The sequence below is a fragment of the Alishewanella agri BL06 genome (genome assembly GCF_000272005.1).
Taxonomy (GTDB): Bacteria; Pseudomonadota; Gammaproteobacteria; order Enterobacterales; family Alteromonadaceae; genus Alishewanella; species Alishewanella agri.
Genome location: NZ_AKKU01000011.1, coordinates 114,191 through 171,861, shown reverse-complemented (window position 1 = coordinate 171,861; position 57,671 = coordinate 114,191). Strand labels below are relative to the sequence as shown.

Genomic DNA, 57,671 nt, shown 5'->3' with positions numbered 1-57,671 from the left:
ATGGTACGGTAAACACCAATTGGAATATTCCGGATGGCTTTTATCTGGTTGGCGATAGCGAAAACCCACAGCCGGATTTTCAAAAAGCCATGATTGATGAAGTGGTAAAAGTGACGCATATCGCCCCTGCTGATGAGCAAGGCTGTTTGATTGGTGAGCCGCTGGCGCAGTTTGGCGTCGTCAATTATCCGAAAAAATCCCTGGGTTTGTGTGGCGGTATGACGGATGCGCGCTTTGTTACCACCACCGAAGTCTATCCGGACAGTCCCAGTGCCACGCCCGAGCAGTGTATTCTGGCGCAGGTAGCCGCGGTAGTGGGTGGCTTAAACTATGTTCGGGAACAGCTGTCAGCGAAGTCGGCATAGTCGGAACGGTCGGAACAGTCGGCATAGTAAGCAACATGAGTATTCAGATCCGCTTAATCAGCGCTGCCGATTTGGCGGCGGTGGTGGCGCTGCAGGATAGCTGTTATAGCGATAATCTGTATGAGCCACCGGAATTATTGGCAAGGCGGCTGACTGCAGCGCCAGAGAGCTGCTGGCTGGCAGAAAGTCCGGCCGGTGAGCTGCTCGCTTATTTGTTTTGCTACCCCTCTGTAGCCGGCAAAGTGGCGCCACTGGGCTGTCCGTTTCAGGTTGCCAGCAAGCCAGAGCTATTGTACTTGCATGATATGGCGGTAAGTACGAAAGCCAGGGGCTTAGGGCTGGCCAGCCGCTTGCTGCAACAGGCGGAGGATTTCGCCAGCCAATACCGCCTGAGTCGTCTGGCGCTGGTCGCCGTGCAGGGCTCAGTAGGTTACTGGCAGCGGCAGGGGTTCATCGTGCAGGATCAGCCAACTGCTGAGGCTCAGGCTGCGTTAAACAGCTATCGAGGGGAACAGGCGCGGTATATGATGAAAGCGTTCTAAAAGCAGTGACGACTTTGCCCTATTGCGACAGCGGTAGCTATACTGGTTGCTGCTAAAATAAGCAACTGGCAGAGGAACCGCCATGCGTAATCCCATTGTTATCCTGCACGGCTGGAGTGATAACAGCCGTTCTTTTCGTGACTTAGCCCACTTTCTGCAAACCGAGTTTGGTGCTGCGGTACAACATCTGTATCTGGCTGACTGGTTGTCATTACAGGATGAGATCAGCTATGGCGATCTGGCCGCGGCGATGCAACAAGCCTGGCTGGGTATGCAACTGCCTACTTCGCCGCAAAGTGTTGATCTGATCGTCCACAGCACCGGTGCCCTGGTTAGCCGGCACTGGTTTACCCGTTATTATGCTGCGGCCACTAACCCGGTCAAACGTTTTCTGCAGCTGGCGCCGGCTAACTTTGGTTCGCCGCTGGCGCATAAAGGCCGCAGCTTCTATGGCCGGGCCGTTAAAGGCTGGAAGCAACCGGGCTTTCAAACCGGCGCCAATTTGTTATATGGGCTGGAGTTGGCGGCCGACTATAGCCGGGAACTGGCTAAAGCCGATCTCTTTGCCACTGAGTCCTGGTATGGTGCGGGCAGAATGCTCAGCACCATTTTAATTGGTAATCGTGGTTACAGCGGGATCAGCGCTATCGCCAACGAAGCCGGCTCAGATGGTACGGTACGCATTGCCGGCGCAAACCTGAATTGTCGTTATCTGAAAGTGGCGCTGGATGAGCAGCAAAACGTTAAGCCCGGCAGTTTGCAACTGAGAAAAAGTCAGGGTGAAATCGCCTTTTCGGTGCTGCCAGATGAACATCATGGCAGCATTACCGCGAACGGTAAAAAAGCTCCGCATAACCCGCTGACCTTAAAGCTGATTCGCCAGGCACTGCAAGTCGAGGATGCCGATTTTCAGGTTGGCAGCACAGGTCATTTTGCCTATCAGCAGCAGTTGGATAGCCAAAACCCGCCAGCCAACTGGCAAGCGGATTTGCGCAGCCAGGTGCTTTGTAAGCTACAGGATCAGCATGGCGATCCGGTCACCGATTACTTTTTAGAAATGTATCGCACGGCCAATGCCGATAGTCGCTTTGAACAAAGGCTGTATCAGCAGTTTTTACGGCACGTGCATCCGCATAGCCAGCAGCCACAAAACCGGGCGTTTTATTTTGATGTAGCGGCGTTATACGAGCTTAGGCAAAGCCCGAACTTTCAGCAGTTGTTTTTAAGTTTTCATGCCCAGCCGCTGTTTAAACCGCCGCGACAACCCGCTGGCTTTAGTGTGGTACCAGCCAGTGCAGCAGCAGGGCTGCGTTTGGCGGTTGAGGAACTGGCGCAGATTTTTGCACCGCATCAAACACTGCTGTTGGATGTGGAATTAACGCGCCAGGTCGCTGAGTCGGTTTTTACTTTGCAGCGTCATTAAAGGCAGTACGCCAGCGTTGATAATGCTTTAGCGTTGGTGCCGGGCGCTCGGTATACCAGGCATAACCTTGCCGGCGTTCGAGCGAGACCTGATGCACGTCATAATAAAGTTCGCCATCACGATCGCCAAAGATCGGTCTGTTGGTATTAAGCTCTGCGAAGCGTGGCCACAAAGGCCCGGCGCCGGCTTTGGCTTGCAGCACCCGCAGTTGCGGATGCCAGTGTTGATCAGTGATCGCATGGCGCGCTAACCAGCCGGCGGCAGCATGGATACTCTGCTTCAGTTCAACGGATGGCTTGGGCAAGCTGAGCAAAAAATCCAGCAGGCTGGCACTTTCCATTACCGCCAGCGCCGGCATTTCGTAGGCTCTGGCCCAGGCCGGTTGCAAGGTACGGTGATGATACTGTGCCGCCCACAGGCTCAACCCTGCCTCGTCCCGCTGTTGCAACTGCAGTAACAGCTTAAGGCCACGGCTAAAAGCCTGTCCGGCTTGTTGTTGCAAGCTGGCATCGACGAAAGCAAACTCAGTTTCAGCTGTACTTACGGCATACAGTAAGCTCAGTACCTCCTCGGTTACCTCATCGTTAAGCGTAATATGATCATGATAACCCCCGCGCAGCGGAAAGCTCTGCGGCCAGCCACCATTCGGGTACTGCGCCTGCAACAGCAAGGTTATACCGCGGGTAAAGGCTTGCCGGTAAAGCGGCTCGGCCGTTGCGTTATATGCCCGGGCCAGCACCCTTAATTGTGTCGTGGTGGCGCTGTTGTCAAAGGTAGGCACATAGTTTGGCTCCACGCCCCAGTGCTGACCACTTTGCCGGGCAATGCGCATATCGGTTCGTTTCGACCAGCCACCGCTTGGCGTTTGCAGACTGAGTATGGCCTGCAATAATTCGCGTCCGGCCGCGCTTTGATAAAACGCCGCCGGTAAGTCAGGCTCAAAGCCAAAGCGCCGGGTTGGTGTGGGTAAGCTAAAATCGCTTTGGCGCAAAGCCTGCCGTTCAGCCTGTAGCGTCGCCTCATCTTGCTGCAGCAGCCTTGCAGAACGCGCGTAATACAGCTCCCAGCTGGTTGAAAGCAGCGGCTCTGACGGGCTGCTGCCGGCATGCAGTTCGCCGCAGAGCAGGGCGCCGCTCAGTAACAAAGGCCGCAATAATGAGAGCATTTTCAGCACCAAATTGAATGGTAAAAAAGCTACGCTAACCTGCGCTGGCCTCGCAGGCAAAGTCAGGCCTGGGGTTTTTGTGCTTTTGTTCGTATCTGGAATTTCCCTGTCGCGGGAAATCACTTAGTCTGTAACACGGTCTGTTACGGAGAGTGCAAATTGAGAGTATTGCTAAGTGTACTGGTGTTAACCTTTGCTGCGCCGCTTTCGGCAGAGATTCTGGCGCAGCAGTTACCGGGTTTTTATCAGCAGCTGAAAGCAGAGCAACAGTTTAGTGCCGCCTGGCGCCCGGATAGCGCTCAGTCAATTCAGCTGTGGCGTACTGAGGCGCGGCAACTGCTGCGCGACGCACTGCTGTGGCCTGAACAGCCACTGGATTTTGCGGCTGAACAACTGATGGTTGAGCAGCGCGATGGCTATCAGGCCGAGCGCTGGCAGCTTAATCTGACACCAGAAAACCGGGTTACCGTTTCGGTGCTGAGCCCGGCAGGTGAGGGGCCTTTCCCGGCGTTACTGCTGCTACATGATCACGGCGCTTATTTTTTAATTGGTAAAGCCAAGCTGATCAAACCCTTTGCCAGGGATCCCGATCTTGCCAAGGCGGAGGCCTGGACTAAACGTTATTACGATGGCCGTTTTATCGGTGATGAGTTAGCGGCTCAGGGGTATCTGGTGCTGGCAGCGGACTCCTTGGGTTTTGGTGAACGGGGACCGTTAAATGCCGATGCCCAGCAGGCGCTGGCCGCGAATTTTTTTCAGCTCGGGCGCTCGCTGGCCGGTTTGGCGGCTTATGAAGACTTGCGGTTGGCAGCCTTTCTTGCCCAGCTGCCGCAGGTCGATAATACACGCATTGCGGCATTGGGTTTTTCAATGGGCGGGTTTCGGGCCTGGCAACTGGCGGCACTGACGGATGATATCAAAGCCGCGGCGACCATTAGCTGGATGACCACCAGTGATACTGCTATGACGCCGGGCAATAATCAATTACGCGGCCAAACGGCGTTCTGGATGTTACATCCCGGTTTGGCAGCGAAACTGGATTACCCGCATCTGGCGGGCATAGCAGCACCTAAACCGGCATTGTTTATCAGTGGTGCTAAAGATCGTCTGATGCCTGCGGCCGGCACTGAGCAGGCTTTTGCCACGATGCGACAAATCTGGCAGGCGCATGGTGCCGGCGAAAAGCTGGTGACTGAGCTTTGGCCGGAGTACGGGCATCAGTTTTCGGCGGCGCAGCAGCAGCGGGTATGGCGTTGGCTGGAGGAGGTGTTTGCTAAGCCTGCTGCTGCAGATAATCATTAGCGTTGGGAGCTGAGCATCCGGCGCGTTTAGCCGCCGGATGCTCGGAATTAAAATCTGTGTAACGATGACTAACAGTAGCTTTGAGATCGGAGCAGCGCCCTTAGCAGGGTAGTAATTTTCTCCACCGGCTTCAAGGATCACATCCCTGTGCCCTTTCAGCCTCCGCAGCATCCCTGCTGCTGTTACGAAAATTCTACCGCAGCCAAGGGCTTAAATAGTATCTGGTATGCATCACGAAAAATATCATAGAGAACAGCAGATATAAGACGAGGTGGTAAGCATTCCGTGCACTTTGTAAGGGAATGTATTTTTCAGGGATGAAAAATGCAAGCGTACAGGGATGTATTCACAGCGTGTCCCGTCAAAGTTGTACGGTGTGCTTGCCACCGTATGCACAGATCTGGGACTCTATCTCTAACGCCGGATGGGGATAACTTGATAGTTCACCCGTAGACGACGGATTTGAGGATTCTTAAGGTAGTAACAACCAAATCACTACTGATCTAAACCCCCTGCAATCTGGTATAGTCCGCTTATTTCCCTGAATACAGAGCAACATATGCAATACACCACTTTAGGCAGCAGCGGCTTGCGGGTATCGCGGGTTTGTCTGGGTACCATGACCTGGGGCCAGCAAAATACCCAGGCAGATGCCGATGCGCAACTGGCGCTGGCACTGGATGCCGGCGTGAATTTTATCGACACTGCAGAAATGTATGCGATTCCACCGCGGCCAGAAACCTATGGCGCCACCGAGCAGATTATTGGCAACTGGTTAAGCCGTAATAGCGCCAAACGAGAGCAGTTAGTGCTTGCTACCAAGATCGCCGGCAACGGCCTGGCACATATTCGCGACGGGAGCGATATTAGCCCGCAAAGTCTGGTCGCTGCGGTCGACGGCTCGCTTAAGCGGTTACAGACAGACTATATCGATGTATACCAGCTACACTGGCCAAATCGCCGTTCGCCGCACTTTGGCCGGCATGCCGTGAATCAAGTACGCTTTAGTGAAACGGATAGCATAGCGCAGCAAGCAGAGATGCTGGCGATTCTGGAGACGCTTGGCAAGCTGGTGCAGGCTGGCAAGATCCGCTATTGCGGCCTGTCGAATGAAACGCCCTGGGGGATTAGCCAGTACCTAAAGCTCAGCGCACAGCATAACCTACCGCGGATGGTCTCGATTCAAAACGAGTTTGGCCCGCTGCATACCAAAGACTGGCCCTATCTAATTGAGCAATGCCAGCACGAGAATATCGCCTATTTACCCTGGTCACCGCTGGCAGGTGGTGCCCTAACCGGTAAGTATCTGGACGGGCAACGACCGGCTGCCAGCCGCTGGACCCTGGTGCAGCGCAATGGTTTATTTCGCGACACACCAGAGTCAAATGCGGCGATCCGTGCTTTTTGTGAACTGGCTGCCGCCCATCAGCTAAGCGCGGCGCAATTGGCGCTGGCCTGGGTGAATCAGGTTGATGGTGTCAGTTCGACCATTATCGGCGCCACCAGTACCAGCCAGTTAGCAGAAAATCTGGCCGCCTTTGAGCTGACATTAAGTCACGAGCTATTGGCTGGCGTAACCGAATTTCTGCGCCAGCACTCACTACCGTTTTAGCCACTTTACAATGGCTGGGGGTCAGGTGTTACAGTAACAGCTAATATGCAGCAGTTGAGGTATTACCGTGACCAGAGAGAATCAATCGGATTGCCAGCAATCAGCTTGTTGTGCAAAAGTGCAGCCTGAGCAAGAGCCTGTTACTAAAGCCGCCAGCCACGATGCTCAGTGGCATAGCCTTTATCATATTCCGAAAATGGATTGTCCATCGGAAGAGCGATTAATCCGTCTGGCATTGCAGGACCTGGATGGGATTGTGCAACTCGAGTTTGATCTGGCACAGCGTCAGCTGGCGATCTTGCATCAGGGCGATGCAACGATGATCACCAAAAAGCTGCAAAGTTTGGGGTTGGGAGCACAGCTTTCCATCTCACGTGCCGCATCTGCAGCTGATCGCCAAAGCTTTACCGCTGATCCGGCAGCTGAAAGAAGTACACTTTATTGGTTGCTGGCAATCAACGCTATGATGTTCGTGCTGGAGTTTGCTGTTGGCATAGTCGCGCAGTCAATGGCGCTGCTCGCCGACTCATTAGACATGTTTGCTGATGCAGCCGTTTATTTGCTGGCCTTATTCGCCGTCGGCAAAGGATTACAGTTACAGCTTCGGGCTGCCAAAGTGGCAGGCTGGTTACAGGCGATTCTGGCGCTTGGCGTGTTAGCCGAGGTTGTACGCAGAGCACTATATGGCAGTGAGCCGCAGTCAACGCTGATGCTGGGCATGGCCAGTCTGGCGTTAGTCGCAAACGTTAGTTGCTTGATGTTACTAGCTAAACATCGGCAGGGTGGCGTTCATATGAAAGCCAGCTGGATCTTTTCGGCTAACGATGTATTGATTAATTTTGGAGTGATTCTGGGCGCGTTGTTAGTCGCATGGACCGGCTCGGCTTATCCGGATTTGCTGGTAGGGGCTGTTGTTGGCGCTATCGTGTTGTTGGGCGCCAAACGGATATTGGCGTTAAGAAGCTAGCCTTTATGACAGTTTTATGAAGTTTAGCGCCATGACTTGATATATGAAAAAACATATATACAATTCAGTATATATTTGTTTTTTACGTACATGGGTTCAGCATGGCGTTAGCGAAAATTCTTTTTATCTGCACCGAAAATTCGGCGCGCTCCATCATGGCGGAAGCGATAGCCCGACATAAATATGCCGATCGTTTTGAAGTTTATAGCGCCGGTAGCCACCCGGGCACCGCCGATAGCCGGGCATTGGCAGTATTAAACTCGCATGGCATTAGCACCGAAGGTTTGTTTTCCAAGCCCCTGAGCGCGCACCGGCAGCAGCATTTCGATTATGCCATCGTACTGTGCAGCAAAACCGCTGCTGAGTGTGCCCATGATATTTCAGCCAAACATTTGCTGGCCTGGGATTTTAGCGATCCCAAACAACAAGGCACCCTCAAAGCCTTTGAAACGACCTTACATGAACTGGCTGAACGGCTAAGTATGTTTGTGCTGCTGTATGACAAACAGCATCAGCACGAGCCTCTCACCGCACTAAATCTGTGCAAATTACTGTCTGACGACACCCGTCTTAATACCGTACTACTGATCCAGGCGGAGCAGGAGCTATGTGTCTGTGAGCTGACGGCAGCCCTTGTCGAAACGCAGCCAAAAATTTCCCGGCATTTAGCAATGCTCCGTAAAGCCGGCTTGTTACAAGACCGCCGGCAAGGGCAGTGGGTGTATTATCGCCTGGCCGAAGATTTACCGTTGTGGGCCAGCGAAAGCATTAAGCAATTTGCCACTGCCAGCGCCAGTAGCATCCAGCCGCTATTAGCTAACCTGAACGCGATGGGCGAACGGCCACAGCGCCTGCAGCAATGTCAAACCGCTTGTTAATGTTGTAATCGACAATAAGGAACCATGATGGCTCATCCATACGATGTATTACTGCTGGAGCAGGTTCGGCTGATTTTTACCCCTTGCCCCGGTACCAAGGGCACCTCTGTGGCTGAGGCATTGGCGACACTAAAAGCTGCGGGTGCCAAAGCCGTATTAACGCTAACACCGGCAACTGAGCTGGCGGCGCTTCAGGTCACGGAGCTAGCCGAACAATGCGCGGCAGCTGGCTTAACCTGGTTTCATTGCCCGATAGAAGATGACTGTGCGCCGGGTGAAGCCTTTCAGCAGGCCTGGCAAAGTGCCGGCCCCGCCATACAGCAGTTACTTAGCCAGCAGCAGAGCGTGGCGATTCATTGCAAAGGCGGCTCAGGTCGCACTTCGCTGGCGGCAGCACAATTGCTGGCCGAACGTGGTGTCGCTAAAGCGCAGATCCTGAGCAGTATTAAGCAGATCCGGCCGCATGCGCTAAGCCTGCCGCCACATATTGATTATTTTAACGCGCTAGCTGGCGCCTGACAGAAGGATTTACTGATGACGATTAAAGTTGGCATTAACGGCTTTGGCCGGATTGGCCGCCTGGCCCTGCGTGCGGCCTTTGATTGGCCAGAGTTTGAGTTTGTAAAGATCAATGATCCGGCAGCCGATGCCGCAACCTTTGCCCATTTACTGAACTTTGACTCAGTCCATGGCCGCTGGCAGCATCAAGCTGAGGCGGCTGGCGATACCATACTTATTAATGGCAAAACCATTCAGGTCAGCGGCAATAAAGCCATTGCCGATACTGACTGGTCCGGTTGTGATCTGGTGATTGAAGCTTCGGGTAAGATGAAAACCAAAGCCGCGCTACAAGCTTATCTGGAGCACGGCGTAAAGCGCGTGGTGGTAAGTGCACCGGTAAAAGAAGCCGGAGTGCTGAATGTGGTGATGGGCGTGAATCAGCAGTTATTTAATGCCGCCGAACATCGCATTGTTACTGCAGCCAGTTGTACCACTAACTGTTTAGCGCCGGTGGTTAAGGTGATCCACGAACAACTGGGGATTAAGCATGGCTCTATTACCACGATTCATGATTTAACCAATACGCAATCGATTTTAGATACGCCCCATAAAGACTTACGCCGGGCCCGCGCTTGTGGTGCCAGTTTAATTCCGACCACCACCGGTTCAGCGACCGCTATTACCGAGATCTTTCCGGAGTTAAAGGGCCGCTTAAATGGCCATGCGGTGCGGGTGCCACTGGCTAATGCCTCGTTAACGGATTGCGTGTTTGAAGTCGAGCGCGCCACTACCGCCGAGGAAGTGAATGCCATGCTCAAGGATGCAGCTGAAGGTGAGCTGGCAGGAATTTTGGGTTATGAAAGCCGGCCGCTGGTGTCGGTGGATTATAAAACCGACCCACGCTCCAGTATTATTGATGCCTTATCGACTATGGTAGTAAATGGTACTCAGGTAAAAATTTATGCCTGGTACGACAACGAATGGGGTTATGCCAATCGCACGGTCGAACTGGCGAAATTAGTCGGTTTGGCAGACTAAATGACGATATGATAACTATGCGCAGCGATATCAAACAATATCTGGTCGTTACCGGTAATTACTGGGCCTTCACGCTGACCGATGGTGCGCTGCGCATGCTGATTGTGCTGCATTTTTATCAGCTGGGTTACTCGCCACTGGCCATTGCCTCGTTATTCTTGTTTTACGAGTTTTTCGGGATTGTAACTAACCTCACCGGCGGCTGGCTCGGTGCCCGGCTCGGCTTAAACAAGACGATGAATATCGGTTTGTTTCTGCAAATTATTGCGCTCAGTATGTTGTTAGTTCCTGCCGATATGCTAACGGTACTGTGGATAATGGTAGCGCAAGCGATCTCGGGAATAGCCAAAGATCTGAATAAAATGAGTGCGAAAAGCGCCATCAAGTTATTGCTACCGGATGAGGCCCAAGGCGCGCTGTATAAGTGGGTGGCGGTACTAACCGGCTCCAAGAATGCGCTAAAGGGCGTCGGGTTTTTCCTCGGTGGTCTATTGCTGGCGTTGCTGGGATTTCAGGGCGCAATGGCCGTAATGGCGGCTACGCTCTTGCTGGTGTGGATCCTCAGTTTGTTGCTGCTGAAAAAGGATCTTGGGAAAAAAAGTTTCAAACCCAAATTTACCGAGTTGCTGTCAAAAAGTGCCAGTTTAAACTGGCTATCGGCGGCGCGGTTTTGTTTGTTTGCCTCGCGCGATGTCTGGTTTGTGATAGCCCTACCTATTTATCTTGCCAGCAGCGCCGGTTGGTCACAAAGTGCGGTCGGAGCCTTTTTAGCCTGCTGGGTGATTGGTTATGGCATAGTGCAAGCTCTTACGCCAGCACTTACCCACAGCAGTAAAAAGGCGCCACCGGCGGCGGGTACAGCTCTGCATTGGGCGTTGGTGCTGGCTGCCTTACCCTGGCTGATCGGCCTGGCGATGCTATTTAGTGGCGAGCCGCTGTGGGCGCTGCTGCTCGGTTTGCTGCTCTACGGTGCGGTATTTGCCATTAACTCCAGTTTGCACAGCTATTTAATTGTGGCCAGTGCCAATCGTGACGGTGTCTCGCTGGATGTCGGCTTTTATTATATGGCAAACGCGGCCGGGCGCTTAGTCGGCACTTTATTATCCGGCTGGGCGTTTCAGGCCTATGGTTTAGTGGCGTGTTTGTGGATCTCAGGGTTACTGTTGCTCGGGGCTGTGGCTTGTACCTGGGCATTGCGGCGCTGTCAGACATCGGCACAGGTAACGGGTTGAGCAGATTAATTTTTCTTTTGTTGTTTTTTTACACTAGACTGAAGCGGACTGGAACAAAAAAACAGCAAGAGGAGAGTGATATGCGTTGGTCTGCTTCAATTTTAGCGTTATCTTGCGCCGCTTTATTAGCGGCCTGCTCGCCACCGGCAGAGCAAAAAACGGCTACTCCGCCACCACAGGCAGCGGTAAGTCAGACAGTGCCGCAGTATTCGGCTGAAACCTTTTTTAACACCACCACCCTCTATGGCTCTTCACTAAGTCATGACGGCACTGCGGTACTGGTAACCAGCGATGCCAGTGGTATTTTTAATGTCTACCGTTATCCGGTAGATGGCAGCGCCCCAACGCAGTTAACCCAATCGACCAGCGATGCCTATAACGGTATCAGTTGGTTTCCTAAGGATGATCGCTTTTTATATACCGCTGATCAGGGTGGCAATGAGTTAAACCACGTTTATGTGCAACTACCCGATGGCAGCAGCAAAGATTTAACACCGGGCGACAAGCTTAAGGCGCAGATGGTGGGCTGGCATCAGGACGATGTGCATTTCTTTATTATGACCAACGAGCGGGATAACCGCTTTTTCGATTTGTATCAATACAGCAGTGTGGACTACAGCCGTAGCATGTTGTTTGAAAACAATACCGGTTTTAATTTAGAAGCGGTAAGCCCGAATGGCCGCTATCTGGCGCTTAGCCGCACTAACTCTAACTCTGACTCCGATCTGTTTTTGGTCGATTTACAGGCCGATAAAGCAGAACCTAAGTTGATTACGCCTACCGATGGCAATATCCAACATGGGGCTTATACCTTTACCGTTGATAATAAGGCCTTGATTTACAGTACCAATGGTCATGGCGAATTTAATCAAGCCTGGCGTTATGATCTGGCGACGGCTGAACACAGTGCCTATATCGCCGCCGATTGGGATGTTTCTTTCCTGTATTTCTCGAAATCAGGCCGTTATCAGGTGGTGGGGGTGAATGCCGATGCCCGCACTGAGTTAACCATTACCGATCTGAGCAGCGGGCAAAAACTGCAAATGCCGGCTTATCCAGCCGGCGATTTACGTGGAGTCAGTTTCTCGGCCGATGAAAACACCATGGTGTTTTATGTGAACTCAGATACCTCACCGTCAAACTTATTCGTCTGGCGTCTGGGCACCGATAGCGTGGCCCAGCTAACGCAAACCCTGGCTGCGGGTATGGATGCCGCGCATCTGGTGCAAAGCTCGATCGAGCGCTTTAAAAGTTTCGATGGCCTGGAAATTCCCGGTTTACTGTATAAACCTAAGCAGGCCAGTAGCAGCAACAAAGTCCCCGGCATTATCTGGATCCACGGTGGTCCGGGCGGCCAAACCCGCCAGGGCTACAGTGCGATGATGCAGCATCTGGTCAATCATGGTTATGCGGTGTTTGGTGTCAATAACCGGGGTTCGTCCGGTTACGGTAAAACTTTCTATCATCTTGATGATAAACGGCATGGTGAAGATGACTTACAAGACATCGTCTATGGCAAAAAGTACCTGCAAAGCCTGGACTGGATTGATGGCGACAAGATAGTGGTCATGGGTGGTAGCTATGGTGGCTATCTGACGATGGCGGCGCTGGCCTTTACCGATGAGTTTGATGCCGGCATTAATATCTTCGGTGTTACCAACTGGGTGCGGACGCTGGAGAGTATTCCACCATGGTGGGAGAGTTTCCGTCAGTCGCTGTACGATGAGTTGGGCGATCCGGCCGTTGATGGTGAACGTTTGCGCCGTATTTCGCCGCTGTTTCATGCCGGTAATATTAAAGCCCCGGTATTGGTCGTGCAGGGCGCTAACGACCCGCGGGTGTTACAGGTTGAAAGCGATGAGATGGTGGCGGCGATCCGTGCTAATAATGTGCCGGTGGAGTATGTGTTGTTCCCGGACGAAGGTCATGGGTTTGCGGTAAAAGCTAACCGGATTAAAGCGCAGGAGGCGTATTTAAGTTTCTTGCAAACGCATTTGAAGTAGCGGCTGTTGTTTGATTCAAGCGCCGCAGCTAATTACTGCGGCGTTTTTTATTCAGTGTTATGAGAGTCATATTTTTGTTATAAAAAATCAGTATGTTAAGGTTGTTGTACTCCGGTTTGAACGCTGCAACGTCTGGAATAGAGCATCCGGTGGCAAGCACACCGTACAACTTTGACGGGACACGCTGTGAATACATCCCTGTACGCTTGCATTTTTCATCCCTGAAAAATACATTCCCTTACAAAGTGCACGGAATGCTTACCACCTCGTTCACGATCGTGCTACCACCAGTATTTTCAGAAAGTATGCATGACATCCAGCGAGCTTCGATTGAAGATTGCGGTTGCTGTAGTTGCTTAGCGAGGCGGTAAATGCAGAGTACACTTTTCTGGGGACGTCTTTGGCATGGATTCCAAAGAGACAAATTCGTCGGGAACGAATTTGAACAGCGCTTGCGCTGGCCCGCAGGGTAAACTTCAGGATGAAGTTTATAATCCCCCAGGGATGGGTTCACGGCGTGCCCCAGGAAAGTTGTACGGCGCGTTTAGCCGCCGGATGCTCATATATCGACTCTGCAGCGTCCAGACTAGCGCAGCGCCCTTAGCAGGGTAGTAATTTTCTCCACCGGCTTCAAGGATCACATCCCTGTGCCCTTTCAGCCTCCGCAGCATCCCTGCTGCTGTTACGAAAATTCTACCGCAGCTAAGGGCTTAACTAATATCGGTGAGGCATGACGACTCGCCCGTCCGACAATGTGGTTTCAGCAGTAGGCATTTTTAAAATTATCGAGATTGAAGCAGGATCTGCATGACAAACGAAGTAATGAACGAACCGATACATAACAACTTCTGGAGCATCTTCCGGATTTTCCTGGTACTGGGCCTAACCTCCTTCGGCGGGCCGGTAGCGCATCTTGGTTATTTTCGTACCGAGTTTGTTGAAAAACGTAAATGGCTGACTGAACGCGACTATGCTGAACTGGTGGCGTTATGCCAGTTCTTACCCGGCCCGGCCAGTAGCCAGGTTGGTTTAGCGCTTGGTTTATTACGTGGTCGCTATCGCGGTGCGCTGGCTGCCTGGCTTGGTTTTACGCTGCCATCGGCTGGGGTTTTGATTGCGTTTAGCCTAAGTTTGGCGATTTTACAAAGCCCGCTGTTGCAGGGTGCCTTGCAGGGCTTAAAGCTGGTGGCGGTTGCTGTGGTCGCTCATGCGGTTTGGGGGATGGCAAAAAGTTTATGTAATACGGTGCCAAAAGTCAGCATTATGGCGCTAAGTGCGGTGTTGTTGCTGTTATTTCCGGTTATCTGGTTGCAACCTGTGGTAATCCTGCTTGGCGCGCTGCTTGGTTATTTTCTGTTAAAGCAGGAAGCAGCCGCTGCGGCCTCTGCCTTACCTCTTAGTGTGTCGAGTACGGCAGCCAAGGCTTACGGTCTGTTATTTCTGGTCTTGTTATTCGGTTTACCGCTCGTGGCGCAGCTCTATCCCGGTACTGTTGTCACACTGTTCGATATTTTCTACCGCGCTGGTGCGCTGGTGTTTGGCGGGGGGCATGTGGTGTTGCCACTGTTACAGGCCGAAGTGGTGCCAACAGATCTCGTCAGTGCTGATAACTTTATTGCCGGTTATGCGGCAGCGCAGGCGGTACCCGGCCCCTTGTTTACCTTTGCCGCTTTTTTAGGTGCCGCCAGTAATGGTGAACTAAGCGGTGTTTGGGGTGGGGTAGTGGCGCTGCTGGCCATCTTTTTGCCGTCTTTTCTGGTATTGGCTGCGGTGCTGCCGTACTGGCAGAAACTGCGCGCTTCTAATAACGTCAGTCGCTTAATGGCCGGCGTGGGGGCCAGTGTCACCGGCATTTTGCTGTCAGCGCTATATCAGCCAATCTGGCAAAGTAGTGTGTTCGGAGCCACTGATTTTGCGCTGGCACTGCTGGGTTTTATTGCGCTGCAATTCTGGCGCCTGCCAGCCTGGTTACTGGTGCTGGCTGGCGCCCTGATTGGTATGGTAAGGGTGCTGTAGAGCCCCTTAGTTACTGCTTTAGAATCTCATCGACACTACCCTGTGCCAGTGGGTGATAACCTGGCCGCGCCTGTTGATAGACCTTACGGGCGAAGGCCAGGCCATCCGGCGCTTTGGCCAGCTCGCGGTACAGTGGCAGGATCAGTTTGCGCCGCCCGATGCTAATCAGATAGCGCTCTAATGCCGGTAGCACTTCGCGATAGCCGGTTTTTAGGGCTAACAGATACCAGGCGTGGGCAATTTCGCTATTGGTCGATTGCGTCAGGTTAAAGCCATTATCCAGCTGCTGTAACTGGCCGGGGCTAATACTCAGCGGCAGGTTATTGATAAAATACAGCCACTCGTGCACTGTCCAGTCTGCCGTCGGCAGCTCATCCAGGGTGTGTAAACCTGATAACCAGGCATTGCTATGTTGTTGTACCCTGACAAAGGCATCTGATTGCGGGTTGGGGGCTGTTGCCGGTAAACCCCGGCCATGGATCCATTCCTGCACTTCGGCGGCACTGACTTTGCCGGGATGCTTATCCAGCAAATTCGCTGTTAAGTAAGCCTCAAAGGCGGCCGTGGTGATACTTTGAAAGGCATGGTCATCGAAGTATTTTCTGACGAAAGGATCAAAGACCTCACGGCCAAAGCGGCTTTCCAGAAACATCAGAAACAGTTGTCCCTTGGTATAGGGCACGCCACTAAAAGCATCATCCGGATCGCGGCCCTTCAGATCGAGGTAGAGCCGGCTATCGTCCGGATCCAGACTGGCCAATTCTTGCTTTAGATCCTGCACCGCCAGGGCCTGCTCCATGATGGCGCGATCGGTGCCAAACACCTGCTCCATAATGCGGTTTTCGACATAAGAGGTAAAGCCCTCGTTTAACCACAGATCCTGCCAGGTAGCGTTGGTGACCAGATTGCCGGACCAGGAATGCGCCAGCTCGTGGGCAATCAGATTGACCAGGCTGCCATCGCCAGCGACTACGGTCGGCGTAATAAAAGACAGCACCGGGTTTTCCATGCCGCCAAACGGAAAGCTGGGCGGTAAGATCAGTAAATCATAACGGCCCCAGCGATAGTCACCGTACAGCTGTTCAGTCACATCAATCATCTGTTGCGTGCTGGCGAACTCTTTGGCGGCGGCCTCCAGAATATAAGCTTCGGCATAAACGCCGGTTTGCGCACTCATGGCTTTAAATTCGAGATCGCCGACGGCGATGGCCAGCAAATAGGGCGGGATCGCCTGTGGCATCGTAAAGCGGTAATCGCCACTGCGCGCTGCGCCGGGAGCGGTTGGCGCACTCATTACCGCCAGCAGGTCTTTATCGGTTTGAATGCGGGCACTATAAGTCAGGCGTACCGCGGGTGTATCCTGAATCGGGATCCAGCTTCTGGCGTGAATCGCCTGATTCTGGCTAAACATAAAGGGTTGCGTTTTCGCCGCGGTTTGTTCTTTGCTCAGCCATTGCAAGCCTGAGGCCTGCGGTTGCGATTGATAGTGAATACGTAGCGTATCGGCCTGAAAGCCTGGCTCTATCGTCAGCTTACTGCCAAGCACCGGCTCAGCGGCGGCCAGACTAAAGGGCACTTTACGCCACTGACCATCAGCGCGGCGGGCATACACCTGTTTGATGATTAAGTCCCGGGTATCGAGATAAACCGTATTCGCCGTTTGGTTTTGCCAGTTTAGGCTCAGATCGGCAAAACCGGTCAGGGCTTTTTGTTCAAAATCGACCGCCAAATCCAGATAGAGATGGCTGACTTTCACATCCTGTAAATTGGCGTAGGTATAGGCATCATCGGCGGCCTGAGTCAGACCCGCGCCGAGCAGTAGTGCGCACAGCGCGGAAGCGCGTGCAGCAGAGAGTACAGAAGATAGCGCAGAAAAACGCAGTAACATAGCAAACCTTATTCTTATTCAGCTAAAGTACAGTCAACAAGGTATGTAATAGTCGCACTTATGTAAAGGGAAGAACCATCATGCTGAGATTAACCACCGCTTTTAGTCTGTTAGTTGCTGCTGCCAGCGTCACGGCCAGTCCATTACCTGATTTCCCGTTTATCAATGTTACCGGTCAGGCGACGTTGGAAGTGGCCCCCGACAAAGCTCAGATCCGCTTTGTCTTGCGCCAGACCGGAGCGACGGCCGAACAGGCAACCCGGGCGGTCTACCGGCAGGGCGAAAGTTTGCTGAAGTTTTTGCAAGCGCAAGGCTTAACTGAGAAGGCACTGGATGCGGCGCAAATCAATAAAGAAGCGCTGTATAAAGACTACCAGGACAGAACCATCACCGGCTATGAAGCCAGTCAGCCGATCACCCTGACACTGACGAATTTGGAGCAGTATGTGACGGTAATGGATTATCTGTTTACCCAGCCACAGATTTTTTCTATTCACAGCAGCTTTGATCACAGCAAACGCGAGGAATTTGAACTGACGCTAAGTGAAAAAGCCGGCGCGGATGCCCGTGCCCGAGCCAACCGCTTAGCCGCGGCGCAAGGCGTAAAGCTCAGCTCCGTATTTGCCATCACCGAGAACGCCGGTTTCGGTAATCTGGCCGGTGATTTTGGCTTTGGCGGTGGCCAGGTAAGTTATGGCCGGATGGAGAAAATGAGTGCTGACAGCGGCATGGCCGGGGCCTTATTAGCGCCGAAGCAGATTACGTTGCAAAAAAGCGTGAATGTCATTTATAAGCTCAATCCTTAAGCCATATCAAGTTAGCGCTAAGCAGTAAGATCCTCAGCTGCTATGCTTTAAGCAGGCAAGTAGGGGGCTATTAATGGTCGAAGCAAAAGCGTTTCAGATTTGGGTTGAAAACAGGGTGGTTCTGGCTTGTATCCGTGGCTGCTGGGATCGTTTTGCGGCTGAGGATTATAGCCGGGCTTTTAAGGCTGCCGCCAGCAGGCTTACCGGTCAGCCTTGGGTGCATATCGTGTATCTGGATGACTGGCAGTTGGGTACGCCCGATATTGAGCCGATAGTGCAGGAACTGGTGACCTGGTGTTTGCATAATGGCCTGGTGCTGACGGCTCAGGTGTATTGTCCGCACAGCGTAAAGCGCTACCAACTGGACAAGATGATTATTGAGAAAACCCTGACCTTTGAACGCCGCGTATATGCTGACCAACAACAAGCATTTAACTGGCTGGCCGAGCGAGGTTTCCCGGTTATTGATTCTTCATTTCAACGCTGTTCCTGACGCTTAACTATCTTAACAACATCTAATCCCGACTCCGGTATGCTTGTCGTAGCGGAGTCGTCACCTGCGATCTCAGTTCTGGCACTAAAGCGGACGCTAAACCGCACTCCGACTTCGGTATGCTTGTCGTACCGGAGTCGTCACCTGCGATCTCAGATCTGGCACTAAAGCAGACCTTAAACCACGCTCCGACTCCGGTATGCTTGTCGTACCGGAGTCGAACGGTGTAACGCGTCGATAAGCGCTGATGCAGTTGCCTTAGCAAGTTGGTATAATCTTCGCCCTACTATCCTGCTGCTGTGCTTGCTAAAGGTCCCGTTTAATGTCGCAACCCCTGATTGATCGTCCGCTGCGCGGCATTATCGCTATGCTGCTGGCGGTGGCGTTTTTTTCGGCGATGGATGCCGGTATGAAAGCCTTGACTGCTTACCATAGCCCGATGCAAATCACCGCGCTGCGTGGCGCCTTAGCCTGGCCACTGGTAGTCATTTGGTTATGCAGCAGTGGTGCCATTAAGCAGATCTTGCAAACCCGCTGGTCGCTGCATCTGCTGCGCGCAGCGCTCGGAATTACTATGCTTTGGGCCTTTGTGTTTAGCTTGCAAACGCTGGCACTGGCCGATGCTTATGCCATTTTCTTTGCTGCGCCCTTTATTATTACCCTGCTGTCGGCCTGGTGGCTGAAAGAGTATGTGGCACCGCGGCAGTATCTGGTGTTGGTGATTGGCCTGGCGGCGGTGTGTTATATGTTAAAACCGGATGCCGGGCAGTGGCTAAGTTTAGGGGCTTTAGCGGCACTGTTGGCGGCCTGTTGCTATGCGGTGTCGGCGATTACGGTGCGGGTGCTGGCGCGCTCAGACAGCGCTGCCAATATGGTGTTCTGGCTGATGACCTTTTTAACCCTGGGTGCCACAGCGCTGGCATTGCCGAACTGGCAGCCGTTACAAGCGCAGCTATGGCCGGTCTATCTGCTGATTGGTGTCTGTGGCTTTCTGGGGCAAATTACGATTACCGAAGCCTTTCGCATTGCGCCGGCGGCAATAGTCGCGCCCTTTGAGTATACGGCGCTGCTGTGGGGCATTGGCTTTGATATTGCGTTATGGCAACTGTATCCGGGGCGCAGTGTTTTGCTCGGTGCCACTGTGATTATGCTCTGTGGTTTGTATCTGCTGTGGCAGCAAAGGCGCGGTCATTAGCTTACCAACATCAGCGCCACAAGCCCAGCTTATCGCCGGCACTCAGTTTTCGTTGCAGCAGCTGCAGTGTTTGCTGTTGCCCGTCTGAACGGTCATTTAACCAATGCACAAAAACCCCAACGAACAGCGCGCTTAGCGCCAGTTCCTGACCAATTCGCGCCAGGCCACTGGCACTAAGTGCTGCTGCTTCACGCAGCCACTGTACCGTCGCGCTGATCCTAAGCAGCGCCGCTGCCTGCAGATGAACATGACCCGGTTCCAGCTTATACAGCAACATTTGCCCGGTTTGCTGTTGATAAGGGGCCAGAGCATTAAGCCAGCTGCTAATGGCCAGATATAAGCGCTCGCTTGCTGACCGCCCCTGATAGCAGTGGCTTAGCATCTGTTGATCGGCACGATCAAACCAGGCGTCGGCCAGCTGATCTTTGGTGCTGATCTGCTGATAGAGCGCACTGAGCGGACAGTTGAGGGCTGAGGCGATATCGCATAGCCGCAATTGCTCCCAACTGCTGGCCGTAGCCAGCTGTAAGGCGGTGTCGAGGATTTGTGCTTTAGTGAGGGCTTCCATTGGTCGCTTTGGCTCCGGCTTAAATACTCGGTTAAGTATAGTGGTGCCGGGCGAAAAAACGCCGGCAACAGCGTGAAATCTGTGCCGGCGTTTGATTAGAGCGTGCTGCGTTTGTATGCAGCACTAATGCTTACAACCCCAACTTGGTTGGCATGGCTGGCGCCTGCCGGTGGTCTTGCGGTGGATTGGCTTTTAACTGCTGCAGCGTGTGTTCAATTGCACGCTCCAACTGTACATCGATGCCGCGGTTAACGGCTATCGGATCCAGCTCTACCTCGATATCCGGCGCCACCCCTTCGTTCTCTACCCGCCATTCGCCATCCGGCGTATAGAAGCGGAAATAGGGCACCACATGGAAGCCGCCATCGATCATCGCTGGATTCGCCGAAATACCAATCAGACCACCCCAGGTACGGGTACCTATGGTTTTGCCCAGGCCCAACCGTTTAAAGGCCCAGGGCAGGAAGTCGCCGCCTGAGCCGGCATCCTGGTCAATTAGCATGGTTTTCGGGCCATAGATTCCGGCACCCGGCGTAGTAAAGCCGGCACCGGCCCGATCTTTCCAGCCAGCCAGGAAGGGCCGGGCCAGAATTTCGGTTATATAGTTCGCCGCCTGACCGCCGCCATTTTTCCGCTCATCAATAATCAGCGCCGGCTTTTCGGTTTGCGCAAAGAACATCCGGTTAAAGAAGTAGAAACCGCCATCGGCCGTGTTTGGCAGGTAAACATAGGCAACCTGGCCCTGGGTCTTTTCTTCCACCCGTTTACGATTGTTTTCTACCCAATGCCAGAGTCTTAGCTGACTTTCATCGGTCACGGGCTCTACAGTAATATCGCGTTTGTTACGGCCACGCACATCGTCGGCCAGTGTCAGGCGAACTTGCTTGCCGGCCGTATTATCTAACAACTGATAGATATTTTGCGCAGCAGTGAGCTCGACACCGTTAATGGCCAGCAGGTAATCACCGGCCTTGGCACTGGCGCCAGGCGTCGCCAGCGGCGCGCGCAGGAAGGGGCTCCAGCGATCGCCCTGATATACAGTTTGGATTCGGTAGCGATTATTATCAATTGCAAAATCGGCACCCAGTAAGCCAACACCCGTCGCAGCGGCCTGGTATACATCGCCGCCACCAATCCGGTTATGGCCAACCTGTAGCTCGGCAATCATCTCGACCAGCACGTCGTTCAGATCTTCACGGCGCTGCACATGCGCCAGCATCGGCTGATACTTATCGTAAATACCTTGCCAGTTAATACCATGCAGTGCCGGATCATAGAAGTAATCGCGTTGCATCCGCCAGGCATCATCAAAGATTTGCTGCCATTCCACAGCCGGATCGATAAAGCTACGCACCTGACTAAGATCCAGGGTTTTAGGTTCAGGCTTGGCGACCGCATCAGCCAGTTGCAGCCGGTTCGGTAAACTGACCAGTAACAATTTTTTGCCATCACTGCTCAGCTCGTAGTCATTCAGCCCTTGCTGAACTAACGTTGCTTTACGCTCTGTAAAATCAAAGCGATACAAGCTGGCGCTATTACGGTTATCGTTGCCTGGTGGCTCGTTACTGGCACCGCTTTGTGGCAGCTCCAGATAGAACAGGGCACCATCACTGGCAACTTCCAGTCGCCTATAATTGCGCTCAGCCACTGGCAAGCCAACAATGCGATCCTGAATGCCGTTAAAATCCAGCTGTACCGGTTTAACCACAGCGGCTTTGTCATCGGTATCGGTTTTGGCTGCAGCTTTTTTCGGGCTTTCTTCGTCGCTGCGAGGCAACAACGGCGACTTGCCGTTAGCGGCAAGCACTGCAGCATAAAGCGCTGAGCGCACCGGCCGTTCCCGGGTAGACAGATCCAAACCTACCTGCGCCGGCCCCGTATTTACAGACGCAGCAAAATACAGATAATCCTGGCTAAACACCGGGCTGGTGGCATGGCTTAAGCCATCGGTTAACTGTTGACTGCGTTGCAGCGTAAAGTCATAGATCTTGATTTGGCTAAAGTAATTTTCGCCCACTGTGGTATAAGCCAGATAGCGGCTATCCGGTGAAAAACTGACGCTAAAATTCTGCCGGCGTAATGACGTATCCAGCTTGGCTTCGCGTTTGCGCTTTAAATCATAAGCATACAAATTCAGGTTACTGTCCTGATAGACCAGCACATTGGCATCCGGTGACCAGCTCAGCAGGTTGTAGTAACCGCTGCTACCAAGAGCAATAGTGGTTGCCTGGCTGCTGCCATCCTGATTGCTGATCACCAGCTGATGCTGGTTACCCTGATCAGAAATATAGGCCACTTTGCTGCCGTCCGGGCTCCAGTGCGCGTCGAATTCCCGCACGCCCGCACTTTGCGTCAGATTACGTGTCGAACCCTCTTTGGCCGGTACGGTAAAGATATCACCGCGGGCACTAACCAGAATTCGCTGGCCGGTGGCAGATAAACGGGCTGAAGTCAGGGTTTTAGTGGCATCTTTCCACTGCGGCCGCCGTTGTTCCGATTGGGTATTAAGTTGCACCACCAATTGCTGACTCTGGCCGCTGGTCAGATCCAGCTGGTATAAATAGCCCCCGGCCTCATACACTACCTGATTATCAAAACCGGCTGCCGAGCGGATATCCCAATCCCGCAGTGTGGTTAACTGTTCTACCTGCTGGTTGCGATAGCGGAACAGATTAACCGCCTGATTATCGCGATCGGATAAAAAATACACCTCATTATTTAACCAGAACGGGTTCAGGTTATTGGCATTGGGTTGTGGCACTTTTTCCAGCTTTTCTTGTTCCAGATCGAGGATCCAGATCGGCGGCGTACTGCCACCACGATGTAGCCGCCAGCCACTACTGCCGCTATAAGCCAGATTATTTGGCCGGTAGGCCAGCTTCTTACCATCCGCCGATAACTCACCTTCAAAAGCCACGGCTGGCATCAGTTTTTGTTCATAACCGCCGCTTACTGCGACCTGATATAGCTGATTACTGCGACTATTGGCTACCTCACGGTTTGAAGCAAACAACACCTTGCTGCCATCAGGGCTCCAGCCGTTGACGGTATCGGCACCGGGGTGCCAGGTCAGGCGCTTCGCGGCGCCACCCGTAGCAGGTATCACGTAAACGTCGGTGTTATTATCATAGGCTGCTGAAAAAGCGATCCAGTTACCGTCGGGTGAAAATTTTGGCGCAAACTCAGCTGCCGGATGGCTGGTCAGTTGTCGCGGTGCTGAGCCATCGCGGTTGGCAATCCAAAGATCACCACCGTACACAAACACCAGCTGATTGGCGGAGATATCAGGTTGACGTAACAGCCGGCTGCCTTCACTGGCCAAAGCATTGCCACATAAGACAAGCGAGCAGCACAGCGCCAGATAAGATCGAGCGTGCATAAGCAATTCCTTCGTTTTTGGTTTAGTTGTTATCTTAATCGCTTTATCTTAGCCAGAAATCTCGCTGCTTAACACCTGTTGCCGCTCATCTTCGGTCAGAATGCCGGTTAGCAGCGTTTTGCGGCGTAACCGGCGCATACTTTCGCTATCTTCCAGCAGGGCATGGCGAAACAGCTCCGGTTGGTCGAGCTGGGTCAGCATGCTGTACCAGCGAATATAGCCCCAGTGTTTAATCAGACCACTTTGGTAGCGCAGTTCCAACTTTTCCAATAAAGGTAGGGCCAGGTCTGGTTGAGCCAGCAGTTTTTCGGCGATAAGCTGATGCAGAGCAAGCAGTTGTTGGTCATTGTGCTGTTGCGCCCGGCTGGGCGGGCGACGGGAACGGCGACCGTTTAAAGATCGCATTGGCCGTTGACACAACGTTGGCGACGAGCGGCCCAAAACTGGTAAGCCTTGTTGGCCAGGGTATTAACCAGTGGCAGGCTTAACAGCCAGGGTAAAAAGCGCAGGCCGGCGGTGCGCCAGTAATAGAGCGTAGCGGGTAGGGCGGTGAGATAACGTTCGCCATCCCAGAGGTGAATTTCGGCCATCATCTGGCTACGACTGACGCCGGCAAAACCGGTAAAATCAGGCTTACTGATATCAACCAGTTCGATTTTGCCGCGCAGTTTCGGCCCCAGCCAGTTAATTTCATGCCGGCAAAGCCTGCAGCTGCCATCAAAAAACAGTTTTTTATTCAAAGCAGTAGAGTTGTAATTAGTAAGCGACATAAAACCCCAGATGACACAGCACCACCACAGTCGTCAGCTGATTACGCAGACTACGGTAAGGTGCTGTATAGCGCAGATTGACGCCGCTGATTATTTCATAGCAACGTAAACCAGCAAAGAGTGCTGCCAAAATCAGCACGCTATAGGCTGGTAACAGCGCTAATGCCAGAATGGCCAACACCGGAAAACTCACCGCCCACAAAGCACGGCTTGCCGGCTCCGGCGATTGATACAGCACAGGCCAGAGCACGCCGGCCATAAAACCTAAAATCAGACAGCTGTAGAATTGGAATAACAACATCGCCTGTGCCGGCGCCATTAACGGCCAGAGCAGGCTGCAGAGTGGTAATAGTATAAAAGGGAGTAATCCCGCATAACCCAGAGGCGTAATCATCGACATTAAATATAAATCCTGTGATGTCGCTTTTACGCCCCGGATAGCGGCAGGGATCAGACCATACGCTGCTTATTAATCACGGTTTTACCAATCGGGGCCACCGCCAAACCGGCCAGTTTCAGATGCTGTAAACCAAACGGGATACCAATAATAGTGACAAAGCAGACAATGGCATGAAATAAGTGCCCGATCGCCAGCCAGATCCCGAAAAATACAAACCAGATAATATTACCCAGGGTGCCAAAGGCACCGGTGCCAATGTCGTCGACTTTATTCAGATAACGCCGATTGATCACATCCTGACCAAAGGGCCAGAACGCCAGTTCACCCATCACAAAGCAAGCGCGGCCAAAGGGGATGCCGATAATACTGATAAAACAAAGCAGACCAATTAGCCACCAGGCCAACCCCATCACAAAGCCACCCAAAATAAACCAGAAGAAGTTAAAAATTAATCGTAACACGCTCATTTGTTTTTCCTTTTTGCTGTTGCGAAAGTCACTATGGAATTTGCTGTTATGCTGATGCCAATTCTATGCCATATTTTAAATGTTTGTTATTTAACAGAAATAAATTTTATGTCGGCGAAGCATTAGTCAGGTTCACCATAATATAGTCATTTTTCGATCCCAGTGTTGCGGTTTACTACGGCTGATCTATAATAATTTACTGTACCAACTGGTCGGTTTTTTGCTGTGGCTACAGCGGCCTCAAACCGGCCTCGGCACGGGAGCTTATCCTTGAATAAAAAATCTCAACTTACTAACAGTCAAATCATTCAGGCCGCACTCAGTGTTGCCGCTGAAAAAGGCGCCGGTAAAGTGACGCTGGATGCGGTTGCCAAAGCCGCTGGTGTCAGTAAAGGTGGTTTGATTTATCACTTCCCCAGTAAAGAGGCGTTAATTAGTGCCATGGTGCAACAGTTGATAGAGGAAGCTGAGTGCCAGCGTAGCTTGCAAGAGCGCACAGAAAGCTCGACCTTGGCAGCGGTATTGCAAACCCGCGCCCACTTTACCCGGCAGATTGCCGGTAATACCGCGATGGCGATTCTGGCCGCGGCCGCAGAGCAGCCTGCCTTGTTACAACCGGTGCAGCAACACAATAAGGATGTAATGCAGCAAATTCAGGCTGAACATGGCAATGCACTGCAGGCAACCTTGCTGTTACTGGCCAGTGAAGCCCTGATTTATCACGATTTACTTAATTTATCCCCTTTTACCGCAGCAGAGCGCAGCGCGCTGGAACAACAATTAGTGCAACAGGCACGGGAGCTACAAGTATGAAGATGGCATTTAAATCACCCTGCTGGGTTTTGAGTTTCGTGATTGGTTTAAGCGCCTGCTCAGACGCGACGCCACCTGCCACTGTGATAGTACCGACAGTAAAGCTCTATACCATTAATGGCGAAGAGCAAGCCAATAGCCGGCATTTTGTCGGGCGTATAGATGCGGTCAGTACAGTGGATCTGGCGTTTCAGGTCGGTGGCCGGGTAACCGAATTACCGGTGCAGCAAGGACAAGTCGTGCCTGCCGGAGAATTACTGGCCGCATTGGACCCGGCAGACTATCAATTGGCCGTCGAGCAGGCTGAAGTGCAGTTGGCGCAAGCCAGTCGTGATCTGGAGCGTGGCAAACCCTTGCGTGAGCAAGGTATTTTAACGCCATCAGCCTTTGATCAGTTGCAGACCAACTACGAAATTGCCCGGGTGGCGCTGGAAAATGCCCGCCGTAATCTGGACTACACCCAACTTAAAGCGCCCTTTGATGCGCTGGTTACCCGCAGGCTGGTCGAGCGTTTTGCCACTGTTGCTGCCGGTACGCCATTGTTACGAGTGCAAAATATTACCGAATTGCGTGTACATATTAACGTGCCGGAACAGATTATGCGCCAGGTCAGGGATACCAGTGACTATCTGGTTTCAGTGCGGTTATCAGAAGCTGCCAGCGAACGCTATCCTCTGGCTTACCGTGAACATGCCACTGAAGTTGATCCCTTAACTCAGACTTATCAGGTCTCGTTTGCGATGCCACGTTTGCCGGATGTTAATTTATTGCCCGGTATGACGGTGAATGTGGTGACCGAAAAAGTTGCCACTAACAGCACCGTCCTTATTCCGGTCTCGGCACTGGATACCGCGACACCGGAACAATTTTATGTCTGGCGCTATCAGCCCGAAACCCAAACTGTGCAGCGCATTGCCGTACAGGTTGGCACGGTGCGTGAGCAACAGATTGAAGTGCTCAGTGGCTTGAATCGTGGCGAGCAGGTGGTTTCTGCCGGGATTTATCAGTTACAGCCCGGGCAGCAGGTGCAGCCCTTTGTGGCCTACTAAGGAGCCTTCTGATGCGGATTGCCAGTTATGCAATTGAAAAGCAGGTTAATACCTGGCTGTTTATTATGCTGTGCTTTTTGGGCGGACTTTGGGCATTGGTCAGTATTGGCCGCTTAGAAGATCCGGCCTTTACGCTGAAAGAGGCGATTATTGTCACCCATTATCCGGGCGCGACTGCGTTGGAAGTGGAAGAGGAAGTGACGGAATTGCTGGAATCCGGTATTCAGCAATTATCACAATTAAAGCGTATTACCTCCAAGTCGATGCCGGGTAAATCGGAAATCCGGGTGCAAATTCAGGATAAGTATGACGGCAGTCAGATGCCACAGATTTGGGATGAGCTCAGGCGTAAGGTTAATGATGCCAGTATTCGCTTACCTTCAGGCGTGATGAAACCGATCGTTAATGACGATTTCGGTGATGTATTTGGTATTTTTTATGCCGTGACAACTGACGGTTTTTCCGATCGCGAAGTGCGCGAGCTGGCTACTTTTTTACGCCGTGAGATGCTGACGGTGCCTGGGGTGGCAAAAGTCCAGACCGCCGGCGAACCGGAAGAGCAAATCAGCGTAGAAATCTCACATGAGCGTTTACTCGGGATTGGCCTGCCATTGCAATTGGTGGTCAACACCCTGCAAACCGAAAATGCAGTAGCACAAGCCGGCTCGGTGCAGGTGGGGGACAAAAGGGTTCGCCTGAACAGCAAACCAGGCCTGGATTCAATTGAGGCAATTGAAAATTTACGGATTGGCAAACCTGGCTCAACCGAGCAACTAAGCATTTTTGATGTTGCAACAGTGCGCCGGGATGAAGTTGAAGTGCCGTCGCAACTCATCCGCTTTAATGGCAAACCGGCCTTTACGTTGGCGATTTCCGGCCTGACTGATGCCAATATTGTCGATGTAGGTAAAGCGGTTGATCAGCATCTGGCGAAACTGGCAGAGCGTATCCCGCTTGGCGTAACCCTGCATCCGATCTATCAGCAACATGTCGTGGTGGATAACGCCATTAACGACTTTATTATTAACCTGATCTTGTCCGTGGTCATTGTTATTGCTGTGCTGTGTCTGACCATGGGTTGGCGGGTTGGTTTAGTGGTTGGCGGTACTTTGTTACTTACTGTCTTGGGTACCGTATTCTTTATGAAACTGGCGAATATCGAAATGGAGCGGATTTCGCTTGGTGCCCTGATTATCGCCATGGGAATGTTAGTTGATAACGCCATCGTTGTGGCGGAAACCATGCTGATTAATATGCAGCGTGGCCAGAGTTCACGGCAGGCGGCGGATGAAGCGGCCAGTCGTACCCAGATCCCGCTGTTAGGCGCGACCGTGATTGGCATTATGGCCTTTGCTGGTATTGGCCTGTCGCCGGATAGTACCGGTGAATTCTTGTTCTCACTGTTCGCGGTAATTGCGATTTCATTGCTGTTAAGTTGGGTGCTGGCGATTAGTGTCACGCCTTTGCTGGCGCATTATTTGTTTAAAGTCGATGCTAATAGTGCTGCTGCCGATCCCTATGCAGCAGGTTTTTATCAGCGCTATATCAGGGTATTGCACTTTGCCTTACGCCAACGTGCGCTAACTCTGGGCGGTTTGGCGGTGCTCACGCTAATTAGTGTGATCGGTTTCGGGCAAGTAAAGCAGGTATTTTTCCCGGCGTCGAACACGCCAATTTTCTACTTGAATTACTTCTTGCCTCAGGGCTCAGATATTCGCGCTACCTCGCGTGATCTGGCAGAAATTGAAGCCTTTGTACTGGCGCAACCTGAAGTCGAATCGGTCAGTAGCTTCGTTGGCTCGGGTGCCAGTCGCTTTATGTTGACTTACGCACCGGAGCAGCCGAATGCCGCCTATGGCCAATTGATTATCCGTACCGCACACCGTGACCAGATCCCACCGCTGATGCAGCGGCTGCGCACTGAACTGCCGCCGCGCTTACCGCAGGCTGAGATCTACACCCAGCAACTGATGTTTGGGCCGGGCAGTGGTGCCAAGCTACAGGCCAGGGTATCTGGCCCGGATGAACGCATCTTACGGCAGTTGGGCCAGCAAATTACCGAGTTAATGCGCCAAGAGCCGGCTATCACCGATTTACGGCAAAACTGGCGGCAACGGGAGCTGGTGATCGTACCGGACTTTAACGAAGAGCGGGCGCGGGTTGCCGGTATTAATCGCACTGATTTGGCGCAAACACTGGAGTTTGCCAGCACCGGAGTACGCAGTGGTGTCTACCGTGAACATGATAAGCAAATCCCAATCGTGGTGCGGCCGCCAGCGTCAGAGCGCTTTGATATTGACCGGCTGCAGGATCGGATGATTTGGAGTGCTAACGATAATACCTATATCCCGATTACACAGGTGATTAATGGGCTGCAAACCCAAACTGAAGAAGCGAAAATTCAGCGCCGCGACCGGTTAAGAACCCTTACTGTCGAAGCTGAGCCGGCCTTGGGTTACACGGCCGATCAAGCCCTAAAATTGGTTCGCCCGAAAATTGAGGCGCTGCCATTACCCAGTGGTTATCAACTGAGTTGGGGTGGTGAATATGAGAGCTCTGCTGAAGCTCAGCAATCGCTGGCCGCGCAATTACCCTTAAGTTTTATCGTGATGCTGGTGATCAGTATTCTGCTGTTCGGTGCGCTGAAGCAGCCGCTGGTGATTTGGTTAATTGTCCCGATGTCTATCTGTGGCGTGACCGCCGGTTTATTGGCAACGGGTCTGCCCTTTGGTTTTACGGCGTTGCTCGGTTTCCTCAGCTTATCAGGCATGCTGATGAAAAATGCCATCGTGCTAGTGGACGAGATTGACCTGCAAATTCAGCAAAATAGCGATAAGGTTCAGGCGATAGTCCAGGCTAGCGTTAGCCGGATCCGGCCGGTATTACTGGCAGCCTTGACCACGATTCTGGGGATGTTGCCGCTGATTTGGGATGCGTTTTTCAATAGTATGGCAGTAACGATAATGGCCGGCCTAGCCTTTGCCACGGTATTAACCCTGGTCGCGGTGCCGGTACTGTATGCCATGCTGTTTCGGATAAAACCGGCCTGAGCTGGTTAAAACAGGGCCGGTTTTGCCGGCCCAGTGGCTACTTGGCGCAGCGAATACAAAGCTCAGTAAAGGGGATAGCGGTAAGACGTGCCAATTTAATGGCCTCGCCACACTGGGCACATTTATCGTAAGTGCCGTGTTCCATTCGGCCAAGCGCTCTGTTGATTTGTGCCAGTTCTTGCCGATCTTTTTGTTCTATGGCGCTTAATACTTCATCATTCTCACGTTCGGTTGCCTGTTCGGCAAAGTCGGCACTGCGACCTTGCGCAAAGTCGCGCTCAATGGCAGCGACCTGGCGCTCCAATTCTAATTTTCGGGCTAGCAGGCGACTTTTAAATTCCTGAAATGGCATTTGCGGCTCCTGTTTGCTGTTCTACCAACTTAAACTGTAGCAGAGCCGTTACAAGCTGCTGTTGATCTGGCGCACAAAAAATGTGCAGCGCATGCGGTTAGTCCGACTGTTCAGCTTGCTGCCGCCATAAACTGGCATAGCGGCCATTGGCGGCAAGCAGTTGCAGGTGACTCCCTTGTTCGACTAACTGTCCCTGCTGCAACACCAGGATCTGGTCGGCGTCGGTAATGGTAGATAAGCGGTGCGCAATCACCAGGCTGGTATGCTGCTGTGCCACCTCGCGCATCGCCTTGAGAATCGCCTGCTCCGAGGCCGAATCTAAAGACGATGTGGCTTCATCAAACACTAAAATGGGTGAGCCTTTCAGCATGGCGCGGGCGATGGCTATCCGCTGTTTTTCGCCACCTGAAACTTTTAAACCGCGCTCGCCTACCTGGGTTTGGTCGCCCTGCGGCAAGCTGTTAATAAAATCCTGCAGGTGCGCCATAGCGATAGCCTGGTCCACTTCGGCGGCGCTGGCGTCGGGTTTGGCATAGGCAATATTATCGCGAATACTGGTATTAAACAGCACCGTATCCTGCGGCACTATGGCAATAGCGCGACGTAGTGATTCCAGGCTGACTTTACGGATATCCTGACCATCGATCAGGATCCGTCCGGCCTCTAGCTCATAAAAGCGATACAGTAGGCGGGCAATGGTGCTTTTGCCCGCGCCTGAGGCACCGACAATCGCCACTTTACTGCCGCTGGGCACATGAAAACTCAGATCCTGTAATATTGGCCGCTCTGTTTGATAGCGGAAACTAACGTTCTCAAAACGAATATCGGCCCCATTAAGTTGTAGCGGTTGCGCATCTGTTGCATCAATAATGGCCGGTTTTCGGGTCAATAGCCCGAGCATATTTTCCAGATCGGTCAGGGCGCGGCGAATTTCCCGATAGACAAAGCCAAGAAAGTTCAGCGGTAAAAACAGTTGGATCAAGTAGGCGTTTAGCATCACCAATTCGCCAAGACTCAGTTGCTGATTCACCACATCGCGTGCTGCCAGATACATCAAAGCGGTTACGGCCAACGCAATGAGCAGCGCCTGACCTGAGTTTAACACCAATAAACTGAGTCTATTCTTTAGCCGCGCCTGCTCCCAGCTGGCTAGAAAGCCATCGTAAATTTTCGCTTCATGCTGTTCATTATTAAAGTATTTAACTGTCTCATAGTTCAGCAGACTGTCGATGGCGCGGCTGTTGGTGGTGTTATCAGCCTGATTAGCTTCACGGATAAATTTATTACGCCACTCCGTGACATAGATCGTGAAAAAGATGTAGAGAGCAACCGCGACCACAGTAATCAGCGCATAAACAGGGGAGAACAGCACGCTGAAGATCACGGCCACGGCCAGAATTTCCAGCAGCGTCGGCACAATATTGAACATTAAAAACCGCATCAGAAAGCTGAGGCCGTTAGTGCCACGCTCAATATCGCGGCTGATACCGCCGGTTTGCCGGTCGAGATGAAAACTCAGTTCCAGCTGATGCAGATGTTGAAATACCTTTAAGCCCAGTTGACGCATCGCATGTTCGGTCACCCGGCCAAAGAGTGCATCGCGCAGTTCGCCTAAAAATACCGTCAGAAAACGCAGGCTGCCGTACAGCAGGATCAAGGCCACGGGCAACACCAGCAAAGCCTGGCGACCAGAATCCAACGAATCTACAATCTCTTTTAATGCGAAGGGCACTAGCAAGGTCGCAGCCTTGGCGCCGATCAAACAGAGCAGTGCCAGCAGGACCCTGACTTTAAACTGCATTAAATAAGGCCAGAGCGTTTTTACGCTCTGGCTAAGTGGCATCGCATAGCTGCGTTTTTGTGGTTCAGGCTGTTTGGCTGCGCTGCGCATGCCACGCATAGTTCACTCGTTCGGCTGGCTTACTGATAGGTGCAAAGGTAAGCGGTATCACGGGCGACTTGCAACTGAAACTTGCTATTAGCAGGCACCTGAAAGGCCTGGCCGCGCGAATAGGTTTGCCAGCTGTCACTACCCGGCAGCTTTACGGTCAACTCGCCGCTGATTACCGTCATCACTTCGTGCTGGCTGGTGCCAAACTCATAATTCCCCGGTGCCATCACGCCAACGGTGGCAGGCAGTTGCTCGCCCTGAAATGCGACAGACGCCACCTTACCATCAAAATACTGATTGACTTTAAACATTGCTCGCTCCTTAAATAGTTCGCTGCTTAGTAAAACCGAAATTGACGCTTTTGCCTAGCGATATTTAGCTATTTAGAAGTCTTTACGTCTTTTGGTGGTCAGCATAATTTCTTCAAAATTTAATCAGATTGCCATAAAGCGGTTGTAGTCTGAGCAACCGATAACAAAAACCAGGGAATAACAACGTGAAAAAGACACTCTTAGCCGCCAGTCTGGCCGTCGCACTCGCGCCGGCTGCTCAGGCGGAAATTTTTATCTCAGAATATGTCGAGGGCAGTGGTAACAATAAAGCGCTGGAGCTTTATAACCCGGGCGAACAAGCCGTAGATCTGAGCAACTACCGCGTGCGGGTATTTTATAATGGTAGTACATCATCAACCAACATTAACCTCTCTGGCTCACTGGCGGCAAAGCAAACCTTTGTTATTGTCAATGGCCAGGCGGTAGTTGGCTTGAGAGATCTGGCAAACTTAATCACCGGTAGTGCATCGTGGAATGGCGATGACGCTATTGTGCTGGAGAAGAACGGTGCCGTAGTAGACAGTTTCGGTCGTGTTGGTGAAGATCCGGGGGCGGCCTGGAGCAACAATAATGTGCGTACGGTTGACCAGAGCCTGAGACGCGTGGGGATCGTCTACGACACTAATATTAGTGATGCCTTTGACCCCTCGGTGCAATGGCTACAATTCCCGCAGGATGACTTTTCTGATATCGGCCAATTTAATGGCAGTGGTGGGCCGGTGGATCCGGAAGAGCCAGAACCAGAGTTTGACTTGACGTGTGCCGCGCCTTTTACGCCTATTTCAGCTATTCAGGGCGCGGAGAGTGCCAGCCCGCTAGCCGGGCAAACGGTCGTTGTTGAAGGCATCGTGACGCATACTCTGTCTGGTTTGCGTGGTTATATGATCCAGGCGGCAGATACTGAGCAGGATGATAATCCGCTCACCTCGGAAGGGGTATTCGTTTATACCAATAGTCAAACATTAGCAGTGACAACCGGGCAGCGTGTTCGTTTACAAGCCCGGGTTGCTGAGTTCCAGGGCAATACACAGCTCGACAATATTACCGCTACGGTAGATTGTGGCGCTGCCGCTATTCCTGCCGCGGTCAACCTGAGCCTGCCGGTTGCCTCCAGTGATTATTTGGAGCGCTATGAAGGTATGCTGGTGCAATTTAGCCAGGAATTAACAGTTAATGGCAACTTCACGCTGGGACGCTTCGGCGAGTTAGTTTTATCTCATGGTCGTCGTTTTACGCCAACGCAAGTTGTCAGCCCGGGCGCAGCGGCACAAGCGCTGGCAGCACAGCATAGTCTGAATAAAATTCTGATCGATGATGCATCGACACTGCAAAACCCACTGCAGGTTCCCTATCCGGCGCCGGGTTTAACTGCGGCTAATACCGTGCGCTCTGGTGATACCGTTGTTGGTTTAACGGGCTCCCTGTATTACGGCTTTAATGAGTATCGGGTTAATCCTACTCAGCCGGTTAATATCATCGCGACCAATCCACGTACTACAGCACCGGAGTTAACCGGTGACGGTAATGTGAAAATAGCCAGTTTTAACGTGCTGAATTACTTTAATGGTAATGGCGTAGGTGGCGGCTTCCCGACCTCCCGCGGCGCTGATAGCGCACTGGAATTTGAGCGGCAACGGGCGAAAATACTTGCTGCCTTAAGCGCATTAGATGCTACTGTGATCGGGTTAATGGAAATTGAGAACGACGGCTTTACTGAGACGTCGGCACTGGCTGATCTGGTTGCCGGTTTACGGCAAAGCTCCGGTTTCGCCGACTGGCAATATATCGCGGTTGACGCGGCCAAAATTGGTACTGACGAAATTACTGTTGGTATGTTGTACCGCGCTGCACTGGTCACACCGGTAGCCGCCGCGCAAATTCTGGATGAGCAGAACTCCGCAACCGATACTAACGGTGTGCCGCTGTTCGATACCAGCCGTAACCGGCCAATGCTGGCACAGCGTTTCCGCTTGCTGGAAAATAATGCCGAGTTTGCGGTGATGGTAAATCATCTGAAATCCAAAGGTTCATCTTGCTCTGGTGATCCGGATTTGAATGACGGACAGGGTAACTGTAATCAAACCCGTACCCGCGCAGCTGAAGCTATCGGTGTGTTTGCAGCTAGCCAGTTTGCTGATATTCCGGCGGTAGTACTGGGTGATCTCAACGCCTATGCCAAAGAAGATCCGCTGACGATGCTGGCCAGTGCTGGTTACGTCAGTGCCTTCGAGGTACTTGGCAAAACCCCGGCCTATGGTTATATCTTCGACAATCTGTCTGGTCAGCTTGATCATATGTTGTTAAACGCTGATGCGCAGCAATATCTGGTCGATGCCACAGAGTGGCATATCAATGCCGATGAGCCGATAGTATTGGATTACAATACCGAGTTTAAACCAGGTAATACGGTTAATACTTATTATGCACCAGATGCTTATCGCTCATCAGATCATGATCCGGTATTGGTTGCCTTAGACCTGCCACGACCGCTGGATATTCAGCTGCAATTGGTACGGGTAAACCAGGGTAATGCGCGCTCTGGCAGTAAGCTGGTGCAGCTGAGTTGGAGCAGCGAGCAAACTGGTTTGACCCTGTATCGTGATGGTGAGGTGGTAAGCACCCTAACCAAACCGGGTATTTATAATAATCAGTTTAAGACCCAGGCAGAATCAGTAACTTATCTGCTGTGCTATGATGCCACTAAGCAATGTTCGGCACCCTTGGTAGTTAACTTCTGATCGTAATGGCGAAGCGGCGGTACAGGTATAAGGACCGGCCGCTGCAGCACAATATGCTGTCAGAATAAAAAAATGATGTCAGAATAAAAAAGGCCGGTTGCGATAACCGGCCTTTTAATTTCTCTGACTTGGCTGTTATTAAGCCGCCTTTGATTTTTTCTCGGCTGCATTTAGCGCCTCGGCGCCATTAGCCTGCTGTTTTAATGATTTATCCGCAGCCAGATACTCTGGCTCAAAATCATCAACATTAATCACAAATAAACGGCTTTCTTCAGCTGTGCGCAGTATTTGGGCTTCCTGTTGGTTAATCACACCCAGCTTCAGACCTTCATCCGCCACTTCATGCAGGCGGAAGAACGGCAGGCGTTTGCCCGAGGCTTTGCTGACTTTATCGAACAGAGGCTCAGCGGCCAACACATCCAGCAGCGCCTGCTCAACACGGCCTAACTGATTAAGTGGTTCAACTTTCAGATACAGGTGTTTACCTAAGCGGTTACGCGCTTCGCATGGTGTCATCATAATACGTGATACCTGATGATCCAGTTGGTCGGACGGTTTGCGCAGGGTACGGCCAAACGGGAACACAATACGCTTTAACACGACACCGACAACGCGGTTCGGGAAGTTATCGAACAGCTCTGTTAACGCCAGCTGCGCACGGAACAGGTTATCTTCACAGGCCCACTGCACCAGCGGTAAATCCTGCACCTGCCGGCCTTCGTCCTGATAACGTTTTAACACGGACGAAGTGATATACAGCATACTCAGAATATCACCCAGGCGCGCTGAAATCCGTTCACGACGTTTTAAATCACCACCCAGGGTGCCCATGGCCACATCAGACATCAGTGCAAGTGCTGCGCTAAAGCGGTTCATTTGCTTGTAGTAGCGGGCGGTATCATCGTTGTAAGGGGCGTGACTGAAGGCGCCGCCGGTTAACGATAACCAGAAGGTGCGGAAGAAATTACTGATTGCAAAGCCGATATGGCCAAACAGTGCCTTGTCAAAAGCCGTGACCGCTGCGCCTTCGTCCGTCAGTTGGGCTGCCTGCAATTCAGCCAGTACAAAAGGATGGCAACGGATCGCGCCCTGACCGTAAATAATCATATTGCGGGTCAGGATATTGGCACCCTCTACGGTAATGGCTACCGGTGCGCCCTGATAACCACGGGCCAGGTAGTTGTTCGGACCCATACAGATCCCTTTACCACCATGCACGTCCATCGCGTCAATAATGGCCTGACGCATGCGTTCGGTCATATGGTATTTGGTAATGGCTGAGATCACAGACGGCTTTTCGCCGAGGTCAATTGAACTCACTGACATTGCTGTTGACGCGTCGGCCATGTAGGCATAACCGCCAATCCGCGCCATCACTTCTTCTACGCCTTCCATCTTACCAACAGGTAATTTGAACTGACGACGAATACGGGCATAGGCACCGGTCGCCAGCGCCACAGCCTTGATACCACCAGTACTGTTCGATGGCAGCGTAATAGCCCGGCCCACTGATAAACATTCCACCAGCATCCGCCAGCCCTGGCCAGCCATCTTCGGACCACCGATAATATAATCCAGTGGCACAAAGACCTCAGTACCCTGCGTTGGACCATTCTGGAATGGTACATTCAGCGGGAAGTGACGGCGGCCAATTTTGACACCTGGGGTATTAGCAGGGATCAGCGCACAGGTAATGCCCAGATCTTCTTTATCGCCCAGCAGTTTGTCCGGATCTTGCAGTTTGAAAGCCAGGCCCAGTACAGTGGCGATCGGCGCCAGTGTGATATAGCGCTTATTCCAGGTCAGGCGCATGCCGAGGATTTCCTCACCATTCCACTGACCTTTACAGACCACACCAAAATCCGGAATGGCACCGGCGTCTGAGCCGGCTTCCGGGCTGGTCAGAGCGAAGCAAGGCACATCGATACCCTTCGCCAGACGCGGTAAATAATAAGCTTTTTGTTCATCCGTACCATAATGCTGCAACAGTTCGCCCGGGCCTAAGGAGTTAGGTACACCGACGATACTGGATAACATCATGCTCTTACTGGTCAGCTTTTGCAGTACGCAAGACTGGGCAAAGGCAGAGAATTCCAGACCACCGTATTCTTTCTTGATGATCATGGCAAAGAAGCCTTTGTCTTTCAGATACTGATAGACTTCCGGTGACAGATCGGCCCGCTCATGAGTCGCATGCCAATCATCAAACATGGCCAGCACTTCTTCTACCGGGCCGTCTAAAAACGCCTGCTCTTCAGCGCTTAAGCGTGGTTGCGGGAAGTTATGCATTTTTTGCCAATCCGGATTGCCGCGGAACAGATCCCCTTCCCACCAGGTAGTGCCGGCATCAATAGCTTCTTTTTCGGTGCTGGACATTTCCGGCATAATTTTGCGGTACAGCTTTAACAGCGGCTTAGTCAGATGCTGCTGGCGTACCGAGGCGATATTCAGCGGCAGCGCGATAACTAAAAATACCAACCAGGCAAAAAAGCCGGCCACACCACTAAAGGTACCTACTAACAGAATAGCGCCAAGTACCGCGGTAAATAATGTCAGGCTGGCGCGGTGATAGGCGAGTACGCCTGTCGCAACCAGCAATGCCATACAAAACAGAAACACACTCATTGTAAACTCCTGTGATAAGAGGTCTGACCACTAAAGTCTTAGCTTAGAATGCTTTGCGCCAAGTTGCAAGCACTTCGTGCCGCAGCACACCAGCTATAACTGTCAACAAAAGTTGCAGACACTGTTTGTACGTTCTAGCATAGCAACCAGACTGTTGTTTTGCCGGAATGGGAGTGTGGCACTTGTGTGAATTACTGGGGATGTCAGCCAATGTGCCAACCGATATTTGTTTTAGCTTTAAAGGACTAAAAGAGCGCGGTGGCCGAACTGGCCCGCATAAAGACGGCTGGGGCGTGGCGTTTTACGAGGGGAAGGGCGTTTGTACCTTTAAGGATGCATTACCGAGCTATCAGTCGGAAATTGCCCGCCTGGTTTCTGATTATCCGATTAAAAGTACTGCCGTGATTGCCCATGTGCGGCAGGCTAACAGCGGCCGGGTGGGACTGGAAAACACCCATCCTTTTACCCGCGAGCTATGGGGCCGTTACTGGACCTATGCTCACAATGGTCAGTTAAAAGATTTCCGCCAGTTAGCGGTTGAGCGCTTTCAGCCTGTCGGAACCACGGATAGTGAGCGCGCCTTTTGTTACTTATTCAGTGAGTTAGTAAAACGTTATCCCGGCACAAGCCCGGGACCCAAAGCGGCAATGCGCTTTATCGCCGGATTATTACCCAAGCTGCAACAATTGGGGGTATTTAATATGCTGCTGAGTGACGGTGAGTATGTGCTGGCATTTTGTACTACCAAGTTGCACTGGATCACCCGACGCGCGCCCTTTGGTGTGGCACGGCTGTCGGATGTGGATGTCGATATTGATTTTAGCCGGGAAACCACCCCCAAGGATGTGGTCACCATCATTGCCACTGAGCCACTGACCAATAACGAGCAGTGGCATAAGATGCGGCCAGGCGAGGCGCAGTTATTCCGTTTCGGTGAGCCGCTCGTGCTCTGAGCGCTGTAACCACTCTAATTTATGCAGCTGGACATCGAACTGTTCCACGTTGTCTTCACCGCGCCACAGTCGCACTAACATATAGTCCAGCTCAGGCGCGACCCAGGCCAACACTTGTTTCTCGCTGTTCTCTTCCACTCTGGCAATACGGATTGCCCGCACATTGCCGTAGGGCAGCGCCAGCGGTTCTTCCAGTTCTACCCGGTAGTGATAGGTACGGCTATTGCCATCACGATTGAGTACGTCATAGCTGAATTCGGTTTTACCCGCTTTCAGATCATTAACCAGCTGCTGATGATAACTGAGCGGATCTAACCAGTTATCCTGCCAGGGTATGGCTTTTACGGCTGCTTTCTTACCGGTAAGGACCTGTTGCTGTTGCCAGTCTAAACGCCATTCATAATGGCGGTTACTACCGGTACCACTGCGTTTCATCAGGTAATGCAGCGGTCGGATCTGCGCATCCTGCACGATAAAGGTTGAGGTTTCACTGCGTTTATCACTAAACACCAGCCAGCTAATATCGCTGCTGTAACCCATTTCATAGTGGTCTGCTTGCTGGTGTAGATAGCGTTTGGCTTTACCATGACTTTTACCGCCACGGTAAATCAGATATTCGGCATTAAAAGTACTAAAAGCAGGGCTTTCTATTGTAGATTCAGCAACTGCAGTGCTTGAGACTGCAGTGCTGATTAGAAAGGTGGTAAACAAAACGGCTGCGTTACGGCGCCACCTCGACATCATCCTCATCCTGGGCATAACCTTGTGCTGGAAGTAAGTTACCGTCTAACCATGCCTCATTTACCTGTTGTTGTAAACGGCCCTGACAGAACCAACGCACCACCAACGGATAAATTTGGTGTTCTTGTTCATGCACCCGCTCTGCCACAACTGAAGCATCGTCGCCTGGGAAAATTGGCACCTTGGCTTGCAAAATTACCGGCCCGCCATCCAGCTGTTCAGTGACAAAGTGCACACTGCAGCCATGTTCGGTATCACCGGCGTCAATCGCCCGCTGATGTGTCGCCAATCCCTGATACTTAGGTAGCAAAGAAGGGTGAATGTTCAATAATTTACCGGAAAAATGTTGCACAAACTCTGCAGTCAGGATGCGCATAAAACCGGCCAGCACAATTAAATCGGGTTTAAACTGCTCAATCGCCGCAATCAGCGCCTGATCATAATCTTCCCGACTGTCGAAGCCTTTGTGGCTGAGGACCGCAGTCGCGACACCTGCGGCTTCTGCCCGTTTTAAGCCAAAGGCGTTTGCCTTGTTCGAGATCACCCCGGTAATCTTACCGGGGATAAAGCCCGTAGCACAGCTATCAAGCAGGGCCTGTAAATTGCTGCCACTGCCTGAGATCAGCACGACGATAGATTTCATGCTGCCTTCTTACTCGTTGATAATAACCAGTTGCTCGCCGGCCGCAGCGGCCTGAATTTCACCCAGATGCCAGGCGGTTTCGCCAGCATGTTGCAGCTTCGCCAGCGCCTGATCTAACTCAGCGGCAGGGACCACTACGATCATACCGACACCACAGTTAAAGGTACGGTACATTTCATGGCGGCTGATATTACCCTGTTGCTGTAACCAGTCAAAAATCGCCGGCCACTGCCAGCTTTTGCCATTAATCACCGCTTTGGTATCAGCCGGTAGTACCCGTGGAATATTTTCCCAGAAACCACCGCCGGTGATATGACACAGCGCATGTACCGGTGTGGTTTTAAACAGTGCCAGCAGGTTTTTCACATAGATACGGGTCGGTTCCAGTAGGTGGTCGGCAATCGACTTACCGTCCAGTAAGGTCTCAGGAGATTGACCTGACACTTCCAGTACCTTGCGGATCAGTGAAAAACCATTGGAGTGTGGACCAGAAGAGGCCAGAGCAATCAACTGGTCACCGGGTTGGACTTTGGAGCCATCGATAATATCGGCTTTTTCCACCACACCAACGCAGAAACCGGCGATATCGTAATCATCACCATGATACATGCCTGGCATTTCAGCGGTTTCACCGCCAACCAAGGCGCAACCCGACTGCACACAGCCTTCCGCAATACCGGCAACGACCCGCGACGCCGTATCGACATCTAATTTACCGGTAGCGTAATAATCGAGGAAAAACAGCGGTTCTGCACCCTGTACTACCAGATCGTTCACACACATCGCAACCAAATCGATACCCACACCATCATGGCGCTTTAAATCCATCGCTAAGCGCAATTTGGTGCCGACACCGTCAGTACCTGACACCAGTACCGGCTCTTTATAACCGGCAGGGATTTGGCATAGCGCGCCAAAACCACCAAGGCCACCGATGACTTCCGGACGGGTGGTGCGCTTTACCGCGCCTTTAATCCGATCAACCAGCGCATTACCTGCGTCTATGTCTACTCCGGCGTCTTTATAGCTTAAAGATGTTTTCTGCTCGCTCACGGCTTTCCTCGAATGGCTTGGGGGTTGGCTAAAGAGGGCGCCATTTTACCTTTTTAACGGCGCCGACAAAAGCCTTACTGTGTGGCGTTCTCACGTGCCTGGCGCAGGTAATCTTGCAGGCTGATGCTGTTATCATTAACAATCTTGTGGTAACACACTGATGCAAATGGAAATTCTTTATCGCCAAAGCCTACCGCCAGGTACGGCGCGCTGTGATCTTGCGTATTATTTTGCCACTGGCCACCGACGTGTTGGATAAAAACTTCCCCAACATAGGCACCAATAATATTACACAGCGTAAACAGCATTTCACTGGAGTGCGGTTTTGCCTGTTGATCCTGATACAACTTGGCCAGCAACGTATCAACCTGATGCAGACTTTCCAGACTGCCATCCAGCGTTAATTGATATTGCTCAGCCGCAAAGTTGACGGCATCAACTGCCGATTGTTGCATCAGGGCGTTCAGTTCCTGCGCTTGCATAAAAGGTCCTTGTTATTTTTGATGTGCGGCCAGTAGCAACTGCCGTAATTGCCGGCTACCCGGCCCTAAGGTTTCTTCTTGTGGTGCCAGCAAACTCATCGGCACCAGGCGTTCGGTACTTTGTTTTAGCGGTAAACGGCAAAGTTGACCTGTTTCCAACTGTGGATTCACCACAAAGTCGGGTAACCAGCAAAATCCTAAGCCAAGCTGTAAGATATCGACTGCTTCGTGAAAATTATTCACTGTCCAGCGTTGTTCGGCTTTAAGCCAGCCCATATGCTCCTGCGGCTTGACGGCGGTATCGCGGATCACAATTTGCAGCTGTTGGCTTAGCTCATTTTGATCCAGGCTATCTATACTGGCGAGCGGATGCTGGCAACCGACCACCGGAATAAAGCGGGTCACATACAGCGGTTCACTTAAATAGCCTTTGGGTACTACGCCGGTAATCACCAGATCCGCTTTTTTCTGGGTAATAATCTCGCTGGTGCCAGTGAGTACCGTATCAATAATTTGCACCCGGCTGCCACGACTAATTGGGTAAAAGGCCTGCAGCGCCTGGTATAAAAAGGGTTTCGGATAGGCCAGTTCAGTAGCGATACGAATTTCTGGCTCCCAGCCTTTATCAAGGTTATCGGCTAACAGCTCTAAATCTTCAATTTGCTGGGTCAGAATGCGTGAGCGGCGCAGCATCACCTCGCCAGCTGGGGTAAGCTGCGCTTTGCGGCCAATGACTTCCAGTAGCTCGACGCCTAATTGCGATTGTAGTTTGGCGACGGCATGGTTTAACGACGACTGGCTTTTGTTTAACAGATCCGCCGCCTGGGCATAACCGCCGGCATCGACCACGGCCTGTAAAATTCGCCATTGTTCCAGCGTTGACTTGGGACGGTAGGGCATAGTGCTGGTGCGCTCCTGCTGCAGCTATGCCGGCGTTAAACGCCGGCAATCACAACGGCACGTATCGGTGCCGGATAACCTTCAATGGTCTTACTATGATCATTCGGATCGAGAAAATCAATCAGACTTTCATTTTCCATCCAGGCCGTGGCGCGCTGTTCCTCCAGGCTGGTGGTATTTAAATCAACCACCCGTGCATCTTTAAAGCCAAGCCGGGTTAACCAATGGCATAAGGCGGCGGTACTGGGAATAAACCAGACATTACGCATCTTGGCATAGCGCTCACCCGGCACTAACACCGTCTGCTCGTCGCCTTCGACGACTAAAGTTTCCAACACCAGCTCGCCGCCCGGCCGCAGTTGTTGCTTTAATTGCTGTAAAAAATCCAGCGGTGAGCGGCGATGGTATAACACCCCCATCGAAAACACCGTATCGAACTGCTTTAAGGCCGGCATCTCGTCGATACCAATCGGGATTAAATTCACCGCCGGATCCGGATTAAAGTGTTTAATGGCTTGAAACTGCGCATAAAACAGTTGCGACGGGTCGATACCGACTACAAAACGGGCGCCGGCACCGCGCATCCGCCATAAGTGATAGCCGCTGCCACAGCCGACATCAAGCACGGTGCGGTTAGTTAAATCACTGATATGCGGTAATACGCGCTGCCATTTCCAATCCGAGCGCCACTCGGTATCAATGTCAATGCCGTGAATTGAGAAGGGGCCTTTGCGCCAGGGTTTTAACTGTTGTAATAAATAGCGAATGCGTTCGGCTTCGCCAGTGCTGATATCAGCGGCGGTACCGAATTTCACCTCCTGCTTTAGCTCAACGACCGAGGGCCTGGTCACGGGCAAATGCTGCAACACCTTTTGCCAGCTGGCAAAGTCACCATGTAGCGCTTCTTTGCGCCAGTTGGCCAGTTGGGCCGGTAAGGTTTCCAGCCAGGCGCTTAACTGGTTTTGCGCCAGGGCGGCATAAAAGGGAGAAAAATCCAGCATGCTTATTCCTTAATTGCCAGCATTGAGCAGAAGTTAAAACACTGAAACCATAGTGTTTGCGTGTTAAAACCTGCTTGCTGCAGTCTGCTACGGTGGGTTTGCAGGCTATCCGGACGCATCACATTTTCCAGTGCGGTACGCTTTTGGCTGATTTCCAGTTCACTGTAGCCATTGGCGCGTTTAAAGTCGTGGTGCAGGTCAATCAGCAGCTCATTGGTCAGGCTGTCGTCGTTAATAAATTTCTCGGACAGGATCAGCAGGCCACCTGGTTTTAAGCCCTGATAAATTTTATTAATCAGCGCACTACGATCCTCAGGCGCTAAAAACTGCAGTGTAAAGTTCACCACGACCACGGCGGCATGTTCAATCGCCACATCACGGATATCGGCCAGCAGGATCTCCACCGGCACCTCAGAGCGAAATGCCTGTAAGTGCAGCTGACAACGCTCGACCATGGCTGCACTGTTATCGACACCAATGATCCTGCTATTAGCGGCACTAATATTGCGGCGCATCGCTAGCGTACCGGCGCCCAGTGAGCAACCGAGATCATAATAATGACTGTCCGGCTGTTGAAAGCGGGCGGTAAGCTTACCAATGGTCTGAATAATAGTCTGATAGCCGGGTACCGAGCGCTGAATCATATCCGGGAATACTTCGGCCACGGCCGCGTCAAAGCGAAAATCGGCAATATGGGCCAGCGGATCGGCATATACCTGATCTTTTTGCATCTTAATTTCTCAATAAGGGCACGATATGGGCGGCATTTTAACGCAAAGGCGGGTACTTTTCTGCAGTTAATCTTTACAGTCGCGGGGCTTTAATGCTTTTCCAAAGCGGGCAGTGACATTAAAGCGCATTTCGCTATAATTAGCGCCCATTAAATAGATACACTATCAATTTCGACAGCCGCGCAGACAAAAACCGTGGTTGTCGCCAGATGACAGGTGTAGCACTTCAGCTTGAATGAAAGGAAAGGTTAATGCGTAGCCATTATTGCGGTAAGTTAACGGCAACAGAAGTTGGGCAAGACGTCACCTTAAGTGGTTGGGTCAACCGGCGGCGGGATCTGGGTGGTCTGATTTTTATTGACTTGCGTGACCGTGAAGGTCTGGTGCAGGTCGTTTGTGACCCGGATTTAAAAGATTTGTTCGATGTTGCCTATACCGTGCGTAATGAATACTGCATTCAGATAAAAGGCCAGGTGCGGGCGCGCCCGGCCTCGCAGGTAAACCAGGAGATGGCCACCGGTGCGGTAGAAGTTTATGCCAGTGAGCTGACTATTCTGAATAAAGCCGCGCCGCTGCCGCTGGACTTTAACCACGAAAACAGTGAAGAGCAGCGCCTGAAATACCGCTACCTGGATTTACGCCGGCCGCTGATGAGCGACCGGCTGAAATTCCGCGCCAAGGTCACCAGCTTTGTGCGCAATTTTATGGACAGCCAGGGCTTTTTAGATGTCGAAACGCCGATCCTGACCAAGGCCACGCCAGAGGGCGCGCGCGATTATCTGGTACCCAGCCGCACGCACAAAGGCCAGTTCTTTGCGTTGCCACAATCACCACAGCTGTTTAAGCAACTGTTGATGATGTCAGGTCTGGATCGCTACTACCAGATCGTGAAATGCTTCCGTGATGAAGACTTACGCGCCGATCGCCAGCCGGAATTTACCCAGATCGATATCGAAACCTCCTTTATGACGGCGCCGGAAGTGATGGCGGTGACCGAGCAGATGGTACGTGAGATGTTCCAGAGCCTGCTGAATGTCGATTTAGGCGATTTCCCACGGATGCCGTATTGGGAAGCGATGCGCTTATACGGTTCCGACAAGCCGGATTTACGCAACCCGATGCAGTTTGTCGATGTGGCTGACTTATTAAAAGACGTTGAATTTAAAGTCTTCTCTGGCCCGGCCAATGATCCAAAAGGCCGCGTTGTGGCATTGAAAGTGCCAGGCGCTGCCGAGAAAATCTCCCGCAAAGATATCGATAACTACACCAGCTTTGTTGGCATCTATGGCGCCAAGGGGTTAGCCTGGTTGAAAGTTAACGATCTGGCAGCAGGCGCTGAAGGTATCCAGTCACCGGTAGCTAAGTTCTTAAGCGCAGAGATCATTACCGAAATTCTGGCCCGCACCGGCGCTCAAAATGGCGATTTAATTTTCTTTGGTGCCGATAGTTACAAGGTTGTCTGCGAAGCCATGGGGGCACTGCGCTTAAAGCTGGGCGAAGACTTAAAACTGACGGTACCGGGTTGGAAACCGTTATGGGTGGTAGACTTCCCGATGTTTGAAGAAAACGATGATGGCAGCTACTCGGCAGTACACCATCCGTTTACCTCGCCACTGGACACGGCGCATTTCCTGAATACCCCGAATAACGAGCTCAAGCTTGGTGAGCTGTTATCCAATGCCTATGACATGGTATTAAACGGCACTGAATTAGGTGGTGGCTCAGTGCGGATCCACACCGCTGAAGTGCAGGCCAAGGTCTTTACCTTATTGGGCATTAGCGATGAAGAAGCGGCCGAGAAATTCGGTTTCCTGCTCGAAGCCTTAAAATACGGCGCGCCGCCGCATGCCGGTTTGGCCTTTGGCCTGGATCGCCTGGTGATGTTGATGACCGGCGCGACCTCAATCCGTGATGTGATGGCGTTCCCGAAAACCGCTACTGCAGCCTGTCCGCTCACGGACGCACCGGGTGCCGCTAATCCAGCCCAGCTAGCCGAACTGGGTATTCAGGTGGCGGTCAAAGCCTGAGTCTAAGTAGCGAAACAATCGCTAAGCTTGTGCAGTGGGCCTTGCCCACTGCGTCTTTACCCCGCAGTTTTTACAAGCACAGGAGCACCGATGGCTGGACACAGTAAATGGGCCAATATGAAGCATCGTAAGGCCCGCCAGGATGCGAAGAAAAACAAAATCTGGACCAAGATGATCCGCGAGCTGACCACCGCAGCCCGCATTAGCCCCGATGTTGCCGCTAATCCACGCTTACGTTTGGCTGTCGACAAAGCCTTAAGTGAAAATATGACCCGCGATACCATTGAACGCGCCATTAAGCGCGGTGCCGGGATGCAAGACGGTGAGCAATACGAAGAGCTGGTCTACGAAGGCTATGGGCCGGGTGGGGTCGCGGTTATCGTTGAAACCATGACCGACAATAATAAGCGCACTGTGGCGGATGTGCGGCATGCCTTTACCAAATACGGCGGTAACCTGGGTACCAGCGGTTCAGTCGCCTATATGTTTCAACGCAAGGGCGTGTTGTTGTTTGCGCCGGGCATTGATGAAGACCAGCTGCTGGAATTAGCGTTGGATGCCGGTGCCGATGATGTCCAAAGCCATGATGATGGCAGTCAGGAAGTGCTGACCAGCCCGGAGGCCTTCAGTGCCGTCAAAGATGCGTTAGCGGCAGCTGGCTTTACTGCCGAATCAGCAGAAATCACCCTGTTACCGGATACCCGCGCTGAACTGGATGCCGAGACCGCGGCCAGGTTTATTAAAATGCTCGACGCGCTGGAAGACTCTGACGATGTGCAAAACGTTTACCATAATGCCGACATTAGCGACGACATTATGGCAACTCTGGAGTAAGCTTGGCCATTATTCTGGGTATTGACCCCGGCAGCCGGCTGACCGGTTATGGCGTGATTAAGCAGCTTGGCGGTAACTTTAGTTATGTCGCCAGCGGCTGTATCCGTACCGGTACCGATGAGCTGCCGGAGCGGTTGATCCGCATTTTTAATGGCGTAAGTGAGATTATTGCCCAAACTCAGCCCACTGTGTTTGCGATTGAGCAGGTCTTTATGGCGCGTAATGCTGACTCGGCGTTAAAGCTGGGGCAGGCACGGGGGGCGGCCATCGTCGCCGCCTGCCATGCCGGGTTGTCGGTGTTTGAGTATTCTGCCCGCCAGGTGAAACAAGCCGTGGTTGGCACGGGCGCGGCCGATAAAGCGCAGGTACAGCATATGGTGCGTTATCTGTTAAAGCTACCGGCCAACCCGCAAGCTGATGCTGCTGATGCACTGGCAGTAGCGCTGTGTCATGGTCATACCCAGCAGAGCCTGGTCAGTTTAGCCGGGCAGGCCAGTAAAACGGTACGCGGTCGTTTACGTAAATAAGGAAAGCTGATGATTGGTCGTTTACAAGGCACTATTCTGGAAAAACAACCCCCGGACTTGCTTATTGATGTCGGTGGTGTGGGTTATGAAGTGCAGCTGCCACTGACCAGCTTTTATGAATTACCGGAAGTGGGCAAAACCGCTATCCTCTATACCCACTTTGTGGTGCGTGAAGATGCGCAGCTACTCTATGGTTTTAGCAATCCGACCGAGCGCAGTTTATTTCGCCAGTTGATTAAAGCCAATGGCGTCGGCCCCAAGCTGGCGCTGACTATTTTATCCGGCATGACCGCGCAACATTTTGTGCGTTGTGTGCAGTTTGACGATATCAGCACCTTAATTAAGCTTCCTGGGGTCGGTAAAAAGACGGCCGAGCGGCTGGTAATTGAAATGCGCGACCGCCTAAAGGATTGGGGTGTGACACCACAAACGCCGGTAACCGATAAGCTACTGCTCAGTGATGATGAAGCCATTTTCGCGCCGCCAGCCACCGCTGAGCAGGATGCGATTGGCGCTTTGCTGGCCTTGGGGTATAGTCAGGCACAGGCCGCGAAAGCGGTAAAACAGTATTTGACGCCTGGGATTAGCTGCGAGCAGCTAATCAAGGCAGCCTTAAAGAGTATGATTTAAGCCATGATTGAAGCCGATCGCCTGCTGCAGCCGGGAATATTAAAAGAAGAAGAAGTGATTGACCGTGCGATACGGCCAAAAAGTCTGGCAGATTATACCGGTCAGCAGCATGTGCGCGAACAAATGGCGATCTTTATCGAAGCTGCCCGCGGCCGGGGCGATCCACTGGATCACTTACTGATTTTCGGCCCGCCGGGTCTGGGTAAAACCACGCTGGCGATGATTGTCGCTAACGAAATGGGTGTCAATATTAAAACTACCTCTGGCCCGGTGCTGGAAAAAGCCGGAGATCTCGCCGCGCTGTTAACCAATCTGGAGCAGAATGATGTGCTCTTTATTGATGAGATCCATCGCTTAAGCCCAGTAGTAGAGGAAATCCTGTATCCGGCGATGGAAGACTACCAGCTGGACATTATGATTGGCGAAGGGCCTGCCGCCCGCTCAATCAAACTCGATCTGCCGCCTTTTACGCTGGTGGGAGCCACTACTCGTGCCGGTGCCTTAACCTCACCCCTGCGCGACCGCTTTGGCATAGTGCAGCGGCTGGAATTCTATAAGGTTGAGGAACTGAGCCAGATTATTCAGCGCTCGGCCCATTATCTGAATATGCAGCTGGACGTGGCAGGGGCGACCGAAATTGCCCGCCGCTCCCGCGGCACACCGCGTATTGCGAACCGACTGCTGCGGCGGGTGCGCGATTATGCGCAGGTAAAATCCAATGGTATCGTGTCTATCGAGGTTGCCTCAGCCGCGTTAAAAATGGTTGATGTTGATGCCGAGGGCTTTGATTATATGGACCGTAAGCTGTTAACGGCCATTATTGACAGCTTTATGGGCGGGCCTGTGGGGCTGGATAACCTGGCCGCAGCCATCGGGGAAGAGAAAGAAACCATTGAAGATGTGATAGAACCGTTTTTGATTCAGCAGGGTTTTATTCAGCGCACACCGCGTGGCCGCATCGCCACAGCAAGAGCCTATCGTCATCTGGGCTTTGATTTGCCTGAATCGAAATAAGTCGAGTTAAAAAAAAGCCCGCTCAATGAGCGGGCAAGCAACAAGTTGAAGGAGTGCTTCAATAAATCCAGGGAACATGTTTGGAGCAAACAACAAAACCTCTCTCACAAAGTCTCATTGTTAAGTGAACTGTCTAAACAACCAAAACTCGCTACCAACTTTCTGATTGTCTTTGCGCTAGCTCAGAACACCTGCGTATCTTAAAGATTTGGAGTAATTACTTCAAACGAGAAAAACTGGCGCTTTGTTATAAGAAAAACTAATGCCATATCACAAATAAAGGTGTTGAGTGTTCTCGCTGTGATAATAAAACAGCCTTTTAGTTGCAATGTTCATCTGGGGTTCAGCTAAAGGACAGAAGATAGACGCCAGATTACTTTTTTGCAGTGAAAGGTATCTGCTGTCCCTGAAATATTGACGGTACAACGGAACTTCAGCCTGGCTATCGGGTCAATGGCTGCAAGCCCTGAAATTTTGTAAAAAAACAAGTGGTCGAAGTAAAAAAATATAGTTACCAAAACGGCAGTTGGCTGATTGAGTTCCGTTGCAGGCTTAATTATCATACAGGCGCGAAATTACATGGATCCAGACGCAGTAAAACCACCTCATCACCACAGTGCGGTTTATCAAGACAAAACGCACTTCGGCAAGTTTGGTGCTTCAAGCTAACCACCTGAATTATATGGATAAAACGCGCAGCTAATGGCTGGGTGCATAGAAGGGCGGATGGCAGTTTGATGGTGTAAAATCTGGCAGATGGAAACAGTGACGCAAATTTTGTGTTTGTATAACGCTGAACATAGGTTCGCAGGCCGGTAAAAGGTTGACGCTGTACAAGCAAATCAGTACCTTAACGAGGTCTGATAAGATTTTTAAACAATATAGTTACAGAGGTACTAACGCGTGGCAGGTGAAATTTCGATTCTGCATTTATTACTCGATGCCAGTATTGTGGTGCAGGCAGTGATGTTGATCCTGGTTGGTATGTCTGTCACCTCCTGGGCGATGATTTTCAAACGCAAAAAAGTATTAAAAGAAGCCCTGCAAGACGCCCGTAAGTTTGAAGACCGGTTTTGGTCTGGTATCGATTTGTCAAAGCTATACGCCGAAGTCAGTGCCCGCCAGCAAGTTGATGGCCTGGAGTCGCTGTTTAAAGCCGGCTTTAAGGAATTTGCCCGCCTGCACAAGAGCAGTCGCCAGGCGACCGCTGTGATGGATGGTACCCATCGGGCGATGCGCGTTGGTTTATCGCGTGAAGTCGAACGTTTAGAGCAAGACCTACCGTTTTTGGCGACCGTCGGCTCGATCAGCCCTTATATCGGCTTGTTTGGTACGGTATGGGGTATTATGAATTCGTTTATTGCGCTGGGTGCGGTGCAGCAAGCCACGTTAGCGATGGTCGCGCCTGGTATCGCAGAAGCCTTGATTGCAACAGCTATTGGCTTATTTGCCGCTATTCCAGCCGTTATTGCCTATAACAAATTTTCACATCAGGTCGAACAGCTGGAAAGCAGCTATGTGAATTTCGTCGAAGAGTTTGCCAATATTCTGCATCGCCAGGTTAGCAGCGGAGAAGCCGCCTGATGTATACCCGTAAAAAACGTCGTCCGGTCGCCGAAATTAACGTCGTGCCTTACATCGACGTGATGCTGGTGTTGCTGGTGATTTTTATGATTACGACGCCAATTATTACTCAGGGCGTCAAGGTTGAGTTGCCGAAGTCTGCAGCTGAGCCGATTGAACAGATGAAAGATGGCAAAACACCGCTGGTTGCCACGGTAGATGAAGCCGGTTTGTATTATTTTGAAAAAGACGGTAACCAGCAGGGGCCTTTTACCGCGTCGCAGTTACAGGTCGAAGTGGCCAGTTGGTTAAGTATTGAGCCTGGCACTCAGGTTATCGTGAAGGGCGATGGTCGTGTTGATTACAATTCTGTGATCCGCCTGATCAATGTATTAAAGCAAGCCGGAGCACCCTCTGTCGGGTTGATGACTGATAATGAAGTCTGAGTTAACCGAAAAGTGGTGGCAAACGGCTTGGGCAAAGTCGGCCTGGGTACATTTGGGCATAGTGCTGGGGTTAACCATCAGCAGCCTGAGCTTTTGGCCTAAGCCAACGCAAATAACGCTGTCTGGTGAAGCTGGCGCTGCCAGCAGTACGCCACCGCCGCCGGCACCGGTAGAGGCAGTGGCGATAGACAAAGACGTGTTAGAGCAGCGGGTTGCTGAGATCAAAAAGCAGCAAGATGATGCTCGTAAAGCAGAAGAGCAAAGGATCCGCGATTTAGAGCGTCGGGCGCAGCAGGCCGAACGTTCCAGAGCACAGGAAGAAGCGCGCTTAAAGCGGGTAGCGGAAGAAAAGCGTAAAGCCGATGAGGCAGCTGCCGCATCGCGTAAAGCGGCAGCCGAAGCGAAAAAACAACAGGAAGCTGAAGCAGCTAAAGCCCGCACCGCTGAGCAGCAGCGCATTGCGCGTGAACAAGAGCGTAAAAAAGCTGAAGAAGCAGCGAAAGCCGCTGAAGCGAAACGCAAAGCTGAGCAGGAGGCGTTAGCCAAAGCCCAGGCTGAACGCGAGCGTCAGGCGCGGGAGCAACGCGAACGTGCTGAGCAGGAAAGAATGTTACAAGAGCAAATGGCTGCGGAAGCCGATGCCCGTCGTCGGGCCAGAGCGCAACAAGCGGTAACAGAAGTACAACGTTACACGGCGATGATCAGTGATGCGATTACCCGTAATCTGATCAAAGATGAATCGACGATGCGCGGGCGTTCCTGCCGCTTGAATTTGCGTCTGGCGTCGAACGGCTTTGTAACCAGTGTTAGCGTGGTCAATGGCGATCGCGCAGTATGTGACGCCGCAGTGCGGGCGGTAAACCGGGCCGGAACCTTCCCTATGTCGCAGGATCCGGATGTGTATAATCAGTTAAAAGATATAAACTTAACGGTGGCACCTGAATTCTGATGATGACAAAGTTATTACGAAGCCTATTTTGCAGCGTTTTGCTGCTGGTCACAGTGCAGGCGCAAGCTTCACTGGAAATTATTATTACTGACGGTGTGGATTCAGCGCGGCCTATCGCCGTCCTGCCTTTTACCTTCCGGGGTACGACCTTACCGAAAGAAAATATCGCCGAAGTGGTTGCAGCAGACTTAATGCGCAGTGGCAAGTTCAGCCCGATCCCTTTTATTAAAATGCCGCAGCGGCCGTCAAAATCCGCAGAAATTAATTTTTCAGCCTGGGCACGCGAAGGGGTTGAAGCCATTGTGATGGGTGAAATTACCGAGGTAGGGATTGACCGCTATTCGGTAAGTTTTGAATTGATTGACGTGCTTAAAGGTAATAGCGGTATCAGCACTCAGATGTTAAATGCTGGCCAGCTCGTCGGTAGCAGTCAGTTTATTCTGGATGCCCGTGAAACCACCATTAATGGCGGTCAATTTCGCCAGTATGCACACCGCATTAGCGATATCGTTTACGAGAAACTTACTGGTGAGCGCGGTGCGTTTCTAACCAAAATTGCCTATGTGCTGGTACGGCCGAACGCAGAATTTCCATACCAGTTAGTGGTTGCAGATTACGACGGTTATAACGAGCAGGTATTGCTGCGTTCGAAAGAGCCATTGATGTCACCAGATTGGTCACCGGATGGCACTAAGCTGGCTTATGTGACTTTTGAAAAGCGTCAGGCACAGATTTATATCCAGGATATCTATACTGGTCGGCGTACCATTTTGACCGCGTTCCCGGGTATTAACAGTTCGCCGCGCTGGTCGCCGGATGGCCGTAAGATGGCGATGGTATTATCAAAAGATGGTAACGCTGAAATTTACGTAATGGATATTGCCACCAAAGCCTTAACCCGAATCACCAGCCACCGTGCTATCGATACGGAGCCGAGTTGGTCACCAGACGGTCAGGAAATTGTATTTAGCTCTGAGCGCGGCGGTAATCCACAGTTATATACCGTTAATATAGCCACTGGTGATACCCGTCGTTTGACCTTTGAAGGTGAAATGAACCTGGCTGGTACTTTTTCGCCTGATGGTCAATCGGTTGTGATGGTAAATCGTACAAATGGGCGCTATCATTTAGCAAGATTGGATAGACAAAGCCGTTACCTGCAAGTGCTGACCGCGACGAACCTTGATGAGTCGCCCAGCGTTGCACCGAACGGCTCAATGATTATTTACAGTACTATGCATGGTCGTTCGCAGGTACTGGCACTGGTTTCTATGGATGGGCGTTTTAAAGCACGACTACCGGCGTCTGATGGACAAGTTAAATCGCCGGCTTGGTCACCTTTTTTATAAAACAAAAACTTGGTAAAACTTGGTAAATATAATCTAAGGACAACATTATGAACTTAAACAAAGTGTTAAAAGGTTTGTTAGTTGCAGTTCCAGTATTAGCACTGGCAGCTTGTAGCTCTAAATCTTCTACTGGTGCTGGTGATGCTGATACTTCAGCCACTAACCAAACTGTACAGGTAGAGCGCGTTGATCCAGCAGTAACTGCTGCTGAGCAAATGCGTCAGAAAATGGAAGCGCTGCGTCGCGAGAACACCGTATACTTCGATTTCGACAAAGCGACTATCCGTCCTGAGTTCGCCGAAGTATTACAAGCTCACGGTGAATTCCTGCGTTCAAATCCAAGCGTTCGCGTGACTATCGAAGGTCACACTGACGAGCGTGGTACTCCAGAGTACAACATCGCCCTGGGCGAGCGTCGTGCACTGTCTGTAGTACAGTACTTACAGAACCTGGGCGTAAGCGCTGGTCAACTGTCTACTGTTAGCTACGGTGAAGAGAAGCCAGTAGTTCGTGAAACGAACGAAGCGGCTTACGCGAAAAACCGTCGCGCGGTTTTAGTATACTAATTAACCAAGGGTACGAGTGAGGATGACAGTGAAGAAACCTCTGCTTATAGCGATGTCCTTAGTCAGTATCGGCGCTTGGGCGAATCCGGCGCCGGTTACTGAGATAAGCAGAAGCGGCAGGGTTGCTTCCTCTACGGCTGCAGCTGCCACCGGTACGGTAGAGCAGCGGCTGGCTGCGCTGGAGCGGGTGGTTGAAGCCCGCGCCGAAGCGCAGGTAAGAATGCAGCAACAGTTGCAGGTCTTGCTGGATGAAGTAAGCGAGCTGCGCGGGGTCACTGAAACCCACTCGTATCAGCTGGATGAAATTATTCAGCGGCAACGTGATATTTACCAGGAAATCGAGCGGCGGGTAAGTGCCGTGCAAGGTAGTGCTGGTAACAGCACTGCCAATACGACACCAAACGCCACGAGTGGCCCGGCAGTCACGGTTTCGGGCAATGCCTCGGAAAATGACGCCTATGACAGAGCGGTCAACATGGTGCTGAAAGACCGGCGCTATGATGCTGCTATTCCAGAATTTGAGAGTTTTTTGCGTACCTACCCGAACTCGGTGTATGCGCCAAATGCTCATTACTGGCTTGGTCAGTTGTTATTTAACAACGGCGAGCTGGCAAAAGCAAAAACCCAGTTTGAGCGCGTAGTGAATAACTTTGCTGACTCAAATAAGGTAGCAGATGCCTTGTTAAAACTCGGACAAATTGCAGAGCGGGAAAATGATAAGGCTGCGGCCTTAACACACTACCGTAAAGTCGTGTCGGCCCATGGTAGCTCCACAGCTGCCAGGTTGGCAAAAGAACGAGTAGATGCGCTGAAATGATCAACCCGGCCTGGTGCCGGGTTTTTCTTTATGGTGTTTAGCAATTTTATACCTAATTGCTGCCAAGAGCTCCGCCATCAATCCGCTGGCATTTTAAGCAAACAGGCGTCCAGATCGCTTTTTTTCGTAGTTTTTGGTTGCACAAATTCCGTAAATCAGTAAGATATGCGTCCGCGGTGGGGGTCATTAGCTCAGCTGGTAGAGCAGCGGACTTTTAATCCGTTGGTCGATGGTTCGAATCCATCATGACCCACCAACATCGCGCAAACAAGTAAATTCGAAGTGGGTCATTAGCTCAGCTGGTAGAGCAGCGGACTTTTAATCCGTTGGTCGATGGTTCGAATCCATCATGACCCACCACTTCGCATTATCCTGTTTGGGTCATTAGCTCAGCTGGTAGAGCAGCGGACTTTTAATCCGTTGGTCGATGGTTCGAATCCATCATGACCCACCACTTCTCGCGTTATCCTGTTTGGGTCATTAGCTCAGCTGGTAGAGCAGCGGACTTTTAATCCGTTGGTCGATGGTTCGAATCCATCATGACCCACCAAACAGCCTGACACTGTCTTTTTCTGATTGTCCCTTATATAATACGCGCCCTTGTTAGCCTACAGAGTAAGCCTAATGGAGCAGCCGTTGTATTTTTCTGAGCAGGACTTCCGTTTCCCGAAAAAGCCTGTGCCATTATCTGACGATCAAAAGCAGGCCTACAAGGCGCGCATTAAAACACTGCTTGCCGCTAAAGATGCCGTGTTGGTCGCTCACTACTACACCGATCCAGAAATCCAGGCCCTGGCTGAAGAAACCGGTGGCTGTGTGTCTGACTCACTGGAAATGGCCCGTTTTGGCAATCAGCATCCGGCAAAAACCCTGTTGGTAGCCGGCGTAAAATTTATGGGCGAAACGGCGAAAATCTTAACGCCGGAAAAAACCGTGATTATGCCAACGCTGGAAGCCACCTGTTCTCTTGATTTGGGTTGCCCCGCCGCAGAGTTCTCTGCATTCTGTGATCAGCATCCTGACCGTGTGGTCGTGGTTTATGCCAATACCTCTGCAGCAGTAAAAGCCCGTGCTGACTGGGTGGTCACCTCATCTATTGCACTTGATGTCGTGGACTATCTGGATAGCCAGGGGAAGAAGATCCTGTGGGGCCCGGATAAGCATCTGGGGGCCTATGTGCAAAAGAAAACCGGCGCTGATATGTTGCTGTGGAACGGCGCCTGTATCGTGCACGATGAGTTTAAAGCCAATGCCCTGCGTGAGCTGAAAAAACAACACCCGGAAGCCGCCGTACTGGTGCATCCGGAGTCGCCTGATAGCGTAGTGGAGCTGGCTGATGCCGTTGGCTCCACCAGCCAACTGATTAAAGCGGCGCAAACTTTGCCGAACCAGCATTTTATTGTCGCCACCGATCGCGGCATCTTCTACAAGATGCAGCAGTTAATGCCAGAGAAAAGCTTTGTCGAAGCCCCCACTGGTGGTAACGGTGCAACCTGTCGTAGCTGCGCCCATTGCCCCTGGATGGCCATGAACGGCTTAAAAGCCATTGAGGAAGCGCTGCTAAGCCCAAGCGGCCATGAGATCTTTGTCGATGCGGCATTGCGTGAACGGGCCTTATTACCGCTTAACCGGATGTTAAATTTCGCCAAAGAGCAAAAGGTGCAGGTAAAAGGTAACGCCTGAGTTGTGATTGCTTAAAATAGCGGCAACAACAGCGGCCAACGCATTTAACCCTTGCACCGCCGCTGCTTTTTCCCTAGTATAGCGGCGCTTGCAGTGCAAGCCCCGGAGAGATGGCTGAGTGGCTGAAGGCGCACGCCTGGAAAGTGTGTTTAGGTTAACCCCTAACGAGGGTTCGAATCCCTCTCTCTCCGCCAGATTAAAACAAAAGGCCCACGCCAAAAGCGTGGGCCTTTTGTTTTAATGCGGTGAGCGAGGTCTTGGTTCGAATCGTGCTGTGCTGTTATCTCAAGCCAAATCGCTTTAACACCTCGGCGCGCTCAGCCGCTGGCAACGCCGCCAGTTTCTGCTCTGCTTTTTTGTTTATCCGGATCACCGAGCCGCGTTGTAGGTCACGTAACTGCTTGGATAACTCTAACTCACGCTGCTCAATAAGCTGTGGCTGTAGCAAGGTGCGACACTCATGCAGCTCTGGCGCAAAGCCCAGTTTGCGGGCATAGGCATCTAACTGGCTGCTGGCAACGGCCTGACTCTGTAGTTGGCAGTACTCAATATTAGAATAAACATAGCTGTTATTGCTGGCCAGCGCATTCAGGCTGAACAGGGCGGTTAACGACACCACAGCATTAACTAATAATTTCATCACGATCTCCGGTTAAGTTAGATAAACTGTGCGCAGTTTATGCCCGAGTTGTGACAGCGCTGTGGCGGAAACACGAGATTAATTGTGACAAAAGGATAAGAATTTCTTATGTATAACTTGTCTTATCTGCGCGGCTACCCGAAAAAAAATTTGCCGGCAGGCGCAACAACTGCTGGCAAAGCATGCATGAGCGGAGAGGTGGTGAGTTCTTCCGCAGGTGGGGGATTTGCTTCAAACTATCCCAACTTCCGATTATTTTTCT

General features: G+C 51.8%; 53 protein-coding genes and 5 tRNA genes (2 of these 58 running past the window's edge). 37 read left to right on the top strand and 21 right to left on the bottom strand.

What is annotated here, in order from left to right; translation table 11 throughout:
- The 3 genes from AGRI_RS05340 to AGRI_RS05330 all read left to right on the top strand — a co-directional run.
- Window positions 1-365: the end of a M14 family metallopeptidase gene (locus AGRI_RS05340; RefSeq protein WP_008983973.1), read on the top strand. Its footprint begins 577 nt before the window's first position; the window shows 365 of its 942 coding nt (coding positions 578-942); its start codon lies beyond the left edge, outside the window; it ends in the stop codon at window positions 363-365.
- Between the two features lie 35 nt (window positions 366-400).
- Window positions 401-907: a GNAT family N-acetyltransferase gene (locus AGRI_RS05335; RefSeq protein WP_008983972.1), complete on the top strand. Its 507-nt coding sequence runs from the start codon at window positions 401-403 to the stop codon at window positions 905-907.
- An 82-nt stretch (window positions 908-989) separates the two neighbouring features.
- Complete coding sequence (locus AGRI_RS05330; RefSeq protein ID WP_008983971.1) at window positions 990-2,330, top strand: esterase/lipase family protein; 1,341 nt, start codon at window positions 990-992, stop codon at window positions 2,328-2,330.
- Here the strand turns inward: AGRI_RS05330 and pelA are convergent.
- Window positions 2,311-3,495 (bottom strand): pectate lyase, encoded by a 1,185-nt coding sequence (gene pelA, locus AGRI_RS16325; protein ID WP_008983970.1) that lies wholly within the window; start codon window positions 3,493-3,495, stop codon window positions 2,311-2,313. The two genes, AGRI_RS05330 and pelA, sit on opposite strands and share 20 nt — an antisense overlap.
- Before the next feature lie 159 nt (window positions 3,496-3,654).
- On the opposite strand from pelA, the gene AGRI_RS05320 reads away from it, so the two are divergent.
- From AGRI_RS05320 to chrA, 9 genes are all read left to right on the top strand, one after another.
- Window positions 3,655-4,797: a dienelactone hydrolase family protein gene (locus AGRI_RS05320; RefSeq protein ID WP_008983969.1), complete on the top strand. Its 1,143-nt coding sequence runs from the start codon at window positions 3,655-3,657 to the stop codon at window positions 4,795-4,797.
- Window positions 4,798-5,356: 559 nt separating this feature from the next.
- Window positions 5,357-6,409 carry an aldo/keto reductase gene (locus AGRI_RS05315; RefSeq protein WP_008983968.1) on the top strand — a complete coding sequence of 351 codons (1,053 nt, stop codon included), beginning with the start codon at window positions 5,357-5,359 and terminating at the stop codon, window positions 6,407-6,409.
- 118 nt (window positions 6,410-6,527) lie between these two features.
- Window positions 6,528-7,376, top strand: coding sequence for a cation efflux transmembrane domain-containing protein (locus AGRI_RS05310; protein WP_156808361.1), 849 nt, complete (start codon window positions 6,528-6,530; stop codon window positions 7,374-7,376).
- Between the two features lie 101 nt (window positions 7,377-7,477).
- Window positions 7,478-8,254 carry a metalloregulator ArsR/SmtB family transcription factor gene (locus AGRI_RS05305; protein WP_008983966.1) on the top strand — a complete coding sequence of 259 codons (777 nt, stop codon included), beginning with the start codon at window positions 7,478-7,480 and terminating at the stop codon, window positions 8,252-8,254.
- A 27-nt stretch (window positions 8,255-8,281) separates the two neighbouring features.
- The gene (locus AGRI_RS05300; protein ID WP_008983965.1) at window positions 8,282-8,773 is read left to right on the top strand and encodes a phosphatase domain-containing putative toxin; all 492 of its coding nucleotides are present in this window, start codon (window positions 8,282-8,284) and stop codon (window positions 8,771-8,773) included.
- Between the two features lie 15 nt (window positions 8,774-8,788).
- Complete coding sequence (locus AGRI_RS05295) at window positions 8,789-9,793, top strand: ArsJ-associated glyceraldehyde-3-phosphate dehydrogenase (RefSeq protein ID WP_008983964.1); 1,005 nt, start codon at window positions 8,789-8,791, stop codon at window positions 9,791-9,793.
- A gap of 8 nt (window positions 9,794-9,801) precedes the next feature.
- Window positions 9,802-11,025 carry an organoarsenical effux MFS transporter ArsJ gene (gene arsJ / locus AGRI_RS05290; RefSeq protein WP_040291488.1) on the top strand — a complete coding sequence of 408 codons (1,224 nt, stop codon included), beginning with the start codon at window positions 9,802-9,804 and terminating at the stop codon, window positions 11,023-11,025.
- Between the two features lie 80 nt (window positions 11,026-11,105).
- Window positions 11,106-13,028, top strand: coding sequence for an alpha/beta hydrolase family protein (locus AGRI_RS05285; RefSeq protein WP_008951655.1), 1,923 nt, complete (start codon window positions 11,106-11,108; stop codon window positions 13,026-13,028).
- An 807-nt stretch (window positions 13,029-13,835) separates the two neighbouring features.
- The gene (gene chrA / locus AGRI_RS05275) at window positions 13,836-15,044 is read left to right on the top strand and encodes a chromate efflux transporter (RefSeq protein ID WP_008983961.1); all 1,209 of its coding nucleotides are present in this window, start codon (window positions 13,836-13,838) and stop codon (window positions 15,042-15,044) included.
- A 10-nt stretch (window positions 15,045-15,054) separates the two neighbouring features.
- Here the strand turns inward: chrA and AGRI_RS05270 are convergent, their stop codons facing one another.
- Entirely contained in the window at window positions 15,055-16,932 is a 1,878-nt protein-coding gene (locus AGRI_RS05270) for a M1 family metallopeptidase (protein WP_008983960.1), read from the bottom strand.
- Window positions 16,933-17,012: 80 nt separating this feature from the next.
- Between AGRI_RS05270 and AGRI_RS05265 the strand changes: the two genes are divergently transcribed.
- The 3 genes from AGRI_RS05265 to AGRI_RS05255 all read left to right on the top strand — a co-directional run bounded on the left by AGRI_RS05265 (window position 17,013) and on the right by AGRI_RS05255 (window position 19,426).
- Window positions 17,013-17,738 carry an SIMPL domain-containing protein gene (locus AGRI_RS05265; protein WP_008983959.1) on the top strand — a complete coding sequence of 242 codons (726 nt, stop codon included), beginning with the start codon at window positions 17,013-17,015 and terminating at the stop codon, window positions 17,736-17,738.
- 73 nt (window positions 17,739-17,811) lie between these two features.
- On the top strand, window positions 17,812-18,231 hold the full coding sequence (locus AGRI_RS05260; RefSeq protein WP_008983958.1) for a hypothetical protein: 420 nt from the start codon (window positions 17,812-17,814) through the stop codon (window positions 18,229-18,231).
- Between the two features lie 322 nt (window positions 18,232-18,553).
- Window positions 18,554-19,426, top strand: coding sequence for a DMT family transporter (locus tag AGRI_RS05255; protein WP_008983957.1), 873 nt, complete (start codon window positions 18,554-18,556; stop codon window positions 19,424-19,426).
- 10 nt (window positions 19,427-19,436) lie between these two features.
- Here the strand turns inward: AGRI_RS05255 and AGRI_RS05250 are convergent, their stop codons facing one another.
- From AGRI_RS05250 to AGRI_RS05225, 6 genes are all read right to left on the bottom strand, one after another.
- Complete coding sequence (locus tag AGRI_RS05250; RefSeq protein ID WP_008983956.1) at window positions 19,437-19,994, bottom strand: TetR/AcrR family transcriptional regulator; 558 nt, start codon at window positions 19,992-19,994, stop codon at window positions 19,437-19,439.
- Window positions 19,995-20,124: 130 nt separating this feature from the next.
- Window positions 20,125-23,373: a S41 family peptidase gene (locus tag AGRI_RS05245; RefSeq protein WP_008983955.1), complete on the bottom strand. Its 3,249-nt coding sequence runs from the start codon at window positions 23,371-23,373 to the stop codon at window positions 20,125-20,127.
- 48 nt (window positions 23,374-23,421) lie between these two features.
- Window positions 23,422-23,778, bottom strand: coding sequence for a hypothetical protein (locus AGRI_RS05240; RefSeq protein WP_008983954.1), 357 nt, complete (start codon window positions 23,776-23,778; stop codon window positions 23,422-23,424).
- On the bottom strand, window positions 23,766-24,143 hold the full coding sequence (locus tag AGRI_RS05235) for a thiol-disulfide oxidoreductase DCC family protein (RefSeq protein ID WP_008983953.1): 378 nt from the start codon (window positions 24,141-24,143) through the stop codon (window positions 23,766-23,768). The genes AGRI_RS05240 and AGRI_RS05235 overlap by 13 nt, the downstream gene beginning before the upstream one ends.
- Window positions 24,130-24,543: a DUF3429 domain-containing protein gene (locus tag AGRI_RS05230; RefSeq protein ID WP_008983952.1), complete on the bottom strand. Its 414-nt coding sequence runs from the start codon at window positions 24,541-24,543 to the stop codon at window positions 24,130-24,132. Before AGRI_RS05230 ends, AGRI_RS05235 begins: the two co-directional genes overlap by 14 nt.
- 50 nt (window positions 24,544-24,593) lie before the next feature.
- Complete coding sequence (locus AGRI_RS05225; RefSeq protein ID WP_008983951.1) at window positions 24,594-25,010, bottom strand: YccF domain-containing protein; 417 nt, start codon at window positions 25,008-25,010, stop codon at window positions 24,594-24,596.
- A gap of 270 nt (window positions 25,011-25,280) precedes the next feature.
- Between AGRI_RS05225 and AGRI_RS05220 the strand changes: the two genes are divergently transcribed.
- The 3 genes from AGRI_RS05220 to AGRI_RS05210 are packed head-to-tail and all read left to right on the top strand — an operon-like array spanning window position 25,281 to window position 29,922.
- Window positions 25,281-25,823 (top strand): TetR/AcrR family transcriptional regulator, encoded by a 543-nt coding sequence (locus tag AGRI_RS05220; RefSeq protein ID WP_008983950.1) that lies wholly within the window; start codon window positions 25,281-25,283, stop codon window positions 25,821-25,823.
- Window positions 25,820-26,872, top strand: coding sequence for an efflux RND transporter periplasmic adaptor subunit (locus AGRI_RS05215; protein WP_008983949.1), 1,053 nt, complete (start codon window positions 25,820-25,822; stop codon window positions 26,870-26,872). Before AGRI_RS05220 ends, AGRI_RS05215 begins: the two co-directional genes overlap by 4 nt.
- 11 nt (window positions 26,873-26,883) lie before the next feature.
- Window positions 26,884-29,922: an efflux RND transporter permease subunit gene (locus AGRI_RS05210; RefSeq protein ID WP_008983948.1), complete on the top strand. Its 3,039-nt coding sequence runs from the start codon at window positions 26,884-26,886 to the stop codon at window positions 29,920-29,922.
- Window positions 29,923-29,959: 37 nt separating this feature from the next.
- Here AGRI_RS05210 and AGRI_RS05205 read toward each other — a convergent pair whose 3' ends face one another.
- The 3 genes from AGRI_RS05205 to ppnP all read right to left on the bottom strand — a co-directional run bounded on the left by AGRI_RS05205 (window position 29,960) and on the right by ppnP (window position 32,476).
- Window positions 29,960-30,274, bottom strand: coding sequence for a TraR/DksA family transcriptional regulator (locus AGRI_RS05205; protein WP_008983947.1), 315 nt, complete (start codon window positions 30,272-30,274; stop codon window positions 29,960-29,962).
- A gap of 97 nt (window positions 30,275-30,371) precedes the next feature.
- Window positions 30,372-32,174, bottom strand: coding sequence for an ABCB family ABC transporter ATP-binding protein/permease (locus tag AGRI_RS05200; protein ID WP_008983946.1), 1,803 nt, complete (start codon window positions 32,172-32,174; stop codon window positions 30,372-30,374).
- Window positions 32,175-32,194: 20 nt separating this feature from the next.
- Window positions 32,195-32,476 (bottom strand): pyrimidine/purine nucleoside phosphorylase, encoded by a 282-nt coding sequence (gene ppnP / locus AGRI_RS05195; RefSeq protein WP_008983945.1) that lies wholly within the window; start codon window positions 32,474-32,476, stop codon window positions 32,195-32,197.
- A 185-nt stretch (window positions 32,477-32,661) separates the two neighbouring features.
- Between ppnP and AGRI_RS05190 the strand changes: the two genes are divergently transcribed.
- Window positions 32,662-35,235 (top strand): ExeM/NucH family extracellular endonuclease, encoded by a 2,574-nt coding sequence (locus AGRI_RS05190; protein WP_008983944.1) that lies wholly within the window; start codon window positions 32,662-32,664, stop codon window positions 35,233-35,235.
- 138 nt (window positions 35,236-35,373) lie between these two features.
- On the opposite strand, the gene fadE is transcribed toward AGRI_RS05190, so the two are convergent.
- A complete protein-coding gene (gene fadE / locus AGRI_RS05185) occupies window positions 35,374-37,860 on the bottom strand; it encodes an acyl-CoA dehydrogenase FadE (RefSeq protein ID WP_008983943.1) in 2,487 nt (828 codons plus the stop codon).
- A 182-nt stretch (window positions 37,861-38,042) separates the two neighbouring features.
- Here fadE and AGRI_RS05180 point away from each other — a divergent pair, with 182 nt between their 5' ends.
- On the top strand, window positions 38,043-38,813 hold the full coding sequence (locus tag AGRI_RS05180) for a class II glutamine amidotransferase (protein WP_008983942.1): 771 nt from the start codon (window positions 38,043-38,045) through the stop codon (window positions 38,811-38,813).
- Here AGRI_RS05180 and AGRI_RS05175 read toward each other — a convergent pair.
- The 7 genes from AGRI_RS05175 to cmoA form a co-directional block, all read right to left on the bottom strand.
- On the bottom strand, window positions 38,781-39,554 hold the full coding sequence (locus AGRI_RS05175) for a DUF3108 domain-containing protein (RefSeq protein ID WP_008983941.1): 774 nt from the start codon (window positions 39,552-39,554) through the stop codon (window positions 38,781-38,783). The two genes, AGRI_RS05180 and AGRI_RS05175, sit on opposite strands and share 33 nt — an antisense overlap.
- Entirely contained in the window at window positions 39,535-40,197 is a 663-nt protein-coding gene (purN, locus tag AGRI_RS05170) for a phosphoribosylglycinamide formyltransferase (RefSeq protein ID WP_008983940.1), read from the bottom strand. The genes AGRI_RS05175 and purN overlap by 20 nt, the downstream gene beginning before the upstream one ends.
- A gap of 9 nt (window positions 40,198-40,206) precedes the next feature.
- Window positions 40,207-41,250 carry a phosphoribosylformylglycinamidine cyclo-ligase gene (gene purM / locus AGRI_RS05165; protein WP_008983939.1) on the bottom strand — a complete coding sequence of 348 codons (1,044 nt, stop codon included), beginning with the start codon at window positions 41,248-41,250 and terminating at the stop codon, window positions 40,207-40,209.
- A gap of 74 nt (window positions 41,251-41,324) precedes the next feature.
- Window positions 41,325-41,732, bottom strand: a complete 408-nt coding sequence (locus AGRI_RS05160; protein ID WP_008983938.1) for a hypothetical protein — start codon at window positions 41,730-41,732, stop codon at window positions 41,325-41,327.
- A 12-nt stretch (window positions 41,733-41,744) separates the two neighbouring features.
- Window positions 41,745-42,632, bottom strand: a complete 888-nt coding sequence (locus AGRI_RS05155; protein WP_008983937.1) for a LysR family transcriptional regulator — start codon at window positions 42,630-42,632, stop codon at window positions 41,745-41,747.
- A 35-nt stretch (window positions 42,633-42,667) separates the two neighbouring features.
- On the bottom strand, window positions 42,668-43,639 hold the full coding sequence (cmoB, locus tag AGRI_RS05150) for a tRNA 5-methoxyuridine(34)/uridine 5-oxyacetic acid(34) synthase CmoB (protein WP_193353426.1): 972 nt from the start codon (window positions 43,637-43,639) through the stop codon (window positions 42,668-42,670).
- Entirely contained in the window at window positions 43,636-44,364 is a 729-nt protein-coding gene (cmoA, locus tag AGRI_RS05145) for a carboxy-S-adenosyl-L-methionine synthase CmoA (RefSeq protein WP_008983935.1), read from the bottom strand. Before cmoA ends, cmoB begins: the two co-directional genes overlap by 4 nt.
- Window positions 44,365-44,615: 251 nt before the next feature.
- Here cmoA and aspS point away from each other — a divergent pair, with 251 nt between their 5' ends.
- The 17 genes from aspS (at window position 44,616) to AGRI_RS05060 (ending at window position 56,963) form a co-directional block, all read left to right on the top strand.
- The gene (gene aspS / locus AGRI_RS05140; protein ID WP_008983934.1) at window positions 44,616-46,391 is read left to right on the top strand and encodes an aspartate--tRNA ligase; all 1,776 of its coding nucleotides are present in this window, start codon (window positions 44,616-44,618) and stop codon (window positions 46,389-46,391) included.
- 90 nt (window positions 46,392-46,481) lie between these two features.
- Entirely contained in the window at window positions 46,482-47,225 is a 744-nt protein-coding gene (locus AGRI_RS05135) for a YebC/PmpR family DNA-binding transcriptional regulator (protein WP_008983933.1), read from the top strand.
- Window positions 47,226-47,227: 2 nt separating this feature from the next.
- On the top strand, window positions 47,228-47,752 hold the full coding sequence (gene ruvC, locus AGRI_RS05130) for a crossover junction endodeoxyribonuclease RuvC (protein ID WP_008951678.1): 525 nt from the start codon (window positions 47,228-47,230) through the stop codon (window positions 47,750-47,752).
- A 9-nt stretch (window positions 47,753-47,761) separates the two neighbouring features.
- Window positions 47,762-48,382, top strand: coding sequence for a Holliday junction branch migration protein RuvA (gene ruvA / locus AGRI_RS05125; RefSeq protein ID WP_008983932.1), 621 nt, complete (start codon window positions 47,762-47,764; stop codon window positions 48,380-48,382).
- 3 nt (window positions 48,383-48,385) lie between these two features.
- Window positions 48,386-49,396 (top strand): Holliday junction branch migration DNA helicase RuvB, encoded by a 1,011-nt coding sequence (gene ruvB / locus AGRI_RS05120; protein ID WP_008983931.1) that lies wholly within the window; start codon window positions 48,386-48,388, stop codon window positions 49,394-49,396.
- Between the two features lie 903 nt (window positions 49,397-50,299).
- Window positions 50,300-50,980 carry a protein TolQ gene (tolQ, locus tag AGRI_RS05115; RefSeq protein ID WP_008983930.1) on the top strand — a complete coding sequence of 227 codons (681 nt, stop codon included), beginning with the start codon at window positions 50,300-50,302 and terminating at the stop codon, window positions 50,978-50,980.
- Window positions 50,980-51,405, top strand: coding sequence for a protein TolR (gene tolR / locus AGRI_RS05110; protein ID WP_008983929.1), 426 nt, complete (start codon window positions 50,980-50,982; stop codon window positions 51,403-51,405). The genes tolQ and tolR overlap by 1 nt, the downstream gene beginning before the upstream one ends.
- Window positions 51,395-52,354 (top strand): cell envelope integrity protein TolA, encoded by a 960-nt coding sequence (gene tolA, locus AGRI_RS05105; protein WP_008983928.1) that lies wholly within the window; start codon window positions 51,395-51,397, stop codon window positions 52,352-52,354. Before tolR ends, tolA begins: the two co-directional genes overlap by 11 nt.
- A 2-nt stretch (window positions 52,355-52,356) precedes the next feature.
- Window positions 52,357-53,703, top strand: coding sequence for a Tol-Pal system beta propeller repeat protein TolB (gene tolB / locus AGRI_RS05100; protein ID WP_040291482.1), 1,347 nt, complete (start codon window positions 52,357-52,359; stop codon window positions 53,701-53,703).
- Between the two features lie 47 nt (window positions 53,704-53,750).
- On the top strand, window positions 53,751-54,269 hold the full coding sequence (pal, locus tag AGRI_RS05095) for a peptidoglycan-associated lipoprotein Pal (RefSeq protein WP_008983926.1): 519 nt from the start codon (window positions 53,751-53,753) through the stop codon (window positions 54,267-54,269).
- Between the two features lie 22 nt (window positions 54,270-54,291).
- Window positions 54,292-55,086 (top strand): tol-pal system protein YbgF, encoded by a 795-nt coding sequence (gene ybgF / locus AGRI_RS05090; RefSeq protein ID WP_040291480.1) that lies wholly within the window; start codon window positions 54,292-54,294, stop codon window positions 55,084-55,086.
- A 180-nt stretch (window positions 55,087-55,266) separates the two neighbouring features.
- Window positions 55,267-55,342: transfer RNA gene (locus AGRI_RS05085), tRNA-Lys, on the top strand.
- Between the two features lie 28 nt (window positions 55,343-55,370).
- Window positions 55,371-55,446 (top strand) — tRNA-Lys (locus AGRI_RS05080).
- Window positions 55,447-55,464: 18 nt separating this feature from the next.
- Window positions 55,465-55,540: transfer RNA gene (locus AGRI_RS05075), tRNA-Lys, on the top strand.
- Window positions 55,541-55,560: 20 nt separating this feature from the next.
- Window positions 55,561-55,636 (top strand) — tRNA-Lys (locus tag AGRI_RS05070).
- A gap of 74 nt (window positions 55,637-55,710) precedes the next feature.
- A complete protein-coding gene (nadA, locus tag AGRI_RS05065) occupies window positions 55,711-56,769 on the top strand; it encodes a quinolinate synthase NadA (protein ID WP_008983924.1) in 1,059 nt (352 codons plus the stop codon).
- 104 nt (window positions 56,770-56,873) lie between these two features.
- Window positions 56,874-56,963: transfer RNA gene (locus AGRI_RS05060), tRNA-Ser, on the top strand.
- A gap of 86 nt (window positions 56,964-57,049) precedes the next feature.
- On the opposite strand, the gene AGRI_RS05055 is transcribed toward AGRI_RS05060, so the two are convergent.
- Together AGRI_RS05055 and AGRI_RS05050 are read right to left on the bottom strand one after the other, a co-directional pair.
- Window positions 57,050-57,409: a hypothetical protein gene (locus AGRI_RS05055; RefSeq protein ID WP_008983923.1), complete on the bottom strand. Its 360-nt coding sequence runs from the start codon at window positions 57,407-57,409 to the stop codon at window positions 57,050-57,052.
- 236 nt (window positions 57,410-57,645) lie between these two features.
- Window positions 57,646-57,671, bottom strand: the final stretch of a protein-coding gene (locus tag AGRI_RS05050; protein ID WP_156808357.1) for a sensor domain-containing diguanylate cyclase. It continues 1,522 nt past the right edge of the window; only the last 26 of its 1,548 coding nucleotides appear in the window; its start codon lies off the right edge, out of view — the gene reads right to left on this strand; it ends in the stop codon at window positions 57,646-57,648.

Bases quoted from the DNA above. Each gene is read 5' to 3' on its own strand.
- AGRI_RS05245 (WP_008983955.1), bottom strand. From the start codon at position 23,373: ATGCACGCTCGATCTTATCTGGCGCTGTGCTGCTCGCTTGTCTTATGT.
- pelA (WP_008983970.1), bottom strand. From the start codon at position 3,495: ATGCTCTCATTATTGCGGCCTTTGTTACTGAGCGGCGCCCTGCTCTGC.
- AGRI_RS05160 (WP_008983938.1), bottom strand. From the start codon at position 41,732: ATGCAAGCGCAGGAACTGAACGCCCTGATGCAACAATCGGCAGTTGAT.
- AGRI_RS05335 (WP_008983972.1), top strand. From the start codon at position 401: ATGAGTATTCAGATCCGCTTAATCAGCGCTGCCGATTTGGCGGCGGTG.
- AGRI_RS05295 (WP_008983964.1), top strand. From the start codon at position 8,789: ATGACGATTAAAGTTGGCATTAACGGCTTTGGCCGGATTGGCCGCCTG.
- AGRI_RS05235 (WP_008983953.1), bottom strand. From the start codon at position 24,143: ATGTCGCTTACTAATTACAACTCTACTGCTTTGAATAAAAAACTGTTT.
- tolR (WP_008983929.1), top strand. From the start codon at position 50,980: ATGTATACCCGTAAAAAACGTCGTCCGGTCGCCGAAATTAACGTCGTG.
- AGRI_RS05055 (WP_008983923.1), bottom strand. From the start codon at position 57,409: ATGAAATTATTAGTTAATGCTGTGGTGTCGTTAACCGCCCTGTTCAGC.
- aspS (WP_008983934.1), top strand. From the start codon at position 44,616: ATGCGTAGCCATTATTGCGGTAAGTTAACGGCAACAGAAGTTGGGCAA.
- cmoA (WP_008983935.1), bottom strand. From the start codon at position 44,364: ATGCAAAAAGATCAGGTATATGCCGATCCGCTGGCCCATATTGCCGAT.
- AGRI_RS05300 (WP_008983965.1), top strand. From the start codon at position 8,282: ATGGCTCATCCATACGATGTATTACTGCTGGAGCAGGTTCGGCTGATT.
- AGRI_RS05250 (WP_008983956.1), bottom strand. From the start codon at position 19,994: ATGGAAGCCCTCACTAAAGCACAAATCCTCGACACCGCCTTACAGCTG.
- arsJ (WP_040291488.1), top strand. From the start codon at position 9,802: ATGATAACTATGCGCAGCGATATCAAACAATATCTGGTCGTTACCGGT.
- chrA (WP_008983961.1), top strand. From the start codon at position 13,836: ATGACAAACGAAGTAATGAACGAACCGATACATAACAACTTCTGGAGC.
- AGRI_RS05230 (WP_008983952.1), bottom strand. From the start codon at position 24,543: ATGTCGATGATTACGCCTCTGGGTTATGCGGGATTACTCCCTTTTATA.
- AGRI_RS05260 (WP_008983958.1), top strand. From the start codon at position 17,812: ATGGTCGAAGCAAAAGCGTTTCAGATTTGGGTTGAAAACAGGGTGGTT.
- nadA (WP_008983924.1), top strand. From the start codon at position 55,711: ATGGAGCAGCCGTTGTATTTTTCTGAGCAGGACTTCCGTTTCCCGAAA.
- purN (WP_008983940.1), bottom strand. From the start codon at position 40,197: ATGAAATCTATCGTCGTGCTGATCTCAGGCAGTGGCAGCAATTTACAG.
- ppnP (WP_008983945.1), bottom strand. From the start codon at position 32,476: ATGTTTAAAGTCAATCAGTATTTTGATGGTAAGGTGGCGTCTGTCGCA.
- AGRI_RS05200 (WP_008983946.1), bottom strand. From the start codon at position 32,174: ATGCGTGGCATGCGCAGCGCAGCCAAACAGCCTGAACCACAAAAACGC.
- AGRI_RS05225 (WP_008983951.1), bottom strand. From the start codon at position 25,010: ATGAGCGTGTTACGATTAATTTTTAACTTCTTCTGGTTTATTTTGGGT.
- AGRI_RS05175 (WP_008983941.1), bottom strand. From the start codon at position 39,554: ATGTCGAGGTGGCGCCGTAACGCAGCCGTTTTGTTTACCACCTTTCTA.
- pal (WP_008983926.1), top strand. From the start codon at position 53,751: ATGAACTTAAACAAAGTGTTAAAAGGTTTGTTAGTTGCAGTTCCAGTA.
- AGRI_RS05215 (WP_008983949.1), top strand. From the start codon at position 25,820: ATGAAGATGGCATTTAAATCACCCTGCTGGGTTTTGAGTTTCGTGATT.
- fadE (WP_008983943.1), bottom strand. From the start codon at position 37,860: ATGAGTGTGTTTCTGTTTTGTATGGCATTGCTGGTTGCGACAGGCGTA.
- AGRI_RS05205 (WP_008983947.1), bottom strand. From the start codon at position 30,274: ATGCCATTTCAGGAATTTAAAAGTCGCCTGCTAGCCCGAAAATTAGAA.
- tolB (WP_040291482.1), top strand. From the start codon at position 52,357: ATGACAAAGTTATTACGAAGCCTATTTTGCAGCGTTTTGCTGCTGGTC.
- AGRI_RS05210 (WP_008983948.1), top strand. From the start codon at position 26,884: ATGCGGATTGCCAGTTATGCAATTGAAAAGCAGGTTAATACCTGGCTG.
- tolA (WP_008983928.1), top strand. From the start codon at position 51,395: ATGAAGTCTGAGTTAACCGAAAAGTGGTGGCAAACGGCTTGGGCAAAG.
- AGRI_RS05330 (WP_008983971.1), top strand. From the start codon at position 990: ATGCGTAATCCCATTGTTATCCTGCACGGCTGGAGTGATAACAGCCGT.
- AGRI_RS05265 (WP_008983959.1), top strand. From the start codon at position 17,013: ATGCTGAGATTAACCACCGCTTTTAGTCTGTTAGTTGCTGCTGCCAGC.
- AGRI_RS05315 (WP_008983968.1), top strand. From the start codon at position 5,357: ATGCAATACACCACTTTAGGCAGCAGCGGCTTGCGGGTATCGCGGGTT.
- ruvA (WP_008983932.1), top strand. From the start codon at position 47,762: ATGATTGGTCGTTTACAAGGCACTATTCTGGAAAAACAACCCCCGGAC.
- AGRI_RS05270 (WP_008983960.1), bottom strand. From the start codon at position 16,932: ATGTTACTGCGTTTTTCTGCGCTATCTTCTGTACTCTCTGCTGCACGC.
- AGRI_RS05305 (WP_008983966.1), top strand. From the start codon at position 7,478: ATGGCGTTAGCGAAAATTCTTTTTATCTGCACCGAAAATTCGGCGCGC.
- ybgF (WP_040291480.1), top strand. From the start codon at position 54,292: ATGACAGTGAAGAAACCTCTGCTTATAGCGATGTCCTTAGTCAGTATC.
- AGRI_RS05255 (WP_008983957.1), top strand. From the start codon at position 18,554: ATGTCGCAACCCCTGATTGATCGTCCGCTGCGCGGCATTATCGCTATG.
- AGRI_RS05135 (WP_008983933.1), top strand. From the start codon at position 46,482: ATGGCTGGACACAGTAAATGGGCCAATATGAAGCATCGTAAGGCCCGC.
- AGRI_RS05240 (WP_008983954.1), bottom strand. From the start codon at position 23,778: ATGCGATCTTTAAACGGTCGCCGTTCCCGTCGCCCGCCCAGCCGGGCG.
- AGRI_RS05155 (WP_008983937.1), bottom strand. From the start codon at position 42,632: ATGCCCTACCGTCCCAAGTCAACGCTGGAACAATGGCGAATTTTACAG.
- AGRI_RS05285 (WP_008951655.1), top strand. From the start codon at position 11,106: ATGCGTTGGTCTGCTTCAATTTTAGCGTTATCTTGCGCCGCTTTATTA.
- ruvB (WP_008983931.1), top strand. From the start codon at position 48,386: ATGATTGAAGCCGATCGCCTGCTGCAGCCGGGAATATTAAAAGAAGAA.